Source organism: Mesorhizobium sp. BH1-1-5 (assembly GCF_020165615.1).
In the GTDB taxonomy this organism is placed as follows: Bacteria; Pseudomonadota; Alphaproteobacteria; order Rhizobiales; family Rhizobiaceae; genus Mesorhizobium.
Genome location: NZ_JAIUIM010000017.1, coordinates 1 through 55273, shown reverse-complemented (window position 1 = coordinate 55273; position 55273 = coordinate 1). Strand labels below are relative to the sequence as shown.

The window sequence follows — 55273 nt, the reverse complement described above, 5'->3', positions numbered from 1 at the left end:
CAGCGCAAGCGGTGGGGATTGGCTGAAGCTTCCCCGACATCGTCATTCCAGGGCGAAGCAGGAGCGAAGCGACGCGGCGGAGACCCTGGAATCCATGCCGTGACCTTGATCGAAGGATGCAGCAGAGCAGAATTCTGCACTGCTGCAACGCCTTGAGGTCACGGCATGGATCCTCGGGTCTGCGCCGCGTCGCTTCGCTCCTTGCTTCGCCCGTGGATGACGATCGCGATGGGCGTTCCGGCCAATCGCTAAGGCATACCAACGCAGCATATCCGACCGGTCGAAATTTCCGCGCCAGGGAACTTACCTGCGGACGATCTCGTGAAACTCTTCGCGCCGGCCGGGCTCGTCGGCGGCGACGACCAATGCCAGTTGCCTCTCGTCGAAGATCCTGAACCATTCGTCCCATTCCACAAGCTCGTAGCCGCCGGCGTTGAGCGGACGCTCCGGCCGGTCAGTGTCCTCATAGGCGTTCTGCCCAAAAACCAGCCGCAGCATGGCCTGCGTGCCGGCCTCGGGTGAGACGTCGACGATGGCCGGGAAGCCGGCGCGCGCCGCCGCCCAGGAGCGGATCTCATCGTGGTTCGTCAAAGTGATCGTGTCGGCCATCTCGATCGTCTCCTGCCTGGCGTCTCCCGTCTGGCCGGACAACGCCGCTCCGGCAGGCCGGTTCCGAATGCTTTGCGGCGTATTTGTCGGAGGGCTTAACCGCTTGTTTGGGCTTAGGTCCTAGTATCTCCCGTTGGGTAAGTTGGGGAAAGTCGCAGTCCTTTGGACACCGGTCTGCTCATAGCGCTGCTCAATCCGACGATAGCGCTGGCGCTTGGCGCCGCGTTCCTCGTGCTGTGGTCCTATCAGTGCCATCGTCCGTATCTGGCGGCGCTCGGCGCGAGCTACTGCCTGTCGGCGCCGGGTTTCCTGCTGCAATATTTCACGCTTCCGGTCGGCGTGGCGCTGACCAAGCTCGTTTCCAACATCTGCTTCACGATCGCGGCCTGCTGCCTCTCCAGCGCGATCATCGCGCGCTACGGGAGACGCGTGCCTTATGTCGGCATCGGCATCGTGACCGGCGGCGGGCTTGCCGCCTTCATCTGGTTCATGTTCGTCCAGCCGGATCTCACCTGGCGGGTGCTGGTCATGAATTTCGGCTTCGGCGCGCTCAGCCTGCTGGTCGCCGCCGAGCTCCGAACAGTGCGCAACAACGGTCCGACCGAAAGGATACTGTTCGCGCTGTCGCTGCTGTCGGGGCTGAACTTCGTCGCCCGCACGCTGATCGTCGTCATCGCGCACGGGCCATTCCCCGGCTATGACGGATTCTACGGCTCGTCCTACTGGACGACGGCGCTGCTTTCGCACGCGCTGTTGTCGCTGCTGATCGCGCTTTGCCTGTTCACGGCGGCGGCGCTCGATGTGATGAGGGCGCTGAAGGCCGAAACCCACACCGATCCGCTCTCTGGCATCCTCAACCGCCGCGGCTTCGAGGAGCGGGCGACCCTGCTGCTCGACCAGTGCGGCAAGGCCGGCTTTCCCGTCGCCCTGGTGCTGGCCGATCTCGACCACTTCAAGGCGCTCAACGACCGGCACGGCCATGAGGCCGGCGACCGCGTGATCGCCGACTTCGCCGCCAAGCTGCGTTCCGCCACCGGCGCGCGCGGGGCTGCCGGCCGCATCGGCGGCGAAGAGTTCGCCGTGCTTTTGCCGCTCAGCGACCTGGGAGCGGCAAGGCTTTTTGCCGAAGCCATCCGCACCTTCTATTCTGCCGGCTCGATCGACGGCCTGCCGCCCGGCACCAGGGTCACCGCCAGCTTCGGTGTCGCCGCGCGAAGCGGCAGGGAAGGGCTGATGCCGTTGATGCGGCGCGCCGACGAGGCGCTCTACAAGGCCAAGAAGAACGGCCGCGACAGCGTGCGGCTTTCCTATGAGAGGCCTGAGACCACTTTCGTCGCCGAGCCGCTCGCCGTCGGGTGAGGCAAGTGGGCTCCCGCGACTTCGTCATCCTCGGGTCTGCGCGCGTCGCTTCGCTCCTTGCTTCGCCCGTGGATGACGATCGAAGGGATGGCTCGGCCAATCGCGGAACCAGGCGATTGCCATTGACCTCTAAGCGGCGTTCCAAATGCTCTGACGACCGGACAGGCCTTGCGGCTAGCCGCAAGGCCTGCGGCTCCGCAGCATAGCTGGCATTAACGTGTTCTTCGCCCGTCGATGCTTTCGTGTCCGGACCATCCGACGAAGGAAGACATGGGCAGCGCCGACTTCATCTTGATGATCAACCTGCTCGTCGCCGGGCTCTTGGCGGCGGCATTCATGGCGGTTGCCGTCTATGACAGCGGGCGCGTATCGGCGCGCTGGCTTGCGTTCAGCTACCTGCTCGGCATGGCCTATTTCGCCATCGAATTCAGCATCCCCGCTTTCGCCGACGCCCGGCTGCCGGTCGTTGCCGCCTTTGCCGTCTTCCTCGGCGCAACCATCGCCTTCAATGGCGGGCTCGCCCACAAATATGGCTGAGCCCGCCCTGGGCGCCGATGCTGTGCTTCCTCGTCGTCGCCTCGGTCGCCGTCTATCTGGTGCAGGACCTGCCGCGCCATTCGCTGACACGCATGATGGCCTACCAGCTTCCTTACGCCGTCATGCAATTCACCGCGCTCGGCATCGTGCTGTCCTCCCGGCAAAGGCTCGCGCGGCTCGACCATCTGCTTGCGCTGGTGCTCGGCGCCAGCGCGGTGCAATTCGCCTCCAAGCCGCTCATCGCGGGCGCGCTGGGCGGCTGGGGCGCCAATCCGCAAGCCTATGTCGGGACCAGCTACGCGCTGGTGTCGCAATCGCTCGGCACCGTGTTCGGGCTGGCGCTGGCGCTGCTTGCCTTGGCCGTGCTGGTGCGCGACGTGCTCAACGAGGCGACCTCGAAATCGGAAACCGACGCTTTGTCGCGGCTGTTCAATCGCGGCGGCTTCGAACGCCATGCCGACCTTGCCATGCGGGATGCCGTCCGGCGCGGCGTGCCGGTGGCGCTGGTGATCGCCGATCTCGACTATTTCAAGAGCATCAACGACAGCTACGGCCATGCCTGCGGCGACCGCGTGATCGAGACGTTCGCCGGTTTCCTGCGCGAGGCCGCCGCCGAACACCATGTCGCCGGCCGCATCGGCGGCGAGGAGTTCGCCATCATCCTGCCGGGCACCAATCTCGCCGCGGCGCGGCTGTTTGCCGAAGGCGCGCAACGCGTTCGGCGCCCTGCCGATCGATGGCCTGCCCGCAGACCATTGCTGCAGCGCGAGCTTCGGCGTGGCGGAGCTTGCCGCCGACGAGGGTTTTGCCGATCTCCTGCGGCGCGCCGACGCCGCGCTCTACGATGCCAAGAATGCCGGCCGCGACTGCGTGCGCGTGTCAGGCGCGCTGCGGCGGCGCCAGGCGCCGACTGTCTTCAACGGCAAGGGCTGAGATTGGGCATCTCGCCGTCGGAAAGCCCGTACATATAGGAGCGGCCCTTGACCAGCACCGGCGGCTGGTAGCAGCCCGGCGCGCCGGCTTCGTCCGCATCGTCATAGACGACATCCGGCTGGCCGGCGCTGGTGAATTCGGAAAGCTTCTTCGCAAGCTTGCCCTCGCCGACGATGATGCGCTTGTAGCCGGCGGCGCTGTCGACGACGAGATTGCCGAAGGAATCGGCATAGACGCGGTCATGATGGCGCAAGCCGGCTTCGGCCGGCGCCGCGATTGCCGCCACCAGCCCCGCCAGCGCCGCGGCGGCAACGCTTGCCCGCACTGAATTCGAACGCATGTCGCTCTCCCTTGATAGGCACGACAGATCGCGCCTGGAATCCGGTTCGAATCGGAAATTAACGCTTTCTTAACCTTTGTTAAGAGGCGGGAGGCTATCGGCGCCGTTTCTTAAGAAACATGGTTAATTTTGGAAGGCCCAGCTTCCCAAGCGACGGGGGCGTTATGGAGCCGGGCTCACTCCGGGTCATCTTGATCTTGCGGCGCCGCGTGGCTACAGCGGTCCACCGTTTCACGGAAACGGCAACCGGCTATCTCTTTGTTTCGATGCAATTCCGGACGGAAGGCTACGGCGAAAGCGCCGAACCCAACCGTTCACTCTTTTCCCGGAATTGCTATAGGGTGCCGCGCACGAAAGGGCAGCGCATGAGCTTTGGCCACATGGTTCGGGTGTCGATCACCATCCCGCTACTTCTCGCGGCCGCGGCCTGTGTGCCGCAGGACGGCGCGCCGAAGGTGGCGAATGCCGCTCCGCCCGCCTCGCCTGCGCCGATCCAGCAGCCCGCCGCGCCAGGGGCAGCGGCGATGCCAGCGACGCCTCCGGTGCCCGCGCCGGCACCGGTCCCGACAGCGGCCAAGACGCCCGCGCCGCCGACCAAGATCGTCACCGACCTTACCACGCCGCGGTCCGGCATCGGCACCGCCACCTACAGATGCGGCAATGGCGGCATGATCACCATCCAGAATCTTGGCAGCGCCTTGCGCGTCATGCGGCCCGATGGCTCGACCGAGGAGTTCGCCGCCTCGCCCGCCAACCAGAGCAGCCGCTACCAGGAAGCGGCGACGCATGACGCAATCGTGATCGACGGACGCGAGGCGCTGGTGATGAAGAGGGGATCGACCCCGCAGACCTGTAAAAGATAGCGGGTGTGCTGCCATTCAGGTGAGGCCGGCCGGCAATGCCGGCTTCCTGCGCTTCCGGTGCTCACGTACTTCAAGTACGCTCCGCTCCGGTTCTCGGAACCCGCCATTTTCGACTCGGCCTGACCTGAATCTCAACACACCCGGCGCTTGCCGGGTAGATGTATATACCGCACTACAGCAAACGCTGCGCCGGCTTCAAAACAACCGCTAATCGATTGAAGCGCGCGACCGCCAATTTGTCAGACTAAATGATGTTTCCAAAACGATTTTCCGGCTTTGACGCGGTGCAAAAAGAGCATTAGAAACCGGCTGTCCGGAGCCATATATGAGGGCGGCAAACGCCGCATTCCCATCGCGGCTCCAGGATGCCGATCTGGGGGAGCCATGAGCAAATCACCAGCCACCCACGCAGTTGCCGGACGTGAACGGCCGCTCTCGCCGCATCTGACGGTCTACCGGCCGCCGATCACGATGACGATGTCGATCATCCATCGCATCACCGGCGGCGCGCTCTATTTCGGAACGCTGCTGGTGGCGGCCTGGCTGATCGCCGCGTCGAGCTCGCAGGCCGCCTTCGACTGGGTCGACTGGGCCTTCGGCTCCTGGCTCGGCCGGCTGGTCCTCTTCGGCTACACCTGGGCGCTGATGCACCATATGCTGGGCGGACTGCGCCACCTCGTCTGGGACACCGGCGCCGGGCTTGAGAAGCACACCGCCTCGAAGATCGCCTGGGCGACGCTCGCCGGTTCGATCGTGCTGACGCTGTTGATCTGGATCGCCGGCTACATGGCGCGGGGAGCTTTCTGATGAGCGCGAACAACACCGATATGCGCACGCCGCTCGGCAAGGTGCGCGGCTTGGGCTCGGCGCGCGAAGGCACGCAGCATTTCTGGCGCCAGCGGCTGACGGCGATCGCCAACATCCCGCTGTTGTTGTTCTTCGTCGGCTTCCTGATTGCGGTCAACGGCCACGGCTACACGGAAGTGCGGGCTTCGCTCGCCAACCCCTTCGTGGCGTTGGTGCTGGCGCTGGTGCTCATCTCCGGTCTCTACCACATGCGGCTCGGCATGCAGGTCATCATCGAGGACTATGTGCATGGCGAAGGCATGAAGCTGGCGCTGATCGCCCTCAACACCTTCTTTGCAGTCGCAGTCGGCGTCGCTTCGCTGTTTGCCCTGCTCAAACTCGCATTCGGAGGCTGACGTCTTGGCCAACGCAAACACAGCCAGCACGGCTTCCGCCTACACTTTTGTCGATCACAAATTCGATGTGGTGATCGTCGGCGCCGGCGGCGCCGGCCTGCGCGCCACGCTCGGCATGGCCGAGCAGGGCTTGCGCACCGCCTGCATCACCAAGGTGTTCCCGACGCGCTCGCACACCGTCGCGGCGCAGGGCGGCATCGCTGCCTCGCTGTCGAACATGGGCCCCGATTCCTGGCAATGGCACATGTACGACACCGTCAAGGGTTCGGACTGGCTGGGCGACGTCGACGCCATGGAGTACATGGTGCGCGAGGCGCCGGCCGCGGTCTACGAGCTCGAGCATTACGGCGTGCCGTTCTCGCGCACCGAGGAAGGCAAGATCTACCAGCGGCCGTTCGGCGGGCACATGATGAATTATGGCGACGGACCGCCGGTGCAGCGCACCTGTGCCGCCGCCGATCGCACCGGCCACGCCATCCTGCACACGCTCTATGGTCAGTCGCTGAAGAACAACGCGCAGTTCTTCATCGAATATTTCGCGCTCGACCTGATCACCGAGCCTGACGGCACCTGCACCGGCGTCGTGGCCTGGAACCTCGATGACGGCACCATCCACCGTTTCTCGGCCAAGATGGTGGTGCTGGCGACGGGCGGCTATGGCCGCGCCTATTTCTCCGCCACCTCGGCGCATACCTGCACCGGCGACGGCGGCGGCATGGCGGCCAGGGCCGGGCTCCCGCTGCAGGACATGGAGTTCGTGCAGTTCCACCCGACCGGCATCTATGGCGCCGGCTGCCTGATCACAGAAGGCGCGCGCGGCGAGGGCGGCTATCTCGTCAACTCCGAGGGCGAGCGCTTCATGGAGCGCTACGCGCCGTCGGCCAAGGACCTTGCCTCGCGCGACGTTGTCTCGCGCTGCATGACGTTGGAGATTCGCGAGGGCCGCGGCGTCGGCAAGAAGAAGGACCATATCTTCCTGCATCTCGACCACCTCGATCCGGTGGTGCTGCACGAGCGGCTGCCGGGTATTTCGGAATCGGCCAAGATCTTCGCCGGCGTCGACCTCACCAAGGAGCCGATTCCGGTGCTGCCGACGGTCCACTACAATATGGGCGGCGTGCCGACCAATTACTGGGGCGAGGTACTCAACCCGACGCCAGAGAACCCCGACCGCGTGTCGCCCGGCCTCATGGCCGTCGGCGAGGCCGGCTGCGCTTCGGTGCATGGCGCCAACCGGCTTGGTTCGAACTCGCTGATCGACCTCGTCGTGTTCGGCCGCGCGGCGGCCATCCGCGCCGGCCAGGTGATCGACCGCAAGTCGGCGATCCCGTCGCCCAACGAAGCTTCGGTCGAAAAGATCATGGAGCGCTTCGACAGGCTGCGCCACGCCAACGGCTCGATCCCGACCGCGGTGCTGCGCGAGAGAATGCAGCGCGCCATGCAGGAAGACGCCGCCGTGTTCCGCACGCAGGAATCGCTCGAGAACGGCTGCAAGCGCATCTCGGAACTCTGGGGCGAGCTCAAGGACATCAAGGTCACCGACCGCTCGATGATCTGGAATTCCGACCTCGTCGAGACGCTGGAGCTGGAAAACCTGATGGCCAACGCCATCACCACGGTCTACGGCGCCGAGGCGCGCAAAGAGAGCCGCGGCGCGCACGCGCGGGAAGATTTCTCGGCCCGTGACGACGCCAACTGGCGCAAGCATACGCTTGCCCATCTCAGCGAGGACGGCAAGGTGACGCTCACCTACCGGCCGGTGCACACCGAGCCGCTGCTGGCGGAAAAGGACGGCGGCATCAGCCTGGCCAAGATCGCGCCGAAGGCGCGGGTCTACTGACCATGGCATTGGCGGCCGCGGGATATTCAGGCACGCCCCTTCCGGCCAAGCTCGGCCTGAAGGACGGCATGGTCGCCGCCTTCATCGCGCTGCCGCCGGAACTCGACGATCTGGCCGAAGCGGTGTCCTTCGCCAAGGTCGACCGGCTGCCGAAGTGGTCGGCGATCTCGGGCAGCCGCAAATACGATGCCGTGCATGCCTTCACCCGGCAGCGCGCCGAGATCGAGGATGGCTTGGCCCACATCGAGACGGCGATCAAGCGCGACGGCATGGTCTGGGTCTCCTGGCCGAAGAAGGCCTCGAAGGTGCCGACCGACGTCACCGAGGACGTGATCCGGTCGGAGGCGCTGAAGCGCGACTTGGTCGACGTCAAGGTCGCTGCCGTCAACGAAATCTGGTCCGGGCTGAAGCTCGTCATCCGAAAGGACCGCAGGTAATGGTCGAACTCACGCTTCCCAAGAATTCGAAGGTCCAGCAGGGCAAGACCTGGCCGAAGCCGGAAGGCGCGACCAATTTGCGCGAGTACCGCATCTACCGCTGGTCGCCGGACGATGACCAGAACCCGCGCATGGACACCTATTTCGTCGACATGGACGATTGCGGGCCGATGGTGCTGGACGCGCTGTTGTGGATCAAGAACAAGATCGATCCGACGCTGACGCTGCGCCGCTCCTGCCGCGAAGGCATCTGCGGCTCCTGCGCCATGAACATCGACGGCTCCAACACGCTGGCCTGCACCAAGGGCGCCGAGGACATTTCCGGCGCGGTGAAGGTCTATCCGCTGCCGCATATGCAGGTGATCAAGGATTTGGTGCCCGACCTCACCAATTTCTATGCCCAGCATGCTTCGATCCAGCCGTGGCTGCAGACGGTGTCGCCGACGCCGGCCAAGGAATGGCTGCAGAGCCACGAGGACCGCGCGAAGCTCGACGGGCTCTACGAATGCATCCTGTGCGCCTGCTGCTCGACCTCCTGCCCGAGCTACTGGTGGAACGGCGACCGCTATCTCGGCCCGGCCACCCTGCTGCAGGCCTATCGCTGGCTGATCGACAGCCGCGACGAGGCGACGGGCGAGCGGCTCGACAATCTCGAAGACCCGTTCCGGCTCTATCGCTGCCACACCATCATGAACTGCGCTCAGACCTGCCCGAAGGGGCTGAACCCGGCAAAAGCGATTGCCGAGATCAAGAAGATGATGGTGGAGAGAAGGGTCTGAGACGAAGAGGGTTGGTGACGGCAACCGCTAGGTCGCGTTCCTTCACACCCCCCTCTGTCCTGCCGGACATCTCCCCCGCAAGGGGGAGATTGGCTGTCATTCCGGCTTTCGCTAATCTTGGACGCTGCAAAACGAATGAGCGGGGCAGAAGCTGCTGATCTCCCCCTTGCGGGGAAGATGGCCGGCAGGCCAGAGGGGGGTGCTGTCCCTCCAGCTTCAAAGGAGGCAACCCAAATGACCGATCTCCCCATCCTCTCTGCCGTCGAGGCGCGCGTGCTCGGCTCGCTGATCGAGAAGAAGGAGCTGACGCCGGACGTCTATCCGCTGACGCTGAACGGCGCGCACCAGGCCGCCAACCAGAAGACGGCGCGCGAACCTGTCATGGCGCTGGAGCTGACCGAGATCAGGCGGGCGCTGAGCTCGCTCGAGCAGAAGGGCCTGGTGCGCCAGGCCTTCGCCTCCCGGGTCGAGCGTTACGAGCATCAGATGGCGCAGCGCTTTTCGCTGACCACGCCGCAGATCGCGGTGATCGGGCTGTTGCTGTTGCGCGGCGCGCAGACGGCGCATGAATTGCTGGCCCGTTCGGAGCGCATGGCGCGCTTTGCATCGATCGAGGAGCTTCGCGACAATCTCGACCTGATGATCGGCCGCCGGCCGCCGCTGATCCAGCTGCTCGAGCGCGCGCCCGGGCAGCGCGAGGAGCGCTACGTGCACTTGCTGAGCGGACCGGTGGAGGCGGCTGCGGTGGCGGCGCCTTGGCAGCCGGCGGCGACATCTTCGGATGCCGATCTCGCGGCGCGGGTGAAGGCGCTAGAAGAAGAGGTCGCGGCTTTGCGGGCGAAGATCGAGGCGTTGGGCGGTTAACCCTTCCCCGAAGCGTTGGCGCGAGCCCCCTCTCTGTCCTGCCGGACATCTCCCCCTCAAGGGGGGAGATTGGAAGCTTCAGTGCCGACACTCCTCTTACGACGTCGGTGATTGGCGAGACCCTGCGTGACATCTGATCTCCCCCCTTGAGGGGGAGATGCCCGGCAGGGCAGAGAGGGGGGGCGAAGGATCGCCGCCCTCCCAAACCAATCACCCCAACTTGGCGTCCAGCGACACCTTGATCGCTCCCAGCGCCTTCGAGACCGGGCATTCGGCCTTGGCCTTCTCGGCGAGTTCCTTGAACTTGGCGGCATCGATGCCAGGCACCTTGCCGACCAGGGTGATGGCGCTGCCGGTGATGCCGGTGCCGGGCACCAGGGTCACGACGGCCTTGGCGTCGAGCTCGGCCGCGGGCGTGCCGTTCTCGGCCAGGAAATGCGACAGCTGCATGGCGTAGCAGCCGGCATGCGCGGCGGCGATCAGCTCTTCCGGGTTGGTGCCGGATTTGCCGCTCTCATCCTCGAAGCGCGCCTTGAACGAATAGGGCGTGCCCTTCAAGGTTCCGCTCTGCGTGTCCAGCGTGCCTTTGCCCTCTTTCAGATTGCCTTTCCAGACGGCGTTTGCGGTGCGGTCCATGAAGTCCTCCTGCCTTGTCGGTGTTCTCGCCGGCGGGCGCCGGCGTTCTCCATGACTATAGCGCGAGCGCGGCGGAAGACCATCCGGCCCCAGGCGCAATGTGTCGGCATCGCGGGCGCCGTCAAAAAATTCCGAAGAAAGTTGCGTGCAAAAATGTCGACTTCGGTCGGACCGGAGCGTCCTGCGGGCGGTCACAGGTTCGTGGCCGAACGGAGGCTCGCATGGACAATCTGTATTTCTCACTCTGGCGACGTTCGGGCGGCAAGCCGCAACGCAAGGAGGACTTCTGGCTGGACCCGCCGCCTTCCGGCTGCGGGCGGCTTTTGCTGGCCGTTGCCGTCATCGGGGTCGCCGCATGTCTTCTCGAACATGCCGCGGCAGTGAAAGGCGCGGCTGACAACGTCAGGACCGCATCCTATGGTTCATCGCAATATGGGAGCTTGAAATGAAATATGTGCTGCTGGTCTACGGCCAGGAAAAGGACCTCCTCGCGCTTACCCCGCAGGAATCGGCCAAGCTCGATGCCGATTCGCTGGCCCATGACAGGGAGCTCGACCGGCAGGGCAAGCTGATCGTCGCGCAGGCGCTGCAACCGGTGAAGATGTCGAAGTCGCTCAGGCGGCGCCAGGGCAAACGGCTGGTGACCGATGGCCCTTTCGCCGAGACCAAGGAGCAATTGCTGGGCTTCCTCATGGTCGAGGCGGCGGATCTCGACGAAGCGCTGGCGATCGCCGACCGCGTTCCGCTGGCCGAGCTCGGCACGGTCGAGGTGCGGGCGATCTACGACATACCGGGTTCATGACCTGCCGGTCCGGCCGGGTTTCTGGAACACGATATTGCCGAGAACAAGCAGGTCGATGTCGGAGGTGAAGAACACGCCGAGCGCATCTTCCGTGTCATGGATCATGGGGCGGCCCATGACGTTGAAGCTGGTGTTCAGCAGGATCGGCAGGCCTGTCTTGCGGTGGAACGCCGAGATCAGCTTGTGGAACAGCGGATTGCCCGCCTCGGTCACGCTTTGCAGGCGTCCGGTGTCGTCGACATGGCGTACGCCGGGCGGCGCGCGTCCCGGCAGCCATTTCAAGGTGCGCTCCATATAGGGGGACTCGGCATAGTCCTGGAAATAGTCTGGCCCGAACTCATGCAGGATGCTCGGGGCGAAGGGGCGGAACTCCTCGCGAAATTTGACCGACGCGTTCAGCCGGTCGCGGATGCCTGGCGAACGCGGGTCGGCCAGGATCGAGCGATTGCCGAGCGCGCGCGGTCCAAATTCGGCGCGGCCTTGCATGAAGCCGACGATCGCCCCGTCGGCAAGCCTGGCGGCCACATGGTCGGTCAGCCGATCGGGATCGTCGGTTTGCAAGCATGGTTCGATGCCATGCCTGCAAAGCCGTTCCAGCGAATCCTGCGCGCGGACGGAGCCAAGATAGGGGGTCGAAAAGCGCGGCACGGGACGGTCGCGATGCGCCGCCTGCCAGGCCAGAAGCGCCGCACCGACAGCGTTTCCGTCGTCACCGGGTGCCATCGGCACGTGGAGACGGCGGAAGGGTGTCGCTCCCAGGATCTTGCCGTTCGCGCTCGAATTCAAGGCGCAGCCGCCCGTGAGGATCAGGTTCTCGCCGCCCCAGCGCCGATGCGCCTGGTTCAGGAACTCGAAAAGCACATCCTCGAAAACCTTCTGGGCCGTGAAGGCCATGTCGGCATTCGCCATGTGCGGTCTTTGGCGAAACGGCAGCAGGTGACCGATGACGGCCGCATAGTCCCGCGCGAGCGACAGATGTCCGCCCTTCACCGTCACGGCGGACCGCATGCGGCGGTAAAGCCCCTCATCCAGCCGGCCATAGGCGGCAAGCCCCATCAGCTTCCATTCCTCGCCGGCCACCGGATCGAAGCCGGCAGCGAAGCAGACCTGGCCGTAGAAGATGCCCAGGCTTGCAAGATTCGCCATGCCGGGGCTGTCCAGGCGTTTCAGCCTTCCGTCCCGAAACGAAAACACCGATGTGCTCGAGCCTTCGCCCATGCCGTCCATGACGACGCAGAGCCCGTCCTCGAACGGACTTGAAAACGAGGCGGTCGCGGCATGGCAGAGATGATGGTTCCACCCCTTCTTCGTTAGCCGGCTTCTGAAGTGGCGCCGTTCGTTCAGGCGCAGCTCGAGATTGAGCAGCAGGTCGATCACCGAGGTGGGAGCCCGGTAGAGCCCGTGGCGAAGCACCCATCCCCTTGCCCGCTTCGCCTCCAGGTCGGACGCCCCGATCAGGTCGAGCGCGCCGAGGCCCCAGCGGCACAAGGGCGCCAGATACCTGACCGAGCGCAGCGCGTTGCCGGACCATGTCAGGTTCGCGCTGACCGGTCCGGCCTGCGCGTAGCTGTCGAGGATGGGTTCGATCAGGCCAAAGGCGTCGGGCGCCGCATGCCAGCCGCGCTTGTACTTCAAGGCGCGCTCGTTGGCCTGCGCGAACAGCACTTCGCCTGCCTCATCGACCACCGCGATGGCGGGATCGTGCTGCGAGCAGGAAAACCCCAGATATGTCGTCACCGCCCGGTCCCCAACGCTTCCATGACAATGCCGACGCCGGCCGGCGCCCCTCCGGCTCGCGCCAGCAGATCCCGAATCCTGCCCCACGGATAGTCCCGGTCCTTGAGAGCCTCAAGAGCTCGGGCGATCGCGTGGGGGTCGAGCTCGCGGCCCGGCGGCAGACGAATGCCCAACCCTTGCGCGTCGAGCTGGCTTGCCAACACTTTCTGATCGGCAATGGTCGGGATGAACAAAGCGGGTTTCGAATACCGGACCATCTCCCACGTGGTCGCCATGCCGGCATGGTGGATGACGACGTCCGCGCCGGCAATCAGCGGCTCCATGTCGCGGACAGTGTCCAGCACCGTCGCCTCCTGCCCGGGATTGGCCGCCTCGAGCGCCTTCGCGACGCTCTCCAGACGCGGCAGGTCCACCTTGCGTCCGCATAGGGCGACGACCGAGAGCCCCGCCAGAAAAGCCCCCTCGATGGCCGCCTCGAAGCGCCGCGTGTCGTTGTTGGAGAGTGTGCCGAAGGTAATCAGCGCGTAGCCGCGTCCGGCGCGCGGTTCAAATCGGCGACCCTCATCGATCGTCGGCCCGATATAGTGGCGCGGAACATCTCCCCAGGGATCGCCGACCTGCAGCTCCTTGAGCGAAAACACCAGCTCGCACCGTGGCGGCGCCAACCTTCGCCAGGAACGCTCCACCCCGAAAACCTCCTGCAATGAAACGGCGAATCCGAACCTGGCCATTTCACGCAGAAGGGCTGGCGCGCCGCGGAAGACATCTGCCGCAAGCTTCGCGTATCCATCCTCCTTGCGCATCCTGCGCTGGGTCGCCGGATTGAAGACGAGGGTGGGGATCGTGTGGATCCTCGGAATATCCAGCGCGGTGCCGATGCGGCTGGCCCAGAACGCCATGGAGTCCTGCAGGATCAAGCGCGGCGACAGGGCGACGACGTCAGCCGACAGCTGCGCGTGGAATGTCCGCGAGGCGCGAAGGAGATCGGCTCCCATCCGCAGCAGGTTGAAGTCGGGAGCGTCGATATCGTAGGCAAAGCCGGGGTAGGGCAGGAACCGCGCGCCGGAGGAGCGTATCGCGCTTTCGAATGCCGTGTGGCCGAAGCAGACAATTTCCTGCCCGTTGCCGACAAGCCCGCTCAGCAGCGGCAGCATCGGCTTGACATGGCCCATGGCTGGGATCGTGAAGGCAACGATCATGCTTTGCGCGGATTTCAAGATCAGCCTTAACTTCGATAGGATTTTCTTCGCCGCCGCAACCGTTGCGTGTTGAAGCAGGGCCACGCTTCTCTTATCGTCGCCGCGATTTCGGGGGAACTCGGCATGCCTTTCCTGATCGCCATCCTCGGCCTGCTCGGAGCAGCCGCCATCTGGTGGTACCGGCTGAAATATATGAGCGACGCCGCACGCGAGGTCGCCGATGTCGTCGGACGCGTCCAGGGCAATATCCGCCGCAAGAAATTGCGCAACCAGGCCGCGCTCTCGCCGCTGACCGCGATCGACGATCCGGTGGTGGCGGCGGCGACGCTGATCACCGCGATCGTTTCGGAGCACGGCCCGGTCCTGCCGCGGCGCGAGGCTGTCATCCGGGAGGTGATCGCCCAGATCGCCGAAAGCCCTAAGAAGACCGACGAGGCGGTCGTCTATGCCAAGTGGGCGGTCGCGCAGGTCGACGACACGACGATCGTCATCGACGAGCTGGCGCCTTTCCTGCGCGAGCGGCTCGATCCGCATGAGCGTGACGACCTGCTCAGGATGCTGAACCGCGTCGCGCAAGGCGGCGAGCAGAGCCTCAGGATCGCCGACCAGCGGATATTGAGGCTGCGGCAGAAGCTGGGGTTCGAGGTGAATTGAGCTGAAGCGGCGACGACCGGATCGCCTGCCTTCATGATTGGCCGAAACGCCTCTCGCCTCGTGCAGCGGTGCAGAATTCTGCTCCGCTGCACCCTACGATCAAGGTCACGGAATGGATCCTCGGGTCTGCGCGCCGCTTCGCGTCGCTCCGCCCGTGGATGACGACCTCGCGGAGGCTGCGGCAATCGCACCGAGTTCAGATCGCCTCGCCCTTCAACAGCCTTGGCGTGTCGCCGGACAGACCCGAGGCCTGGCGGATGAAGAAATCCTTGAGCCTGGGCATGCGCTCGACCAGCCCGAGACCGAGGTCGCGGGCGGCGCGCAGCGGGCCGATGTCGTTGGAGAACAGCCGGTTCAGGACGTCGGTGGTGACGCCCATCTGCAGCGTGTCGAAGCGGCGCCATTGCTGGTAGCGCTCGAGCACGTCGAGCGCGCCGATGTCCTGGCCGAGCCGGTCGGCCTCCACCACCACTTCGGCGAGCGCCGCGACATCCTTGAAACCGAGATTGAGGCCCTGGCCGGCGATCGGATGGATGCCGTGCGCGGCATCGCCGGCGAGCGCCAAGCGCGGCGCGACGAAGGCGCGGGCCAGCGTCAGCCCGAGCGGCCAGGCGCGCGGCTTGTCGGCGACGCTTATTTCGCCGAGCTTCAGGCCGAAGCGCTGCTCCAGATCGTGCTCGAAGACGAAATCGTCGCCCTCGACCAACGCCTTGGCATCTTCGGTGCGCTCCACCCAGACGATCGACGAGCGGTTGGTCCCGTCCTTGTCCGGCTTCAGCGGCAGCGTCGCGAACGGACCCGCGGGGAGGAAATGCTCCTCGGCTCGGCCATTGTGCGGGCGCTCATGCGCCACCGTGCAGACGATGCCGGATTGGCCATATTCCCATTTCACCGTCTTGATGCCGGCCATGTCGCGCAGTTTCGAATTGACGCCGTCGGCGGCGACCAGCAGCCGCGCCTTCAGCGTCGCGCCGTCGGCCAGGTGCACGGTGACGCCGGCGCCACTCGCGTCGAAGGCGCTGACCGCCATGCCTTCGATGATATCGATGCCGAGTTTTGCGGCGCGGCGGCGCAGCGCGCCGTTCAAGTCGCGGTTGGCGACCATGTGGGCGAAAGGCTCGCCGGGCGCCACCTCGCCGTCGAAGGTCAGGAACACCGGGCGCACCGGGTCGGCGGCGCGCGAGTCGGTGATGATCATTTCGGTGATCGCCTGCGCTTCCGGCGCGATCTCCTCCCAGACGCCGAGCTGTTCCAGCATGCGGCTGGCGGCGGCCGCGATGGCCGAGGCGCGGCCGTCGCGCTGCCAGACGCCGGCGGGCGCCGCGTCGACGACGGCGATGGCGAGGCCCGGCCGCGCCTGCTTCAGCGACACGGCCGCGGTGAGGCCGACATAGCCGGCGCCGGCGATGAGCACGTCGAGAGCCTCGCGCGTCCCATTGGCCTCTGCTCCGTCCCGCTTGCGGTCGACCATGGCATCATCCTTTCACGGCTTCGGCCGGCCGCCGTTTGCGGCCTTGACTGCCTGTGCGTCCTGTCCGAAACCGGCCATGGCACATCCTCGAAGGATTTCAGACATGACAGCGGCCATGGACGAGCTTCTCGACATTCTCGACCTCGAGCAGATCGAACACAATCTGTATCGTGGTCGCAGCCCCAAGGTCGACTGGCAGCGCGTCTTCGGCGGCCAGACCATCGCCCAGGCGCTGGTCGCCGCGCAGCGCACCGTGGAGCCGGAACGCCACGTGCATTCGCTGCATGGCTATTTCATGCGGCCCGGCGACACCAAGCTGCCGATCGTCTACGAGGTCGACCGCATCCGCGACGGCGGCTCCTTCACCACGCGCCGGGTGGTGGCGATCCAGCACGGCCAGGCGATCTTCTCGCTGGAGGCTTCGTTCCAGCAGGACGAGGTCGGGCTGGAGCACCAGATGCCGATGCCACGCGACGTGCCGGGGCCCGATACGCTGCTGACCCAGCCCGAACTGCTCGGCAAGTTCGGCGAGGCGGTGCCTGAAGGCATCAGGCGCTACTGGGAGCGCGACCGGCCGATCGAGATGAAGCCGGTGATGCTGAAACACTATACCAGCCGCGAGAAGCTCGATCCGCAGCAGAACATCTGGATCCGCACCACCGGTCCGGTGCCGGAAAACCGCGCGATCCAGGCGGCCGTGCTGGCCTACCTCTCCGACATGACGCTGCTCGACACCTCGACCTTCGCGCATGGCCGCGCCATCTTCGACCGCGACATCCAGGCCGCCAGCCTCGACCACGCCATGTGGTTCCACCGCAGCCATTCGCTGGACGACTGGATCCTCTACAACCAGGACAGCCCGTCGACGCAAGGGTCGCGCGGTTTCACCCGCGGTTCGCTGTTCGCGCGTGACGGCACGCTCATCGCCTCGGTCGCCCAGGAAGGCCTCATTCGGCTGAAACGCTGAGCCGGCCCAGGCGACTGCCTGCAAAACGCGCTTTTTTGATTTTCTGCCCATTTTATAAGCAATGATGCTGGATCGTCGGTGCGCGAATGATGTGCACCGGCCGCCCATTCCATTTGTTTACAACGGGTTAACACCCGGTTCCGGCAACTGGCACGGAGCTTGAATCCTGTCGGGCACTCTCCGGCTCCTCAGGATCGGTGAAGGTGTGCAAACGCGGGGGACCGCAACAGCAAAGGGTGAAACCTTATGAAAATCGTGATGGCAATCATCAAGCCGTTCAAGCTCGACGAGGTGCGCGAAGCGCTCACCGCCGTCGGCATCCAGGGCCTGACCGTCACCGAAGTCAAAGGCTACGGGCGTCAGAAGGGGCATACGGAAATCTATCGTGGCGCGGAATATGCGGTCAGCTTCCTGCCCAAGATCAAGATCGAGGTCGCCGTCGGCGCCGACATGGTCGACAAGGCCGTCGAAGCCATCACCGCGGCCGCCAAGACCGGCCAGATCGGCGACGGCAAGATCTTCGTCTTCGGCATCGACCAGGCAGTGCGCATCCGCACCGGCGAAACAGACACCGACGCGCTCTAAGCGGCGACCATCCATTCCAACGGAGAGTTCAATGAATATTCCTTCCACCTTGAAGACGACGGGACGCGCGGCCGCTTCGCTCGCGCTCGTGGCCATGAGCACCGTCGCCGCCATCGCGCAGGAAGCCGCCCCGGCAGCCACCGCCGCGGCGCCTGCCGCGCCGGCGCCGGCGCTCGACACCGGCAACACCGCCTGGATGCTGACCTCGACGGCGCTGGTGCTGATGATGACCATTCCGGGCCTGGCGCTGTTCTACGGCGGCATGGTGCGCAAGAAGAACGTGCTCGCCACCATCATGCAGAGCTTCGCCATCACCTGCCTGGTGACGGTGCTGTGGTTCATGTTCGGCTATTCGCTCGCCTTCTCCGACGGCGGCGCCACGAACAGCTATATCGGCGGCTTCTCGAAATTCTTCCATCACGGCATCACCGTCTCGACGCTATGGGCGCCGGGCGTGGCGAACATCCCTGAATTCGTCTTCTCGATGTTCCAGATGACCTTCGCCATCATCACGCCGGCGCTGATCGCCGGCGCCTTCGCCGAGCGCATGAAGTTCTCGGCGCTCTTGATCTTCATGGGCCTGTGGCTGGTCTTCGTCTACGCGCCGATCGCCCACTGGGTGTGGGGTGGCGGCTTCCTCGGTTCGGCCGGCGTGCTCGACTTCGCCGGCGGCACGGTCGTCCATATCAACGCCGGTGTCGCGGGCCTGGTCTGCGCGCTGGTGCTCGGCAAGCGCGAGGGCTACGGCACCACCAACATGGCGCCGCATAACCTCGTCTATTCGGTGATCGGCGCCTCGCTGCTGTGGGTCGGCTGGTTCGGCTTCAACGCCGGCTCGGAACTGGCGGCCGACGGCCTTGCGGGCGCGGCGATGATGAACACGCAGGTCGCCACCGCCGCCGCGGCGCTGGCCTGGATGTTCGCCGAATGGATCGTCGCCAAGAAGCCTTCGGTTCTCGGCATCATCTCGGGCGCCGTCGCCGGCCTCGTCGCGGTGACGCCGGCTTCGGGCTTCGTCAACCCGACCGGCGCCTTCATCGTCGGCATACTGGCCGGCGTCATCTGCTACCTGTCGGCGGTCAAGCTCAAGCATGCGTTCGGTTATGACGACTCGCTCGATGCTTTCGGCGTGCACGGCGTCGGCGGCATCGTCGGCGCGCTGCTCACCGGCGCGCTGGCGGATCCGGCGATCAACGCGCTCGGCAAGGACGCCTCGGTCGGCAAGCAGCTCTACGGCATCGCCTTCACCATCCTGTGGACGGCGATCGCCACCTTCGTGATCCTCTACATCGTCAAGGCTCTGGTCGGCCTGCGTCCGTCCACGCAGGAAGAGGTCGAAGGCCTCGACGTCACCCAGCACGGCGAAGTCGTGCCGTAAGGCCGGCTCTGCTCTCTGCTTCGGCGCAGTTCCGGACGGGAAACCGTTGGAATTGCCCCGAGGGCCGGCGGATCCTCCTCCCGCCGGCCCGGAATTCCTCCCAAGATCCCGTCGTGACGCCCCCAAAAGGGGCTCACGCCTTGAGGCCCGGAAGGTTCTTCCGGGCCTCCTTTTTGCTCGGCGCCTGCCTGGCGAAGTCTCGATCACATTCACTTGATCGCGCTTCAGTGAAACATCGACCTTCCAGGTTCCGTACTGGGATAGCGAGCGCCATCAAGGCGTCCGCCAAACAAGAGGGAAGGAACCACCTGATGAACATCAAGAACATCTTCCTGGGAGCAATGGCTCTTTCGATGATCAGCGGCGTTGCACTTGCCGGTGCTCTCGACGAGCCGGCCAACATGGCCCCGTTCTTCACCGACTCCAGCATGAAGACCATGAAGCCCGAGGCCGACTTCAAAGCAGCCTGGGCGGCGATGCCCAAGGACAAGCAGGACATGATGATGAAGGAATGCCAGGACGCGGCGATGAGCAAGCCTCACGCCGAGTTCTGCGGCAATCTGGTGACCTACGCCGGCAACAGGTGATCCCGCGGAAGGTCGGGTCCGGAAGGGCCCGATCGTTTTGGCGTTTTCAACGCACAGGGTGGCGGGCCGCGAGGCCTGCCATCTTTGTTCGAGCCGAAGCCCGGTAAAGAGCCATGGTTAATGCGGCCTTAACCTTCCCCCCGATAGTCTGACGTTCGAATCTGCCGGAATGCGCCATGCGCCCGGCCAGGCAACGATCACGGGGAAGAGCATGCGTTCAGGCGCCTCAGCACCGCTCGCGCTGACCGATACGGGGCACGGCATCCAGGCATTCGCGCGGCGTCAGGTCGGGCGGCTGGTCGGCGCCGGGCTGTTCCTGTTCACCGCCTTCGGCATCGCGGCTTTGGCCACATGGAACGTCGCCGACCCGAGCTTCTCGCATGCCACCAGCAACGTCGTCACCAACGCCATGGGCTATGCCGGCGCGGTCTTCTCCGACCTTGCGATGCAGTTCTTCGGCCTTGCCGCCGTCGCTGGCCTTGTCCCGGCGGTGATCTGGGGCTTCCTTCTGTTTTCGGCGCGCGGCGTCGACAAGTTGCCGAAGCGCGGCTTCGGCTGGTTCGGCTTTGCGCTTTTGGCCGCCGCCATCGCCGGCTGCGTGACGCCGCCCAACACCTGGCCGCTGCCGACCGGGCTCGGCGGTGTCTTCGGCGACATGGTGCTGAAGATTCCGGGCATCGCCGTCGGCGGTTATCCGAAAGGCCTTTTCGCGACGATCATAGCAGTCATCCTTGCCGCTCCCGCCTTGTGGCTGTTTGCCTATGGTTCGGCGCTGATTGCCCGCAAGAACGGCTTTGCCGTCATGGAGCGCACCGCCGCGCCCGATCCGCGCGAGCAGGACGAGATGCTGTTCGACGAGGATGAGGACGAGGGCGACGAAGGGATACTCGCGCTCGGCGCCGTCACCCATTGGTGGCTGTCGTTCCGCGCCTACCTGCATCGCCGCGCCGAGCGCCGCAGGCGGGAGCGCGACGAGTTCGAACCGCCGATGGAGCCCAAGGCCAGCGCCTGGCGGCGCGCCGCCGAGCGGGTCGAGTCGGCCGAGTTCGCCGAGTCCCGCATGAGCCCTGGCGGCCGCGCCCGCGTCGAGCCGGAATTCTTCGCCGCCATGGTCAACGACCGCAGCGTCTCGGTCGACCCGGCCGACCAGGATATCTTCGACGAGGAGGATGAGGACGAAGACGTCGACCTCGACGACTTCGACGACGAGGCGCCCGCGCAGCGGCGGGGCGCAGGCGCCAGGGTGCAGAATTTCCGCTCCGATGCCGCGACCCGCGTCGCCGCGCCGGCAGCACGCCCGGTGCCAGGGTCACGCGTCCAGCGCGAGGCGCAGACCTCGCTGATCGGCTCGGACACGTTCGAAATGCCGTCGCTGCATTTTCTCTCCGAGCCGAAGAACATCGCCAAGGATGCGAGCCTTTCGAAGGACGCGCTGGAGCAGAATGCGCGCCTGCTCGAAGGCGTGCTGGAGGATTTCGGCGTCAAGGGCGAGATCATCCATGTCCGCCCCGGTCCGGTCGTCACGCTCTACGAGCTGGAGCCGGCGCCCGGCATCAAATCCTCGCGCGTCATCGGCCTTTCCGACGACATCGCCCGCTCGATGAGCGCGATCGCGTGCCGCGTCGCCGTCGTGCCTGGCCGCAACGCCATCGGCATCGAATTGCCCAACACCAAGCGCGAGACCGTCTATCTGCGCGAGATCATGGCCAGCCGCGACTTCGAGACGACCAAGATGAAGCTGGCGCTGGCGCTCGGCAAAAGCATCAATGGCGAGGCGGTCATCGTCGACATCGCCAAGATGCCGCACGTGCTGGTCGCCGGCACCACCGGCTCGGGCAAGTCGGTCGCCATCAACACCATGATCCTGTCGCTGCTCTACCGGCTGACGCCGCAGGAATGCCGGCTGATCATGATCGATCCGAAGATGCTCGAACTTTCGGTCTATGACGGCATCCCGCATCTTTTGACGCCGGTCGTCACCGATCCGAAGAAGGCGGTCGTCGCGCTGAAATGGACCGTGCGCGAGATGGAGGACCGCTACCGCAAGATGTCCAAGGTCGGCGTGCGCAACATCGACGGCTTCAACGCTCGCGTGCAACAGGCCGAGAAGAAGGGCGAAAAGATCTCGCGCACGGTGCAGACCGGCTTCGACCGCCAGACCGGCGAGGCGATCTACGAGACCGAGGATCTCGAACTCGAGCCGATGCCCTATATCGTGGTCATCATCGACGAGATGGCCGACCTGATGATGGTGGCCGGCAAGGACATCGAAGGCGCGGTGCAGCGCCTGGCGCAGATGGCGCGCGCCGCCGGCATCCACGTCATCATGGCGACGCAGCGTCCGTCCGTCGACGTCATCACTGGCACCATCAAGGCCAATTTCCCGACCCGCATCTCCTTCCAGGTGACGTCCAAGATCGACAGCCGCACCATCCTCGGCGAGCAGGGCGCCGAGCAGCTGCTCGGCATGGGCGACATGCTCTACATGGCCGGCGGCGGCCGCATCCAGCGCGTCCACGGCCCGTTCGTGTCGGATGACGAGGTCGAGAAGGTCGTCGGGCACCTGAAGCTGCAGGGCGTGCCGGAATATCTCGACGCCATCACCGAGGACGACGAGGAAGACGACGAGGACGGCCCGTCGGGCAAGGGTGGTTCCGGCGGCGGTGGCGGCGGCAATTTCGAGGATTCCGACGATCCTTACGACCAGGCGGTGGCGGTGGTGCTGCGCGACGGCAAGGCCTCGACCAGCTACATCCAGCGCCGGCTCGGCATCGGCTACAACCGCGCCGCCTCGATCATCGAGAAGATGGAGAAGGAAGGCATTGTCGGCCCGGCCAACCATGCCGGCAAACGCGAGATACTGGTGCCGACCGAAGAGGACAAATTCTAGGGTTTGTCGATATTCAGGTGAGGCCGGCCTGACCTGAATCCGACAACCCCTGGCCCGGCGAGACGCCAGCCCGGGCCGGCAAGCAACCGGAATTCGTCTGGCGCGTTTCATGCGACGGGCTCACGCCCGCGCTTGCGCGACGGGCCTGTCGCGCACCGCCAAACTTAGGCCCTAGTGGGAGTCCAGAAACTGCGGCGACACGAATCACAGAAAGTGACCGGCATGAAGACCCAGACAGAATTCGCCATCACCCGCCGCCAGCTCCTCGGCCTCGGCCTGATGCTTGGCGGAGCCGCCGCTCTCAACCTCGTGCCGGGTTATCAGCTCGTGGCCGCCGCGCAGGCCGCGGTGCCGTCGGCGGCGCAGAAGATCGCCGACCACTTCTCCTCGGTGAGGTCGATGAGCGGCGAGTTCGTCCAGTTCGGCCCGAAAGGCGAGCAGACCGGCGGCAAGTTCTTCCTCGAGCGCCCGGGCAAGATCCGCTTCAACTATGACGGATCCTCGAACTTCCGCGTCATCTCCGACGGCAAGTCGGTGGTGATCCTCAACAAGAAGCTCAACACCTCCGACCTCTACCCGCTGTCGAAGACGCCGCTGAAGCTGCTGCTCGACGACCGCATCGACCTCTCCGGCGGGCGCGTCAAGGCGGTCAAGGAAGAGGACGACCTCACCACCATCAAGCTGTCCGACAAGTCGGTCTTCGGCAATGCGATGATCACCATGATGTTCGACCCGAAGACCTATGACCTGCGCCAGTGGACGATCACCGATGCTCAAGGCAAGGACACCACGGTGATGATCTTCAATACCAAGGAAGGCGTCAGCTTCCCGCCGGATACGTTTGCCATCGACTATACGGCGAACAGAGAGCTGAATACCAAGACGCGGTAAATTCAGGTGAGGCCGGTCTGCAAATGCCGGCCTCCTGCGCTTCCGGTGCTCACGTACTTTAAGTACGCTCCGCTTCGGTTCTCGGAGATTTTCGACTCGGCCTGACCTGAATTAGGTCCCCCGGTCAAGCGATTGCAGCCGCAAAGGTTGGCTTGTCTTTCCCGCGAGCGGCTGGCACTAGATCGACGATCTCTTGCCGGACTCGCCACATGCCCTTCACCATCGCCACCTGGAACATCAACTCCGTGCGCCTGCGCATGCCGATCGTCGAGCGGCTTTTGAAAGAGCACGCCCCCGACGTGCTGTGCCTGCAGGAAACCAAGGTTCCCGACGAGCTCTTTCCGGAAAAAGCCTTCCGCAAGGCGGGCTACGAGCACATCCTGTTCCACGGCCAGAAGGGCTATCACGGCGTCGCCACCGTCGCCCGCCGCCCGATCGAGCTGGTCGAGAAGCGGCGGTTCTGCGAGATCGACGACAGCCGGCATCTGTCGGTCAAGGTGCAGGCGGGCGGCAAGTCGGTGCTGGTGCATAATTTCTACGTGCCGGCCGGCGGCGACGAGCCGGACCCGGAGATCAACCGCAAATTCCGGCACAAGCTCGATTTCGTCCAGGAGATGAACGGCATGCCGGCGGGCGGGGACGAATCGTCCGCATCGATCCTGGTCGGCGATCTGAACATCGCGCCGCAGGAGCACGACGTCTGGTCGCACAAGCAATTGCTCAACGTCGTCAGCCACACACCGGTCGAGACGACAAATTTCGAGGCGATGCGCAAGGCCGGCGGCTGGGTCGACCTGATGCGGCTCGACGTGCCCGCCGAGCAGAAACTCTACACCTGGTGGAGCTATCGCGCGAAGGACTGGGAAGCCTCCAACCGCGGCCGCCGCCTCGACCATGTCTGGTCGTCCGCCAACCTGGTGCCGAGCTTCAAGGGCTACGAGATACTGCAGGCGGCGCGCGGCTGGGAGAAGCCGTCCGACCATGTGCCGGTGATAGCCAGGTTTGACTTGGACTGACGCGTTGCGGGAGAGGGCGGCGCTGGCGTTCGGTCGTCATCCACGGGCGGAGCAAGGAGCGAAGCGACGCGCGCAGACCCGAGGATCCATTCCGTTACCTGCGTCGAAGGATGCAACGATGCAGAACAGAGGTAATTCTCTCCCCACATCGATGTTCGCCTGGAAACCCATTTTGCAACGCGGCAACGCGTCAACGTCACGGAATGGATTCTAGGGTCTACGCGCGTCGCTTCGCTCCTTGCTTCGCCCTAAAATGAGGAAGCCAGCGTGGGGCGGCCTTTCAGGCATCACCCCGAAAAGCGCGGCGCCAGTTCCTCGATGCGGGCGATCATCTGCTGGAATTCCTCCAGGATGCGCTCATGCAACAGCACCGCGATCTCCGGATATTCTTCCAGGATTCGGTGGAACATCTTGCGGCTCAATCGGATCACTTCAGAATCGACCGTAGCCGACGCGCTGGTCAGCCGGTTGGTGTCGGCTATCAGCGCCAGTTCGCTCAGCATGGTGCCCGGACCTGCAGTGCCGATCGGGACGCGTTCACCTCCTAGCTCCCGATAGAGCGTGATCAGGCCGCTAACCACGATGTAGGCAGAGTCGGCGACGTCGTCCTCGCGGTAGAGCTTATGGTCGGCCTGCAGGAAAGTTGTCTCGGCGCCGAAGGCGAGCAGACGCAGCTGTTCCTGCGTGAAGCCCTGGAAAAGCTTTACGCTGGACAGGATGTGGATGTCGTCATCCAACGCCATCCTAGCTGTGTCCCCGAGCGGTCAGTCCAGTCCCTCCTTTGGAGCGGCGCGCCCTAAAGGACGCGCGAGAAACGCTCCAGCACTTCCTGCCTGCACTCCGTGCGAGGCATCCATCGAGCCGATCCATCACCCTCCAGCACCAGGATCGTACCCGAAGCGGTCCCGCCCGACCGCTTCGTCTCTTTTGGCGCAATTCCGGACGGAAGGCTACGGCGAAGCCACCGGGCTCAACCGCCTCACGCTTTTCCTGCAATTGCTCTAGATCATGAAATGTTTAAGGAACCAGCTTGTAGCCGCCGCTTTCTGTCACAAGAATTTCGGCATTGGAAGGATCGCGCTCGATCTTCTGGCGCAACCGGTAGACATGGGTCTCCAGCGTGTGCGTGGTGACGCCGGAATTGTAGCCCCATACCTCTTCCAAAAGCACGTCGCGCGTCACCACCTTCTGGTCGGCGCGGTAGAGATACTTGATGATCGAGGCTTCCTTCTCGGTCAGCCGCACCTTGGCGCCGCGCGGATCGATCAGCAGCTTCTGGCTGGGCTTGAACGTATAGGGGCCGACCGAGAAGGTCGCATCCTCGCTCTGCTCGTGCTGGCGAAGCTGGGCGCGGATGCGGGCGAGCAGCACCGCGAAGCGGAAAGGCTTGGTCACGTAATCGTTAGCGCCAGCCTCGAGACCCAGAATCGTGTCGGAATCGGTGTCATGGCCGGTCAGCATGATGATCGGCGCCTTGTAGCCGCCCTTGCGCAGAATCTTCACCGCCTCGCGGCCATCCATGTCGGGCAGGCCGACATCCATGATGAGCAGATCGACGACGCCGCCGCGCGCCGCGGCAACGCCTTTTGCGGCGCTCGATTCCTGCTGGACATCGAATTCTTCGTAGAGCGCCAACTGCTCAACCAGGGTGGCGCGCAGGTCGTCGTCGTCATCGACGATCAGGATGGTGCGTGATGTCATGGATCAATCCGTTGTTTTAAAAAGAATATTCAGTTGACCTCCCCCCATTTATGCGGAAGCTCACCGGCGCAACAGCCGATCACAGTGATTTGTTCCGTGAGACAATCATACAAGAAAAAACGCGCGCGCAATGAGGCGGGCGCATTTTTGCCGAAAGCCTTGCGTGTTTTGGTCGTGCGCGCACGGCCGGGCAACCCCGCGCAGGGGTTCCTGCAGGCCGGCAAAACGGTGTTTCCCTGCGCCCTGGGGCGCGGCGGCATCACCGCCAACAAGCATGAAGGGGACGGCGCGACGCCGCTGGCGTCGATGCGCATCCTGTCAGGCTATTTTCGGGGCGATCATTTCGCGGGCGGGCGCAGGACGAGGCTGCCGATGGTGCCGATCGGTCCGGATCTCGGCTGGTGCGAGGTGCCGGACGACCGCAACTACAATCGGCCGGTGAAGATCCCCTATGGCGCGAGCCATGAGCGGATGAAGCGCGACGACCGGCTCTACGACGTCTGCCTGGTGCTCGACTGGAACATCGCGCCGCGCCGGCGCGGGCGCGGCAGCGCGATCTTCTTCCATCTTTCACGGCCGGGCTTCACCCCGACCCAGGGCTGCGTGGCGGTGACGGCGCGGACCATGGCGAGGCTGCTTCCGTTGCTGTCGGACAGGACGGTGGTGAGGGTGGTGAGGTAGGGGCTATCGATATTCAGGTGAGGCCGACCTGCAAACGATGGCTTCCTGCGCTTCCAGTGCTCACGTACCTCAAGTACGCTCCGCTCCGGTTCTCGGAAGCCATCGTTTTCGACTCGGCCTGACCTGAATCTCAATAGCCCCTCGGCCGCCGCCAACCTGTCCCCAGCAGTCCGATCTCGCGAAGCTCTCGATCCATCGCCTTCGAGATGTTCCCGTGCTCGGCGCCGATGTCGCGCAGCTGGCTGTCGGAGAGGTCTTCGACCGATTCGTGCGGCAGCCGGGCGGCGACCCGGGCTTGGCGCAGCCAATCGCGTGCTGAACTCAGCCAAAGGGCGAGGCCGGAAGGGGATTCCAGGGGGGTGCAGGACTTCAGGGCGATCTCAGACATGGCTCTATCGTGTTTCTCCGGATATCAAATCCGGTTTGATGGTGTTTCGATGGAGTCATAATGCTGGATTGAAAAACAAACGAGAAACGAGTAGTTCTTTTCTGATCATCAAGTTTTATTTGGAGATCGCATGTCCAAGCTGCTGCCGGGAACGCGGGCGCTGCGGACGTTCGAAGCGGCCGCCAGGCATCTCAACTTCACCCGCGCCGCCGACGAGCTCGGCCTGACGCCGGCGGCGGTCAGCCATCAGATCAAGGAAATCGAGGACCAGCTCGATCTGGTGCTGTTCACGCGCACCAGCCGCACCATCCGGTTGACCGAGGCAGGCAACGTGCTGCACGACGCGTCGATCGATGCGCTCGACCTTTTGAACCGCGCCGTCAGCCGCGCCCGCAAGATGACGCGCGGGACCTCTTTGCTGAAAGTGACGCTCGACGCCCAGTTCGCGACGAAGTGGCTGATGCGGCGCGTCGACGATTTCCGCCAGCAGAAGCCCGGCATCGAGCTGCGTTTCGATATCACCTACGATGTCAGGGATTTCGACCGGGACGATGTCGATATCGGCATCCGCTTCGGCGCCGGCAAATATCCGGGGCTTTGCGCGCACAGGCTGTTCGAGAACATCATCATCCCGGTGTGCAGCCCGGCGCTGCTGGCGGCGGGTCCGCCGCTGAAGGAACCGCGCGACCTGTTCAACCACACGCTTGCGCATATCGAATGGTCGCGGCAGGGCGTGACCTGGCCGAACTGGAGCATGTGGATGCACGCGGCCGGCGTCGACGATTTCGACGACAGCCGCACGCTGGTCTTCGGTTCGTCGACCGATGCCACCCAGGCGGCGCTCGACGGCAATGCCGTGGCGCTCGCCGACTTCGCCATGGTTGCCAATGATCTTTCGCAAGGGCGCCTGGTGCGGCCCTTCGAGCTCGGCATCAAGGTCGCGCCGGAATTCGCCTATTTCCTGGTCTATCCCGAGGCCGCGAAGGACGACGCGCGCGTCGTCGCCTTCCGCGATTGGCTTACCGAGGAGGCGGCGAAGACGCCTACCTGAGAGGCGCGCCTCAGCCCGCGGGCGCGCCCGGCGCGCCGAACCAGCCGATGACGGCGCCGATGATCAGCATCACGCCCAGCCAATGGCCGGCATCGATCAGCGTCAGGGCCCAGCCGAAGCCTTCATAGCGGTGGTTGGCGGTGAGCGTGGTGGCGATGAAGCCGAGCCACAGCACGAAGCCGAACAGCAATCCCGCGATCGGGTTCGGCTCGCCGCCGGTGATCGCGCCCACCACCAGCGTCAGCACGAGCGCCATGATGAGCTCGGCGACGAAGCTGACGACGAAGGGAACGGCAGAGCGCTTCATGGTGGCGGGGTCGAGCCTGGCTGCCTTCAGCCAGGGCTTGCTCAAGCCCATGTACCAGACGGCGCCGAACAACCATGCGACGACGGCGGCGACAATCACCGCCAGCCAGTTCACGACCGAAAAATCCATGCTTTTCCCCTCCAGATCGAGACGCGATGGAACGCTTGTTCGCCCGTCGCGTCAAGCAAGGCGCCAGACGGTCGTGCGCTTGACCTCGGCGTCCTCCAGGACCCGCGTCACCGGAACCTGGTAGACGGCAAGCGATTGCAGTCCGGTCCTGGGGAGGTAGGCGCGGCCCGGATCGCCGACGAGGATCTCGGCGCCGCGCGCCCGCAGGCTGGTGAACCAGGGCAGCAGCCGGTCGGCGAAAGCCTTGTCGTAGAAGACGTCGCCGGCAAGCACGACGTCCCAGCCATCGTCGGAACCGACGCAATCCGTGCCTCGGAATTGCGCCTCCACGGCGTTGGCTTCGAGGTTGATGGCGATTGCCGTTTCGCAGAACGGGTCGATATCGGCCGCGACCACCCGCGCAGCACCAGCTTTCATCGCCGCTATCGCGACGAGGCCAGAACCGGAGGCGAAGTCGAGCACGCGCCTGCCGCGCACGGTCCCGGGATTGTCGAGCACATAGCGGGCGAGACCCTGGCCGCCGGCCCAGGCGAAGGCCCAGAAAGGCGGCGGCAGGCCGATCTCGGCCAGTTCTTCCTCGGTGCGCAGCCATAGATCATGCGCCTCGTCGGCGAGGTGCAGAAGCACTTCCGGCACATGCGCCGGCGCCATCAGCGCCGTGTTGTCGAGAATGAACTTTTTCGCGCTTTTCGGCGCGAGCTTCGTCACGGTGCCGGGTTGAGCTCGGCCATGCGGCAGACCTCTTTCCATTCGGCCGGCGTCACCGGCTGCACGGAAAGCCGGCCAAGCCGCACCAGCGCCATCTCGGCGAGCTTGGGATTGGCCTTGACCTGTTCCAGCGTCACCGGCTTGGGCACTTCCTTGAAGGCCCGGATGTCGACGCATTCCCAGCGCGGATCGTCGGTGGTGCTGTCGGGATGCGCCAGCGCGCAGACCTCGGCGATGCCGACGATGTTGAGCCCCTCGTTGGAATGATAGAAGAAGCCGAGATCGCCGATCTGCATCGCCTTCATGTTGTTGCGGGCGGCGTAGTTGCGCACGCCGTCCCATTGCGTGCCGGCTTTGCCTTTGGCCTTCAGCGCCTCGAAGGAAAAGACCGAGGGTTCGGACTTGAACAGCCAGTAATTCATATCGTTTGTCCCGTTGCCATTGTCGGCGCGCCGTGCACGGCGTTGCCGCCTATGCTTACTCTCTCGCCGGCGCCGCGGCGAGGGCGGCGAAGGATCACGCGCCGGCGGGCTTCTGGAACACCCAGTTCCACGGACGGATCTGGACGCTCTCGAACAGGCCGGCCCTGGCGTAGGGGTCGGCGGCGGCCAGGGCCTGGGCGCCAGCCATGTCCGGCGCCTCGATCATCACTAGGCTGCCGTCCGGCTTGCCATCGGCGTCGAGGAAGGGGCCGGCAAAGGCAAGCCTGCCTTCGCCGATCAAGCCTTCCAGGAACGCCGCATGCGCCGGCCGCGTGTCGACGCGCAGCTGCAGACTGCCGGGCTTGTCCTTGCAAATCAACGCAAACAGCATCTTTCAAACTCCGATGGTTCAGATGTCGGTTTCGGTCTTGAGCGGGCGTGTCATCAGCGCGGTCACGGCCTGGCCGATGGTCACCTTGCCGTCGAGGATGGCGGCGACGGCCGAGATGATCGGCGCATCGATCTGGCGCTCGGCGGCGATGCGGGCGGCAATGCTGGCCGTCGGGACGCCTTCGGCCAGCGGCAGGCCGGCAAGCGGCTTGCCCTGGCCGAGCGCCAGGCCATAGGCGAAGTTGCGCGACTGCGCGGAAGAACAAGTGAGCAGCAGGTCGCCGAGGCCGGAAAGCCCCATCAGCGTCTCCGGCCTGGCGCCGAAGGCGGCGCCGATGCGGCGCAATTCGACGAAGCCGCGCGTCACCATGGCGGCCTGGGCGCTGGCGCCAAGGCCCGCGCCGGTGACGGCGCCGGCGGCGATGGCGAAGACGTTCTTCAGCGCGCCGCCGATCTCGACGCCGATCAGGTCGTCGCTGGAATAGCAACGCAGGTTTTCCGCCGAAAAGCGCGCGGCGAGCTCCGCCGCCAGATCGCCGTCGCGAGCGGCGACCACGACGGCCGTCGGCAGGCCGCGCGCGACGTCGCTGGCGAAGCTCGGACCGGACAGTGCTGCCACCGGATTGTCTGGCAGGCTTTCCGTTACGATCGCCGAGAGCAGCGCGCCGGTCTCGCGCTCGATGCCCTTGGCGCAGAGCACCAGCGGCGCTCCCTGAGGCACATGGTTGCGGGCATTGGCCAGTACGGCGCGCAGCGACTGCGCCGGCGTCACGGCGAGCACGCAGTCGGCGCCGTCGAGCGCGGCGGCCATATCGCTGGTGGCCGCGATGCCGGGCGCGATTTGGATGCCGGGCAGATAGCGCGGGTTCTCGCCGCGGGCGACGGCAGCGACGGTCTCAGCGTCGCGCGCATAGAGCCGGACATCATGGCCGGCGCGCAGCATGGCCAGCGCCAGCGCCGTGCCCCAGGCGCCGCCGCCCAGTACCGCGACGCGCCAGCTGCTGATGGATCGCTTGGACGTCATGCCTTGGCACCGCGCCGGCCCGAGCCGACCAGTGGTGCCGAAACACTGTCGAGCGGCCAGCGCGAGCGCGGCACGAAATCGGCGGCGTTCTCGTCGGCGATGCCCGCGCGCAGCCGTTCGATGCCGGCCCAGGCGATCATCGCCGCATTGTCGGTGCAGAGTTTTTGCGGCGGCGCGACGAAGGCGAAGCCGGCTTGCGAACAAAGCGCTTCAAGCGTTGCCTTGATGGTGCGGTTGGCGGCGACGCCGCCGGCAACGACCAGCGCCGGCTTTACCTGGCGAGGGAATTCCCGGCGGAAGCGGGCAAGCGCGCGCGCCACGCGGTCGCCCAATGCGTCGGCCACCGCCGCCTGGAAAGAGGCGCAGATGTCGGCGACGTCCTGGTCGCTCAGCGGCGCGATCGCGGTTGCCGCCTGACGCACCGCCGTCTTGAGGCCCGAGAACGAAAAATCCGGCTGCGCCGAGCCCTTCATCGGGCGCGGGAAGGCGAAGCGGCGCGGGTCGCCACTGGCCGCGGCCTTCTCGACATTCGGGCCGCCGGGATAGGGCAGGCCGAGCATCTTGGCCGTCTTGTCGAAGGCTTCGCCCAGCGCATCGTCGATGGTGGTCGCCCAGCGCTGGTAGTCGCCGACGCTGCGCACCGCGACGATCTGGGTGTGGCCGCCGGAGACGAGCAACAAAAGATAGGGGAAGTCGAGACCGTCGGTCAGCCGCGCCGTCAGCGCGTGGCCTTCCAGGTGGTTGATGGCGATCAGCGGCTTGTTGGCGGCAGCGGCGATCGCCTTGGCCGTCATCAACCCGACGATCAGCCCACCGACAAGGCCTGGCCCCGCCGTCGCGGCGATCGCGTCGACCTCGTCGAGCGACACCTTGGAATCTTCAAGTGCCGCCTCGACAATCCCGTCGAGAGCCTCGACATGGGCGCGCGCGGCGATCTCGGGCACGACGCCGCCGAAGGCCGCGTGTTCCTCGATCTGGCTCAGCACCACGTTGGACAGGATTTCGGGCGCGGAAACGCCGTCCAGCGCCACCACGCTGGCCGCCGTCTCGTCGCAGCTCGTCTCAATGCCCAGAACGCGGATCAATTCGTCGCTAGCCTCAAAGATTGTGTCACCGACCATTCCCAATTAGGAAAAGGCCCGGCAGACCTCAAGCTGCCGGGGGTTATCACGGACCGCGCGCCATGCAAACTTTGAAAATCGGAACACGCGGCAGCCCGCTGGCACTGGCCCAGGCGCATGAGACGCGGGCGCGGCTGATGCAGGCGCATGGGCTGCCCGAGCAGGCATTCGAAGTGATGCCGATCTCGACCAGCGGCGACCGCATCCAGGACCGGCCGCTGTCGGAAGCCGGCGGCAAGGGCCTGTTCACCAAGGAAATCGAGGAAGCGCTGCTCGACGGCCGGATCGACATCGCCGTGCATTCCTCCAAGGACATGCCGACGGTGCTGCCCGATGGACTGGAGCTTATCACTTTCCTGCCGCGCGAGGACGCGCGCGACGCCTTCATCGGCAAGACAGTGAAACGGATCGCCGACCTGCCGCATGGCGCCACGGTAGGGTCGTCGTCGCTGCGGCGCCAGGCGCTGCTTCGCCGCATGCGGCCGGATTTCGAGGTGGTGATGTTCCGCGGCAATGTGCAGACGAGGCTGCGCAAGCTAGATGAAGGCGTCGCCGAAGGCACGATTCTCGCCTATGCCGGCTTGAAGCGGCTCGGGCTCGAACATGTCGTCACCGACCTGATGTCGCTGAAGGATTTCCCGCCGGCGCCGGGACAAGGCGCGATCGGCATCGAAACGCGCATCGGCGACCGCGAGGTCGAGAGGATGCTGGCGGCGATCCATCACGTGCCGACCGGCCAGGCCCTGGCCTGCGAGCGCGCCTTCCTCGCCGCGCTCGACGGCTCGTGCCGCACGCCGATCGCCGGCCATGCGACGGTCTCGGGCGAAAAACTTGATTTCACCGGGCTGATCATCTCGCCCGACGGCACGGAATCGCATGAGGTTCGGCTGGACGGCGAGGCCGCGGGCGCCGCGGAGATCGGCCTGGACGCCGCGCGGACGGTTCGCGCCAGGGCCGGTGCTAAATTCTTCGACGGCTGGGCCTGACATGGTCCGCGTCCTGGTGACGAGGCCGGAGCCCGGCGCGTCGCGCACGGCACGACGCCTCGAAGCCCTGGGATTCCAGCCGATCCTGCTGCCATTGACCGAGACGAGCGCATTGCCGGTCGAGACGACTGTCGGCGATGCGGTCGCGGTCGCCGTCACCAGCGCCAATGCGGTGCGGCATGCGCCCGGGGCGCTGATCGCGGCGCTTGCGCGCCTGCCTTGCCACGCGGTTGGCAAAAGGACGGCGCAAGCCTGCCGTGCGGCGGGATTTTCATCGGTCGCGCAAGGTCCGGGCGATGCCGAAGCGCTGGCCGACGGCATCGCCAACGGCCTTGCCGGCAAGGCGATCGTCTATCTGTGCGGCCACGTGCGCTTTCCGCTGTTCGAGCGCCGGCTGGCGGCGGCCGGCGTGCATGTCCAGGCGATCGAGACCTACGACACAACAGCGATCGACCATGGCGATGCCGATGTGGTCGCCCGGTTGTCGGGCCGGCCGGTCTACGCCGCGCTGCTTTATTCGGCCAAGGCAAGTGCGGCGCTGGTCAGCCTGATCGCGCGGCCTGCGCTACGGCAGCTCTTTGAAAAGACAGAATTCCTGGCACTTTCGGCGCGTGTCGCCGAACCGCTGCAGGGGATCGCCCGTCAAACGATCCGCATCGCCCCGCAGCCAGAGGAAGATGCGTTGCTGGCGCTTTTGTCGCAAACGCGCTGAGCCGCGTCATCACACCGCCCCTTTTCACCGCTTGGTGATGTGCTAGAGCATCCCCTGGACCCTTTGAACCATCCTCAAGCCAGTTCGCGGAGCCCAAGCATGGTCAAGACGCCGAAGATGCGACACTCGAAGACACGGCGCGAGCCGGTGACCATCGAACTCGAGCCCGGCGCCGTCTCGCGAATCACCGACGAGGATGCCGCCAAGGCCGATGCCGCGCAGACCGACGAGGCCAAGGCGGAAGAGGCCGTCGCCGCTTCGCAGCCCGAGGCGCCTGAAGAGCCGATCCACGCCGAGCAGGCCGATATCGAGCCGTGGGAGCATAGCGATGCAGCTCAAGCAGCGGCCGACAAGCCCGAGGCCGGCAAGGACGAGCCGGAAAAGCCATATCCCGGCGGCTCGGATGCACCGAAGAGCCAGCCCAGGGGCTTCGAGTACAATTTCGAGGACGCATCCGCCGCTGGCGCCAGCGCCGCGGCATCGAAAGCAAACGAGACACGGAATGAGGATCGCGTATTGCAACCGTCGCGCAAAACCGGCGTCAACGCCATCGCCGCGGGCGTCATCGGCGGCGTGATCGCGCTTGCCGGCGCCGGCCTGCTGCAGGCGGTGGGCCTGCTTGGCGCGCCGGGGTCGGGCGGCGGATCGCTCGACGGCGTCACTGGCGAGATCGCGTCGCTGAAAAGCGAGATGGCGGCGCTGAAGGAAAGCGGCGACACCGGAGCCACCGCCAAGGTCGACGGTCTTTCGTCGGCGCTCGAGCAGGTCAAGGCCGATGTGGCGGCGCTGAAATCCACCGCAGGACAGAGCGGCGACGGCGCCGCGCTCAAGGCGCTCGGCGACAAGGTCGGCCAGGTCGAGACGGCTGTGGCCGACCTGCGGAAGAACGGCAATGCGGCGCCTGTCGATCTCGGTCCGCTCAACGAGAAGATCGCCGGGCTCGACGCTCAGGTGAAATCGACCGGCGACGCGGCCAAGGCAGAGGACGGTCGGGTCGCGGCACTCGAGCAGTCCGTGTCGCAGCTTTCCGGCAAGGTCGAGGCGCAGGCCTCGCAGCCCAAGATCGCGCTGGCGATCGCGGCTTCGGCGCTGAAGTCGGCGCTCGATCGCGGCGCGCCGTTCGCGACCGAGCTCGACACGTTCGCCGCGATCGCGCCGGATGCGCCGGAACTCGCGACGCTGCGCTCCTATGCCGACAAGGGCGTGCCGACCCGCGCCACCATCGCGTCGGAGGCCGATGCCGCCGCCAACGCTATGGTCGAGGCGGCCAAGCCGGCCGACCAGAATGCCGGCTTTTTCCAGAGCCTGGTGTCGAGCGCGGAATCGCTGGTCAAGGTGCGGCCGGTCGGCGCCATCGAAGGCAAGGGCGCGCCGGAAACCGTCGCCCGCATGGAAGTGGCGGTCACCCAGGGCGACTACGCCAAGGCGCTCGGCGAATATGACACGCTGCCCGATGCCGCGAAGGCCGCCGGCGCCGACTTTGCCGGCAAACTCAAGGCGCGGCTCGACGTCGAAAAGCAGCTCGAAGCGCTGATTGCCGGCGCGACGAAGGCATGAGGACGACACGATGATCCGCCTCCTCGTCTTCCTCGCCGTCGTCTTCGCGCTGGGGCTGGGCTTTGCCTGGCTGGCCGATCGTCCGGGCGAGATGCTCGTCACCTTCAACGGCTACCAGTACCAGGTCACGCTGATGGTTGCGGCGGTGGCGATCGTCGCCGTGGTCGCCGCGGTGATGATCGTCTGGTGGCTGGTGAAGTCGCTGTGGAACAGCCCCTACACGATCTCGCGCTATTTCCGGGTGCGCCGCCGCGACCGCGGCTACCAGGCGCTGTCGACCGGTATGATCGCCGCCGGCGCCGGTGACGGCGCGCTGGCGCGCAAGAAGACCAAGGAGGCCGCGAAGCTGATCAGCTCCGACCAAGAGCCGCTGGTCAACCTGCTCGACGCCCAGGCCTCGCTGCTCGAAGGCGACCATGAGGGCGCGCGCGAGAAATTCGAGCGCATGCTCGACGATCCCGAGATGCGGCTGCTCGGCCTGCGTGGGCTCTATCTGGAGGCCGAGCGGCTCGGCGACCGCAATGCCGCGCGCCACTATGCTGGCCGCGCCGCTGCGGTGGCGCCGCAGCTTGCCTGGGCGGCGGAATCGACGCTCGAGGAGCTGACCGAACGCGGCGACTGGGACGGCGCGCTGAAGCTGGTCGAGGCGCAGAAATCGACACGGCAGATCGAGCGCGACGCCGCCAACCGCCGCAGGGCCGTGCTGCTGACCGCCAAGGCGCAGGCGCTGGTCGACAGCGATCCGAACGCGGCCCGCACAGCGGCGCTCGAAGCCAACAAGCTGGCGCCCGATTTCGCGCCGGCCGCGGTGATCGCCGCCGATCTGGTTATCCGGCAAAACGACGTGCGCAAGGGCTCCAAGATTCTGGAGGCCGCCTGGAAGGCCGAGCCGCATCCCGACATCGCCGAGCTCTACACCCATGCCAGGCCGGGCGACGCCGTGCTCGACCGCCTCAACCGGGCAAAAAAGCTGCAGGAATTGAAGAAGAACCACGCCGAGTCGGCGATGGCCGTGGCGCGCGCCGCGCTTGACGCGCAGGATTACGCGACGGCCCGGCGCGAGGCGGAGTCCGCGATCCGCATGGATCGTCGCGAGGGCGCCTATCTTCTGCTCGCCGATATCGAGGAAGCCGAGACCGGTGACCAGGGCAAGGTGCGGCAGCTGCTGTCGAAGGCCGTGCGCGCGCCGCGCGATCCCGCCTGGGTGGCGGACGGCGTCATCTCCGAGCGCTGGGCGCCGGTGTCGCCGGTCACCGGCAAGCTCGACGCCTTCACCTGGCGCGCGCCGATGGAGCGGCTCGGCCAGCTGATCGACAGCGAGACCGATATCCCGGTGCCGGCAATCACGGCTGCGCCCGCCGCACCGGCCGAAAAGGCGGTAGACATTGTTGCCGATGCGGCGGTCGAGAAGCCGGTGCCGACGAACGGCGGCGAGAAGGACAAGGCGGTGGCCGAGACCGTCGATGAGACGGGAACCATCGGCCAAGGTTCGGAGTTGCCGCATCTCCCGGACGATCCGGGTGTCGCGCCTGACGAGGCTGCGGAAAAATCGCCGCGCCGGTTTCGTTTGTTCTGAGGCTATGTTCTGGAGCCGGTTTTGGTGGGCAGGGAAAAAACATCGATGTTCGAGCGCGTATTGTCCTTCCTGAGGGATCTGCCGGCCGCCGGCGAGGCCAAGCCCAGCGCCGATGATCCGCGCGTCGCGGCTTCCGCGCTGCTCTATCATGTGATGAACGCCGACGGCGTGCGCCAGGACGTCGAATGGGAACGGTTCAAGCAGATCCTGGCCGAGACCTATTCGGTGAGCGGCGCGGAGCTCGATGCGCTGGCCGCGGCCGGCGAGCGTGCCGACAACGAGGCGATCGACCTCTATGCCTTCACCAGCGTCTTGAAGCGCGATCTCGACGCCGAGGCGCGCAAGGCCTTCATCGGCCTGATGTGGGAAATCGTCTATGCCGACGGCGAGCTGCACGAGCTCGAGGACAACACCGTCTGGCGGGTCGCCGAGCTGATCGGCGTCGAGCGCCACGATCGCATCGAGGCGCGCCGCAAGGCGGCGGCCGAGGCGCCCGGCGCGCGGGGCAAGTCGAGCGACGAATAACAGGACCCTTCGCCTTCCATGCCATCCAGACCAAGGCCGAGACCCAAAATCCTGATCGTGCTGCATCAGGAGAATTCGAGCTCCGGTCGCGTCGGCCATATGCTGCTGGAAGAAGGCTTCGATCTCGACATCCGTAGGCCGCCGCTCGGCGACGAATTGCCCGGCACGCTCAACGACCATGCCGGCGCGGTGGTGTTCGGCGGCCCGATGAGCGCCAATGACGAGGACGAGTTCGTCCGCCGCGAGACCGACTGGCTGGAAATCCCGCTCAAGGAAAACCGGCCGTTTCTCGGCATCTGCCTCGGTGCCCAAATGCTGGCCAACCATCTCGGCGGCAAGGTCGAGGGCCATGGCGAGGGGTTGGTCGAGATCGGCTGGTACCCGCTGAAGCCGACCGACGCCGGCAAGAAGCTGCTGCACTGGCCGGAGATGGTCTACCAGTTCCACCGCGAGGGTTTTTCGCTGCCGAAGGAAGCGACGCTGCTGGCAACGGCGGAAACCTATCCCAACCAGGCTTTCCGCTATGGCGACAATGCCTGGGGCATCCAGTTCCATGGCGAGCTGACGCGGGCGATGATGCAGCGCTGGGTGGTGCGCGGCGCGCATCGCTTCGAATTGCCCGGCGCCCAGCCCGGCCGTGACCATCTCGGCGGCCGGCTGATCTGGGACATGCATCTCAAGCGCTGGCTGGGCGAGTTTCTGGGGCTGATTTTTGGCAGGCCGGCGGTGGGATAGGGTAAACCGAATTTGCTTCGAACGGCTGTGCCCGACTCAAAAATTACCTACGCCTTCAAGGATTTTGCTCGCTAGTAAGCTCCTGTATTTTCTCAAGGAGATTTTTGACGAGCAGCCGGTACGCGCGCGTGAGTTCGTCCGGCGACAATTCTACTCTGATGTCGTACTTGCCGGAATAGTTTACCTGCAGGTCGACTGTTCCGAACAGCGTCGTTGCGCCATCGCGAATGTCTGTCGCCACGATCATGTTCGCCAATGGCTGATCCAGCAGAATGACGCCTGGTTCTCCGGGATGATTGTGCGTCGTCGTGCGTATTTTCACAACGTAACCCTCCTATCAGGTGAGAGCCCGCCTCTCCTCATCGGCATCGGGCCTTGTCCAAAATAGAAGCCGTCCCCTCAAAACGCGAGGAACAAAAATGGATGGTATCGGCGCGGCCACCATCTGTGTTATGCGCCGCCCAACCAACCGAAGGACGACACCTGTGAACGAACCGACCTTGGCCGAGGCGACCGAGAATATCTATGCCTCACTCCGAGCCGACAATGCCGATATCGATGCGCATATCGCGACGCTCAAGGCGGCGCTGGCACGGGAGGGGAAAAAACAGGCGGTGTTCGATCCGGCCAAGCTGGTGCAGAAGAACCGTGCCGGCCGCAAGTTGATGCAAGCCTATTTTCGGCAGCGCGGCGTCAGCGTGAGCTTTTCGGAATAGATCTGCTCCCGACCTGAGCTTCCGCATCGGTGCCCTCGCAGCCTAGCCACAAGCCCCATACCCCTAACGGCGGGCCGGTGAGTGCCGTCGACCTGATCTGGAACTCGATCAATTGCGGCTGTTGAGATGCCGCACCTGCCGCAGCGCCGGGAACAGATAGGCCCACAGGCCGGCGACCGCTACGGCGCCGATGCCGCCGATCACCACGGCGGGAACCGTGCCGATCAGCGCCGCCATGGTGCCGGCGCGGAATTCGCCGACCTCGTTGGAGGCACCGACGAAGACCTGGTTGACGGCGTTGACGCGGCCGCGCACCTCGTCCGGGGTCCAAAGCTGGATCAGCGTCTCGCGGATATAGACGCTGAACATGTCGGTGGCGCCGAGCAGGGCAAGTGCCACGATCGACAGCCAGGTGATGGTCGAGACGCCGAACAGCACCGTGACGGCGCCGAACAGCGCGACGAAGCCCAGCATGATCTTGCCGGCATGATCGCGGATCGGATGGCCGGCAAGCCAGACGGCGACGCAGATGGCGCCGATGCCCGGGGCCGAGCGCAACAGGCCAAGACCCCAGGGGCCGAGATCCAATATGTCGCGCGCATAGACCGGAAGCAGCGCCGAGGCGCCCGACAGGAGCACGGCGAAGAGGTCGAGCGAGATCGCGCCGAGCACGATCTTCTCGCCCCAGATATAGCCGAAGCCGGCAAACAGCGTCTGCATGGTCGGCTTGTCGGTGGCCGTCTGCTGGGCGGGCTTCGGGATGGTGAAGATGAGCACAGCGGCGGCGAGCATCAATATGGCGGCGGTCGCGTAGGCGATTTCGGCCGAAACGCCGTAGAGCAGGCCGCCGGCGACGGGGCCGACGATGGTCGCGGTCTGCCAGGCCGACGAGTTCCAGGCGATCGCGTTGGCGAAATCCTCCTGCGGCACCAGATTGGCGAACAGCGAGGACGAGGCCGGGCCGTAGAAGGCCCGCGCAATGCCGAACGCCACCAGCACCATGAAGATCGGCAGGGGGCTGGTCAGGCCGCGCAGTGTCAGAAGCAGCAGACCCAGCGCGCAGCCGGCCTCGACCAGGGTCGCCAGCGTCATGATCAGCCGGCGGCCGAAGCGGTCGGCGACGACGCCGGTGACAAGCACCAGAAGCAGCGAAGGCAGGAACTGGACGATGCCGACAATGCCGAGGTCGAACGGATCGCGGGTCAGGTCATAGACCTGCCAGCCGACGGCGACCGAAACGATCATGGTCGCGAAGGTCGTGAGGAAACGCGCCGTCCAATAGCTGAGGAACGGGCGGTGCCGGAACGCGGCGTAGCGCTGGTCGGGTGACGTTGTTTCGACGGTCATGATCTGAGGCCCCGTTGCGACGATGGCCGGCGGGGCACTTCCACGGTGGGCGCTGGTCCGGCCGCAACCCTTTAGCCCAGTTCGTTTCGCCATGCGCGCAAAAAATCCGCGCCGGATCAAAGAAAATCGAAATTTTCTCCCCGAATGGCGGCTCAGCCTCTCAACGCGGCGGAGATGGCGTGAAGCCCGCCGCGCAGCTCCGCTTCCGTCGGCCAGCCGAAGCCAAGGCGGAAGAAGCGTTTCGGCATCTCGAACCAGTGGCCGGGACCGACATAGGTACCGTGCTCCTCCAGCAGCCTGCTGTAGAACGTGTCGAGGTCGAAGCCGGCATCGACGTTGAGCCGCGGGAAGCCGACGACGCCGCCTTGCGGCCGCACCCAGTCGACAAGAGGCTCGCCGTCGATCCAGGCCTGGACGATGTCGCGGCGCCTGGCCATTTCGGGGAGCAGCGAGGCCAGAAAGCCGTCACGGCGTTCGAGCGTGGTGCGGGCGATCGCTTCGTCGATGACGCTGCCGCAGATGCCGATCTGCTCCTTGGCGGCGAGGAAGGTTTCCTGCAGCTCCGGATCGCGGGTTACCAGCCAGCCGATGCGGATGCCCGGAATGCCGAAGGCCTTGGACAACGAGCAGACGCTGATGGCGGCGGGACTGAGCGAGGCCGCGGCGGGCAGGCGTTCGCTGTAGGAGAGGTCGCGATAGGTCTCGTCGACCAGCAGCCGGCATTTGCGATGTTCGGCGAGCGCAATCAGCGCGTCGAGATCGGCGCGTGTCATCATCGTGCCGGTCGGGTTGTGCGGGCAGGTGACGCTGATCAGTTTGGTGCTCGGCCGCAGCTCTGTCTTGACGCGTTCGATGTCGACGGCAAAGCCCCGGTCGAAATCGAGGTCGACATAGGAGATGGCGCAGCCGATCGCTTTCGGCGTCTCGATGTTGGTGGCGTAGTTCGGCCGCACGACCACGAGATGGTCATTGGGCGACAGCAGCGACGTGGCGATAATGAACAGCGCGCCGGCCGCGCCGGCGGTCACCAGCACATCGTCGGGAGAAACGCCCTTGTCCTGCCCGGCGATCAGCGCCCGCAAGTCCTTGTCGCCGCGATGCTCGCCATAGAACAAGGTGAGGTCGGGCAGCGCGAGGCCGATGTCGGAGAGTTTCTGGTCGGCGATCGAGCTTTCGGAGAGGTTGTAGCGGATGCGGTCGTAGCCGTATTCCTCCGGCGCTTCCTTCTCGATCACCATCCTGGCGTAGTTCATGGCTGGCCTGCTCCCCGGTCTCAGACCGTATCCAAGCCATAAAAGCAGCAAGCCTGCCAAGGCGGATTCCTCGGCAGGCTTGCTTAAACCATTGGTGCAGGCGCGTTATTTCAGGCGAGCGATCTCAGGCGGGCGCCTTGGCCTTTCTGCCTTTGGCCGGCTTTGCCGGCTCCGGTTCCGCCTTGCGGCCGAGGCCGATCGACTTGGCGAGCTGCGAACGCGACGCCGCATAGTTGGGGGCGACCATCGGGTAGTCCACCGGCAAGCCCCATTTGGTGCGGTAGGCTTCCGGTGTCAGGCCGAAATGCACACCGATATGGCGCTTCAGCGATTTGAACTTCTTCCCGTCCTCGAGACAGATGATGTAGTCCGGCGTCACCGAGCGCCTGGGATTGACGGCGGGGGTCGGTGGGGGCGCCGTGGGCACCGCCGGCTGGCTAATCCCGCTGATCGAGGAGGCGACGCTGGCGATCAGTCCGCCCAGGTCCGAAGCGGGCAGGCGGTTTTTCGCGACATAGGCCGATACGATGTGAGCGGTGAGCTCGAGCAGATCGACTTCCTTGGCTGTGCTGGTGTCCTCGTCCACGTAGTCCCTCCATTTTCGCCGCAAGGCCGCGAAAACGATCCGGTTTTCACGGCGTGTAATGTCAAAGCGCTGCGGGCGTTATTGGCGAATTCGAAAAGCCGCAGGGGCCGCAGGCCGGCGAATTCCTAGTCGGCAAATCTGCGCGACGCAACGTTTTGTCGCGTCAATACACGCTGTTTTGAACAATTATACTGAAATGTAACAATATCAGACGATCAGCGCCTTGTCGCGCCATAGACGAAATCCACCCTCGAAAGCGCGAGTGTTGTCGCCGCGCCGGGATTTTTCAGGCAATTCATCGAGCTTGTCGACATTGCCGCCGCCAATCACGACATAGTCCGGCTGCAAGGCGGCGCGAAGCCTGTCGACCACGTCGAAAACGTATCTGCGCCACTTCTTCTTGCCGCGCTTTTCCAGGCCGCGCTCGCCGACATAATCCTCGAAACTCGCTCCCTTTTTGTAGGGAAGGTGGGCGAGCTCCATGGGCTGGCCGACATTCTTGATGATCATGGCGGCGCCAAGGCCGGTGCCGAGGCCGAGGAAGAGCATGCGGCCGCCGTCATAGCTGCCGATCGCCTGCATCAGCGCGTCGTTGACGAGCTTCACCGGTTTGCCGAAGGCGGCGGTGAAATCGTAGCCGTTCCAACCCTTGCCGAGATTGAAGGGGTCGAGCGAGGGCTTGTTGTCGCGCACGGGGCCGGGATAGCCCATCGAGATGACGTCGTAGTCCAAGTCCTCGGCCAGCTTCTTGACCGAAGCGACGACCTGGTCCGGTGTCAGGCTCGGTCCGGACGCGGCGCGGCGCATCTCGCCGCCGGCGCTGGTCAGGATCTTCACATGCGAGCCGCCGACATCGATGGCGAGCACGATCGGATCGCTGCTCGCCGGCGCCTTCCTTGTTGCCTTCGCCATCTTGTCCTCCCGAAGCTATTTCGTCGGATTGATCCAGCCGTCGGGCGGTCCGAAGCCGTTCATGGCATCGGCCGGCCCCCAGGTCTTGGGCGCATAGATCGCCGGCGCCGTGGTGTCGCCGAGCACCGGACCGACGATGCGCCAGGCAAGCTCGGCCGCGTCCTGGCGCGTGAAGAGCTGGCCGTTGCCGTTCATGGCGTCGCCGATCAGCCGCTCATAGGGCGGCATGTCGCCCTTGGTGTCGTCGAGCGCGGTCAGTTCCACCTGCTCGCCGATCATGTCGTCGCCGGGGACCTTGCGCTGGGCGCCGATCGAGATCGCCACCTGCGGGTCGATGCGGAAGCGCACGTAATTGGCGTCGCCCGGCTTGATCGGATCGAAGACGTCGAGCGGCGGCCGCTTCATCCGCACGATCACCTCGGTGGCGTGCACCGGCATGTTCTTGCCGGCGCGGATGAAGAAGGGCACGTCCTGCCAGCGCCAGGTGTCGACGAAGAAACGCACCGCGGCGAAGGTCTCGACCGGCGAATTCGGCCGCACGCCGGGCTCGGCCAGATAGCCGTCGAACTGGCCGCGCACGACATCGTCCTTGGTCAGCGTGCGGATGGCGCGCAGCACCTGCACCTTCTCGTCGATCAGGTCGTCGGCCGAGCGGCCGACCGGCGGCTCCATGGCCAGAAGCAGAAGGATGTTGAGCAGGTGGTTCTCGATGACGTCGCGGATGCAGCCGACATCGTCGTAGAATTTGCCGCGGCCTTCGACGCCGAAATCCTCGGCCATGGTGATCTGGACGCTCTCGACGAAGTTGCGGTTCCAGATCGGCTCGAGGAAGGAGTTGGCGAAGCGGAAATAGAGCAGGTTCTGGATCGCTTCCTTGCCGAGATAATGGTCGATGCGGAAGATCGACTGCTCGTCGAACACCAGATGCAGCACCCGGTTCAGCCAGCGCGCCGACTGCAGATCGTGGCCGAACGGCTTTTCCACCATCAGCCGGGCGCCGCGCGCGGTGCCGGACTGCTCCAATCCTTGCACGACGGTCTCGAACATGGTCGGCGGCACGGCCATGTAGTGCAGCGGCCGCTGCGCGGAACCCAGCGCGGTCTTCAGCTTCTCGAAGGTCGCGCCGTCGCGGTAGTCGCCGCTGACGTAGCGCAGCAGCGAGGCGAGCTTGGAAAAGACCTTGTCGTCGATGCTGCCCAGCGCGGTGACGGCGCCGTCGCGGGCGCGGTCCACCAGTTTGGGGAGTTCCCAAGGCTCGAAGGCGACGCCGATCACCGGCTCGGTCAGCGTCCCCTTGGCGACCATCTGGTAGAGCGCCGGGAAAATCTTCTTATGCGCAAGGTCGCCGGTCGCTCCGAAAAGCACCAGCGTGTCGGACCTCTCCTGGCTCATGCCTTGTCTCCCCTCACGCGCCGGTCTTCTTTTCGAGATGGCCGCCGAAGGCATAGCGCATGGCGGACAGGAGCTTGTCGGCGAATTGCGATTCGCCCTGCGAGGAGAAGCGGTCGAACAGCGCCGAGGACAGCACCGGGGCGGGGACGCCGGTGTCGATCGCGGCCTTCAGCGTCCAGCGGCCTTCGCCGGAATCGGAGACGCGACCGCCGAATTGGGCGAGCGCCGGATCGCTCTTCAGCGCGCCGGCGGTGAGATCGAGCAGCCAGGAGCCGATGACGCTGCCATGCCGCCAGACTTCGGCGACCGCGGGCAGGTCGACGTCGAACTGGTAGTATTGCGGATTTTCGAGCGGGCTGGTCTCGGCGTCGGCGGTGCGCTGCCTTTTGCCGGCATTGGCCGACTTCAGGATGTTCATACCCTCGGCATAGGCGGCCATGACGCCATATTCGATGCCGTTATGCACCATCTTGACGAAGTGGCCGGCGCCGCTCGGGCCGCAATGGAGATAGCCGAAGGGCGCCGTGCCGCCATCCTTAGGCGGATTGGAGCCGGCATCGGCGCCCGGCGCCAGCGTGGCGAAGACCGAATCGAGATGCTTCACCGCCTCGTCGGGGCCGCCGATCATCAGGCAGTAGCCGCGCTCGAGGCCCCAGACGCCGCCGCTGGTGCCGACATCGACAAAGTTGATGCCTTTCACCGCGAGCTTGGCCGCCTGGTCGACGGCATCGTGGTAGTAGGAATTGCCGCCGTCGATGATGATGTCGCCCGGCTCCATCAGCGCCGCGACCTGGTCGACGATCCTGCCGGTGATCGCGGCGGGCAGCATCAGCCAGGCGCAGCGCGGCTTGGCGAGCTTGCCGACGAATTCCTCCAGCGAGGCCGCGCCGACGGCGCCGTCCTTGACCATACCGGCGACGCTTGCCGAATTGATGTCGTAGACGACGCATTCATGGCCATCGCGCATCAGGCGCCGCACCATATTGGCGCCCATCCTGCCCAGTCCCATCATTCCGATCTGCATGGTGTCATCCCGATTGCTTGAGGAAAGGAGAAGTATAATGGCCCTGCTGGATCACGATCGAGTGTCAATGCCGACGCTGAAGTCGACATTCTCCCAACGCATCGCCCCGGGCCAGAAAAAAGTGAAGACGATGGTGGTTCCCGGCTGCAGGCGGTTAACGGGCAAATCCACCAGATGGATGCCGAACGTATTTTCGACCGTCTTGCTGTCCTGCACGGTCAGCCATTTGTCGGTGCTCCAATGGACGACGCCCGGCGCCGACAATTCGACGCGAAGCGCCTTGCCGGCCGGAATGGAGCGGATCTTGTGGTTGAAGCGCCATATCCGCAGCGGCGAGACCGTCTTGCCCTTGATGTAGCGTTCGATGCCCTGCGGCGGCAGGTCGAAGACGGCGCCGTCGCGTAGCGAGCGCAACAGCTTGATGTGCTCGGCATGCGCCCAGACCAGCGGCATGGCGCTGCCGGAAGGGGCGCCCAGGCGCAATTCGCGGTCCGGCATGTCGGGGCGATCCCAGACCTGTTCCGGCAGCAGGCCGCCGGCGCCGGCCGAGCGTTCGAAGGTTTCCAGCAGTTGCGCCGCTTTGTCCTTGCGGCCGGCGGCCAGCTCATAATGGGCGCGCTCGCCGGCGAGCAGCGGCCACGGTCGCCCCCGGCCGGTGCCGTCGAAGGGCGTGCCGTCCTCGTGCTCGCCATAGCCGTCGCAGGTATAGCGGTACCAGAGCGGCCCTTGCGGCAGGTCGCAGCGCAACTCGGCATCGATCGCCTTGACCGTGTTCACGATGCGCGGGTCGTCCGCGGCTCTCAGCCCGAAGCGCACCAGCGCCAGGGCGTCCGGGCTGATGATCGCCTCGGCCGGCTTGTCGGTATCGCCCGGCGGCCGGTTCTTGATCGGCACGAAGCCGTCCTTGGGCGAGGCGGCGCTGCAATCGTCGGGCGGTGCGATGCGGACATAATAGCCTTCGATGCCTGCTCTCGCGCTTGCCTCGGTGCCGGTGACATAAGTCCAGCGCTCGATCTGGTCGTTCCAGCAATCGGCGGTCTCGCGCAAATAGTTTGCCGGCTCATTCTTACCGAAGGCGTCCAGCATGTCGGCGGCTGCGAGCAATGCGGCTATTTCCACGGCCAGCGTGAACGGGCTGTAGCCGGCGTCCTCTTCCCAGCGATCCTCGCCGGTGACCGGGCCGTTGCGCACGACGTAGGAGGCCGCATTCTCGATCATCGGCAGGAAGTCGGCGAGCTTCGACTTCGGCAGGTGGCCGGCGCGGCGCAAGGCGTCGGCAAGCAGCAGCGGAAAGGCGCATTCGTCCATCTGGATGCCGGGCCAATAGGCCGTGCCGTCGGACCAGACATTCTGCGGCCAGTGGCCGTCGGGCTGCTGGATCGAACGCAGATAGGTGAGGATCTGCAGCGCCTGCCTGGCGTCGCCGGCGGCGAGGAAGCCGCCCGCCGTCTCGACCAGGTCGCGCGGCCAGATGAGGTGATAGCCGCCGAGGTCGTCGTCGCCCTTGTTGAACCCCCAGGGGATCGACAGGCTGGCGACGGCGGCGCCGGGCCTGGCGATCGACAGATGCGTTGCCAGCACCGCCGTGCTGGCGCGGTAGGTGTTCAGACCGGAGGCGGCGTGGCGGTCGAGTTTTTCCAGCCCTGCCTGGAATGCCCGCCAGTTGTCGACATAGGTTTTCGCGGCCGGCTCGAAACCCTGTTTCAGGCTTGCAAGCGCAAGGTCGGCGGCTTCCTCCGGCGAAGCGCCGAAGCCGAGCGCCAGCAGGGCAACCGCCTTGCCGGCCGAAAAGCCGATCTCGCCGGTCAGCGCGACATTGCCGTTTTCCGCTGCCTGACAGGAAGGATCGAGCGCGCCGTTGTCGTGCAGCTGCTGCCAGCCGTCGGAAAAGCCGACATAGCTGGCCGAGCAGGCGCCCCAGGGCAAGGAGGAGGCGAGCGCGAGCGAGACGCCGCGTCCGGTGGCAAAGAGAAGGCGCTGCCCCTTGTGCTCGCCGATCCAGGCGGTGTTGCCCATGCCGGCATTGACGAGATGCGGGGCCAGCAATGCGTAGACGCGATAGTCGGCCGCCCGATCCTTGAGGACGGTGAAACGCACTTCTTGCAGCAAGACAGGTCGTTTCGAATCCGTAACGATACGCTTCTCGATCCGGTAGGCGCCGTCGGAAGCGGTGTTGGTCAGCTGGTAGCCGGGGATGCCGTCCTCGAAAGGTTCGATGGTGTGTGCCGCATCGCGCTTCTCTTCGGAAAAATAACCGCCTGGACCGGTGACGATCAGCCCCAGGTCGCGCGTGCAGGCGCTGTCGAGGCGCGGATAATAGAGTTCGTTCAAAATGCCATGGCTGATGGTGAACCAGAGCCGGCTTTTTGCCGAAAGCGCGGTGCCGACGCCGCTTTTGGCGCTTGATGTCCAGCGCGCCGGAATCCCGGGCGCGCCCTTTGCAACGGTCGGCGTCACTGCCATGCATTGGCCTCCTGCCACGTTCCTAGACCAGGAGTCGCCGCCTTTTCAATCGTGGCACCGCAAGTTGATCGGGGCAGCGCCAATGCTTTGCAGTTGACAGCTTGCGGTTCCTCTGAATTTGTCTGACAATAGATAAAAAACAGGGAATAAGCGTTACGACCATCCGTCAAGACCAGCAAACTCGGGAGGAACCGACATGAAGAAACTGCTCGTATTGAGTGCATTCGCGGCGATGCTCGCCTCGGGCACCGCGCTTGCCGACACCAGCGGCAAGAAGATCGCCTTCTCCAACAATTATGCCGGCAATTCGTGGCGCCAGGCGATGCTCGACAGCTACGGCATCGTCACGAAGAAGGCAGTCGACGACAAGATCGTCGGCGCGGCGGACGTCTTCACCACCGCCGACAAGGAAGTGCCGACCCAGGCCGCCCAGGTGCAGAACCTGATCCTGCAGGGCTATGACGCCATCGTCATCAACGCCGCTTCGCCGGATGCGCTGAACGGCGCCATCAAGCAGGCCTGCGATGCCGGCATCACCGTCGTCTCCTTCGACGGTACCGTCACCGAGCCCTGCGCCTACCGCGTCGTCGTCGACTTCAAGGACATGGGCAAGCAGGAAGTCGAGCAGATGGCCAAGTTCCAGCCCAAGGGCGGCAATCTGCTGGAAATCCGGGGTCTTGCCGGCACCTCGATCGACGATGCCATCCATGCCGGCATCCTCGAAGGCGTCGCCGCCCATCCGGAGTTCAAAATCGTTGGTTCCGTGACCGGCGACTGGGACCAGACCACGGCGCAGAAGGCGGTGGCGACCATCCTGCCGTCGCTGCCCGATGTCGTCGGCATCGTCGACCAGGGCGGCGACGGCTATGGCGCCGCGCAAGCCTTCGCCGCCGCCGGCAAGCCGCGCCCGACGATCATCATGGGCAACCGCCAGGACGAGCTGAAGTGGTGGAAGGAACAGAAGGAGAAGGACGGTTACAAGACCTGGTCGGCCTCGATCGCGCCCGGCGTGTCGACGCTGGCCTTCTGGGTGGCGCAGCAGGTGCTCGACGGCCGCAAGGACATCCCGCATGACCTGCTGGTTCCGTATCTGGCCTTCACCCAGGACGATTTCGAGGCCGCGCTGCCGAACATCAAGGAAGGCGGCGTCGCCACCCACGAGTACACGCAGGAAGACGCCATCGCGGCGATCAAGGCCAACATCAAGCAATAGAGTATGATCCCGAAAAGTGTTCGGCGGTTTTCGGAAAAGATCATGCTCAAGCAGCAGACGAAGTGGGGTGACGTTTCGAAGAAAGATCATCCCACTTTGGGCGCGTTGCCGTCCGCATCGCCAACCGGATAAAAGTTGAGGATGCTTCAGGCTATTGCAGACATCGTCAGGCTGGACGGCGCCGAAAAGCATTTCGGCGCCGTTCGGGCGCTTAACGGCGTCGACTTCCATGTCGGCGCCGGCGAATGCGTCGGGCTGGTTGGGCATAACGGCGCCGGCAAGTCGACGCTCATGCATATGGTGGCGGGCACGCTGCGGCCGGATGGCGGGCAGATCGCCGTGCGCGGCAACCAGGAGGCAAGCTATTCGGTGGCACGCGCGCTCGAGCTCGGCATACGCTGCGTCTTCCAGGAATTGTCGCTCTGCCCCAATCTCAGCGTCGCCGAGAACACCCGCATCAATCATCCCTCGCTCGCCGGTTTCGGCTGGCGGCGCAGGGCTGCCGATCTCATCCGCGCCAAGCTCGACGAAATCTTCCCGGACCACGGCATTTCGGCGGACGACATCGCCGGCGACCTTTCGATCGGCAGGCGGCAGATGGTCGAGGTGGCGCGCGCCTTCACGCTGACCCGCGAGCCGCTGCACCTGGTCATCCTCGACGAGCCGACCTCTTCGCTCGACGCGCATACGGCGGGGCAGTTGCTTTCCTTCGTACGCCGTTTCGTCGAAAAGGGCGGCAGTTGCATCCTGATCTCGCATGTGCTGGGCGAGGTGCTGCAGAACGCCGACCGCATCGTGGTGATGCGCGACGGCAAGGTGGTCGCGGCGGATGCCGCCAGCGCCTTCGATCGCGATAAGCTGGTCGCCGCCATGGGCGGCGCCGAAGGGCATCACAAGGCCGCCGCCGAGGCCCGCAAGAGCGAGCCCGGCGCGCTCAGGGTGCGGGCGCGCGCGGTCAGGCAGCAGGACGATAAGGAACTTGTCGCCCGCGCCGGCGAGATCATCGGCCTCGCCGGGCTTTCCGGCCACGGCCAGACCGACCTTTTGCTGGCGATCTTCTCGGCCGCCTCCCGCGCCAAGGCCGGCATCGAGGTGACGGCGCCGGTCGCGCTGGTCGCCGGCGACCGCCAGTCGGACGGCATCTTTTCGCAATGGTCGATCGCGCAGAATATCGGCATCCGCTCGCTGGCCCGCCTGCGCAGCGGACTGCTGATCTCGCCGCAGCGCGAGGCGGAGCTCGCCGAATTCTGGAAGCAGAAGATCGGCATCCGGACGCCGGACATGAACAACAACATCTTCTCGCTGTCGGGCGGCAACCAGCAGAAGGCGCTGTTTGCCCGCGCGCTCGGTTCCGACGCCGAGATCGTGCTGATGGACGACCCGATGCGCGGCGTCGACATCGGCACCAAGCTCGAAGTCTACGACCTCGTGCGCGAGGAGGCCGCCAAGGGCCGAACCTTCCTCTGGTACACAACCGAGACCGAAGAGCTCGACAATTGCGACCATGTCTATGTCTTCAAGAACGGTCGCATCGTCGCCAATCTGCGGCGCGACGAGCTGACGGAGGAAAAGATCATCCAGTCCTCGTTCGGCGATGCGGCCTGAGATGACGGCGATCGCTCCCGGCACCGTCCCGAAATCCTCGCCGCGCGGCAGCGCCGCCCGGGCGCGCATGCTGCGCGGCCTTTTGCCGGCTTTGTCGCTGGCGCTGGTGCTGATTGCGATCGCCTGGCTCAACCCGCGCGCCATCAGCTATTTCGGCTTCAACCTGATGCTCAACCTGGCGATCCCGATCGCGCTGGCGACGATCGCGCAGATGTTCGTCATCGCCGGCAACGAGCTCGACCTGTCGATCGGCACGTTTGTCGGCTTCGTCGGCTGCGTCACCGCGACTTGGCTGAGGGATGCGCCGCTCATCGGCATCGTGGTGCTCATCGGCTCGATCGGCGTCTATGCGCTGCTCGGCGCGCTGATCCACCTGCGCAATTTGCCGTCGATCGTGGTGACGCTCGGCATGAGCTTCGTCTGGCAGGGTCTTGCCATCCTCGTGCTGCCCAAGCCGGGCGGCAAGGCGCCGGACTGGCTGCTTGCGATCATGTCCTTCAAGCCGCCTTACATCCCGTTCCCGATCCTGGCGGCGCTGCTGATCGCCGCGGTCGTGCATTTCGGGCTGATGCGCACGTCCTACGGCGTCATCCTGCGCGGTTCCGGCGGCAACGCCGCGGCGCTGAGGCGCGCCGGCTGGTCGCTGCTCAGGACCAAGATCGCGCTGTTCGCGCTGACCGGCCTGTTCGGCGTGCTTTCCGGCATGGCGCTGATCGGCATCACCACCTCGGCCGACGCCAATATCGGCAATGGCTACACGCTGCTTTCGATCGCCGGCGTCATTCTCGGCGGCGGCGAGTTCGTCGGCGGCCGGGTGTCGCCGATCGGCGCGGTGCTCGGCGCGCTGACGCTGGCGCTGGCCGCCTCGCCGCTCTTGACCTTCATGCACATCCCGCCCGACTGGCAGGTGGCGGCCAATGGCGCGATCCTGATCATCGTGCTGGCGGCGCGGGTGCTGATCAGCCGCAGGGAGCGGTAGGCGATGGCCTCGTTGCGTATGGTGCTTGAAAAGCCCTGGCTCTGGTCCTTCGTCGGCGCGTTGGTCGTCTGGCTGGCAACGATTGCCTTCACCGGCGGCTACGGCGCCGGCGGCATGGTCACGGCGGCGCTTTCGCTGGCCGTCTTCACCGTCATCGTCGGCGTCGGCCAGATGTTCGTCATCACACTGGGGCCCGGCAATGTCGACCTGTCGTTGCCGGCCAATATCGGGCTGGCAAGCGCGGTCGCCATGAAGGTGATGGGCGGCAGCGACGCCATGATCGTCGTCGGGCTATTGGCGGCACTCGCCTGCGGCGCCGCGATCGGCGCCATCAACTATCTGCTGATCTGGGCGCTGCGCATCCCGCCGATCATCGCCACGCTGTCGGCGAGCTTCATCATCCAGTCGGTCGACATCAGCTACGGACGCGGTCTGCAGATCAAGCCGCCGCCGGGTTTCGCCGACTTCACCAACTGGCAGGTGCTGGGCATTCCGGTGCTGGCGATGCTGACGGTGGTCTTCACGATCGGCGCGGCACTTGCGCTGCAGCGCATGATCTACGGCCGCTCGGTGCTGGCGATCGGGCAGAACATCCGCGCCGCCTGGCTCGCCGGCGTCAATGTCGGCCGCATCCGCTTCCTCACCTACACGCTGTGCGGCGCGCTGGGCGGCATCGACGGCGCGCTGCTTGCCGGCTATTTCCGCGGCGCCAACGTCGATATCGGCAACGAATATCTGCTCGCCTCGATCGCGGTCGTGGTCATCGGCGGCACGTCGGTCGCCGGCGGCAAGGCGAACGTGCCGGGCGTCTGGGGCGCCGGCCTGTTCCTGGTGCTTCTGCTCACCATGCTCAACACCTTCGGCGTCAGCGCCGGCGTGCGGCTGGTGCTGACGGGGTTGATCATCGTCGGGGTGATCACCGCGGCGGGCGGCGAGAAGCCGGTGCGATAAGCGCCTCCGCCCTACTTAGCCGCCTTGGCCCGGGCGATCGCGTCGACGATCATCTTCTTGGCGTATTTGGAATCGTGCCAGCCCTCGATCCTGACCCATTTGCCGGGCTCGAGGTCCTTGTAATGCTCGAAGAAGTGCTGCACCTGCTGGCGCGTGATCTCGGGCAGTTGCGTGTATTCGGTGACGTTTTCATAACGCAGCGTCAGCTTCGGCGACGGCACGGCGATGATCTTTTCGTCCTGGCCGGCATTGTCTTCCATGATCAAGACGCCGATCGGCCGCACATTGATGACGCAGCCCGGCACCAGCGCGCGCGTGTTGCAGACCAGGACGTCGATCGGGTCGCCGTCGCCGGACAGCGTGTGCGGCACGAAGCCGTAATTGCCGGGATAGCGCATGGAGGTGTGCAGGAAGCGGTCGACGAACAAAGTGCCGGCCTCTTTGTCCATCTCGTATTTGATCGGCTCGCCGCCGATCGGCACCTCGATGATGACGTTGACGTCCTCAGGCGGGTTCTTTCCGGTGGCAATCGCTTCGATACGCATCGCTAAAATCCCTCTCTCGATTGCAAGACCGATAGCGGGCCAAGCGTCATGGTGCAATGCGGTGAATAGCACTGAACGCTAATGGAAACGCACAGTTTGTGATGGGCTGTAACCTAAAACGCGTCGCGATCTTTCAGATTCGCTCCTTGCGCTTAAGGCTTTTGATTTTGCGCATGTCCTTGCCCCGAAACCGGTTCCCACTTTCGGGAGACATGCTTTAGGCGAAGCTAGTCATTCCAGACGAAAGCCACTTTCTTCAGCGCCTTTTGCTCGAAGACCTCGACGCCTTCGGCGATATCGCGGCCGCCATTGCCGGCATAGAAGGCCAGGGCGTTGTGGTTGTCTTCCAGCGCCCACACCACCAGGCCGCGCAGGCCGTGGTCGGCGAGGCGGGCCTTGGCTGCCTTGAACAGCCGGCTGCCGAGCCCGATGCCCTGATATTCCGGACGCAGGTAAAGCTCGTAGATCTCGCCCTGCTGCCTGAGCTCGCGGGCGCGGTTCTTGCCGATCGTGGCATAGCCGGCGACCGTTCCGCCGATCTCGACTACCAGCACGGTGGCCGCGCGGCGAATCGCGTTGGCCCACCAGTCGACGCCCCGACGGTTGATCATCGAGGTCAGCGTGCGGTGCGGGATGATGCCGGAATAGGCGCCGCGCCAGGCCTGCTGGTGCACCTCGGCGATGGCGCTAGCGTCGCGCGGCTCTGCCTTCCGGATGTCGATCGTCAGCGTGTTCATGATTGGTTAACCATAAACCCGCATCGGCTGATTGCAAAGAGTCCGCCATACCCGTTCGGCGCTTTCGCACAGGCGAAAGGCGCATGGGCGGACAAGGCGTTCATTTCCGTGAAATCGGCGCAAACGCCGGGGATTGGCTGGAGCCGCCCCAACCTCGTCATTCTATGGCGGAGCAAGGAGCGAAGCGACGCGGCGCAGACCATAGAATGACGATCGCGATGGGCGTTTCGGCCAATCTCCAAGGCATGCCGCCTGCCAACGCAACAGAGCCTATCGGTCAAGATCCCAATGTGGGAACTGGTCAGATTTCGACGAGGTGATCGTCGAGCTCGTTGGTGTCGCCTTCGGTGACCGGGAAATGCTCGGCGAGCACCGCGCCGACCGTGCCGATGGCCTTGACGAAGCCGTCCGCCAGCCGGTCGTCGCCGGCATGTTTCGTCAGCTCGCCGACCACGCCGTCCCAGACATGCTGGCCCACCTTGGCGTTGATGCCTGAATCGGCGACGATCTCGCCATAGCGCTCGGCGATGGAGACGAAGATGAGCACGCCGGTGCGCGCTTGCGTGCGGTGGACGTTGCGGGCCAGGAACTGCTTCATCGCATTGGCGTGCGCCGCCTGATAACGCAGCCTTCTCGGCACGAAATGAATGCGCAAGGCGGGCAGGAGCCAGAGCAGGGCGAGCGCCGAGGCCAGCGCCAGCAGCTGCGCCAGCACGAAATGCGGCAGCCGGATGGACAGCCACCAGGCCTCCAGCCCATAGGCGACCGCAAGGCTGGCGATGAACAGGCCGATCGTCGTCGTGAAAGCGGCCGGAAAGAAGTAGCCGTCGCTCGAACGGGCGACGACGCAGTAGATCTCGCCGTCGGTCTTCAACTCGGCCGTCCGGATCGCCTCGGCGATTCGGTCATGGTCCTCGGCGCTGATCGGTCGCGTTGCCATGATGCCTCACCAGCTTCCCGA

At 65.2% G+C, this 55273-nt stretch carries 57 protein-coding genes and 1 pseudogene; 32 read left to right on the top strand and 26 right to left on the bottom strand.

Going from position 1 to position 55273, the window contains the following annotated elements; genetic code table 11:
• Positions 1–303 precede the first annotated feature (303 nt).
• Positions 304–651 carry a hypothetical protein gene (locus tag LB572_RS22125; protein ID WP_412033580.1) on the bottom strand — a complete coding sequence of 116 codons (348 nt, stop codon included), beginning with the start codon at positions 649–651 and terminating at the stop codon, positions 304–306.
• Positions 652–771: 120 nt separating this feature from the next.
• On the opposite strand from LB572_RS22125, the gene LB572_RS22120 reads away from it, so the two are divergent.
• Both LB572_RS22120 and LB572_RS22115 read left to right on the top strand, forming a co-directional pair.
• Positions 772–1968, top strand: coding sequence for a sensor domain-containing diguanylate cyclase (locus tag LB572_RS22120; RefSeq protein ID WP_224669197.1), 1197 nt, complete (start codon positions 772–774; stop codon positions 1966–1968).
• A 270-nt stretch (positions 1969–2238) separates the two neighbouring features.
• Positions 2239–3438, top strand: a pseudogene (locus tag LB572_RS22115) (diguanylate cyclase).
• On the opposite strand, the gene LB572_RS22110 reads toward LB572_RS22115, so the two are convergent.
• On the bottom strand, positions 3422–3778 hold the full coding sequence (locus LB572_RS22110) for a hypothetical protein (RefSeq protein ID WP_140803666.1): 357 nt from the start codon (positions 3776–3778) through the stop codon (positions 3422–3424). The pseudogene LB572_RS22115 and the gene LB572_RS22110 overlap by 17 nt on opposite strands.
• Before the next feature lie 365 nt (positions 3779–4143).
• Here LB572_RS22110 and LB572_RS22105 point away from each other — a divergent pair, with 365 nt between their 5' ends.
• From LB572_RS22105 to LB572_RS22075, 7 genes are all read left to right on the top strand, one after another.
• Positions 4144–4641, top strand: coding sequence for a hypothetical protein (locus LB572_RS22105; RefSeq protein WP_140803668.1), 498 nt, complete (start codon positions 4144–4146; stop codon positions 4639–4641).
• 384 nt (positions 4642–5025) lie between these two features.
• Positions 5026–5448 carry a succinate dehydrogenase, cytochrome b556 subunit gene (sdhC, locus tag LB572_RS22100; protein WP_224669196.1) on the top strand — a complete coding sequence of 141 codons (423 nt, stop codon included), beginning with the start codon at positions 5026–5028 and terminating at the stop codon, positions 5446–5448.
• Positions 5448–5843 (top strand): succinate dehydrogenase, hydrophobic membrane anchor protein, encoded by a 396-nt coding sequence (gene sdhD, locus LB572_RS22095; protein ID WP_073985207.1) that lies wholly within the window; start codon positions 5448–5450, stop codon positions 5841–5843. The genes sdhC and sdhD overlap by 1 nt, the downstream gene beginning before the upstream one ends.
• Before the next feature lie 4 nt (positions 5844–5847).
• A complete protein-coding gene (sdhA, locus tag LB572_RS22090; RefSeq protein ID WP_224669195.1) occupies positions 5848–7683 on the top strand; it encodes a succinate dehydrogenase flavoprotein subunit in 1836 nt (611 codons plus the stop codon).
• Positions 7684–7685: 2 nt separating this feature from the next.
• Complete coding sequence (locus LB572_RS22085; RefSeq protein ID WP_224669194.1) at positions 7686–8120, top strand: DUF3052 family protein; 435 nt, start codon at positions 7686–7688, stop codon at positions 8118–8120.
• Positions 8120–8899: a succinate dehydrogenase iron-sulfur subunit gene (locus tag LB572_RS22080; protein ID WP_140803680.1), complete on the top strand. Its 780-nt coding sequence runs from the start codon at positions 8120–8122 to the stop codon at positions 8897–8899. Before LB572_RS22085 ends, LB572_RS22080 begins: the two co-directional genes overlap by 1 nt.
• Positions 8900–9133: 234 nt before the next feature.
• Positions 9134–9763 (top strand): YceH family protein, encoded by a 630-nt coding sequence (locus LB572_RS22075; protein WP_224669193.1) that lies wholly within the window; start codon positions 9134–9136, stop codon positions 9761–9763.
• Between the two features lie 210 nt (positions 9764–9973).
• On the opposite strand, the gene LB572_RS22070 is transcribed toward LB572_RS22075, so the two are convergent.
• The gene (locus LB572_RS22070) at positions 9974–10399 is read right to left on the bottom strand and encodes an OsmC family protein (RefSeq protein ID WP_140785513.1); all 426 of its coding nucleotides are present in this window, start codon (positions 10397–10399) and stop codon (positions 9974–9976) included.
• A gap of 221 nt (positions 10400–10620) precedes the next feature.
• Here LB572_RS22070 and LB572_RS22065 point away from each other — a divergent pair, with 221 nt between their 5' ends.
• Together LB572_RS22065 and LB572_RS22060 are read left to right on the top strand one after the other, a co-directional pair.
• Entirely contained in the window at positions 10621–10848 is a 228-nt protein-coding gene (locus tag LB572_RS22065) for a hypothetical protein (protein WP_140803687.1), read from the top strand.
• Positions 10845–11201 carry a YciI family protein gene (locus LB572_RS22060; protein WP_140803689.1) on the top strand — a complete coding sequence of 119 codons (357 nt, stop codon included), beginning with the start codon at positions 10845–10847 and terminating at the stop codon, positions 11199–11201. The genes LB572_RS22065 and LB572_RS22060 overlap by 4 nt, the downstream gene beginning before the upstream one ends.
• On the opposite strand, the gene LB572_RS22055 is transcribed toward LB572_RS22060, so the two are convergent.
• Both LB572_RS22055 and LB572_RS22050 read right to left on the bottom strand, forming a co-directional pair.
• On the bottom strand, positions 11196–12938 hold the full coding sequence (locus LB572_RS22055) for a carbamoyltransferase (protein WP_224669192.1): 1743 nt from the start codon (positions 12936–12938) through the stop codon (positions 11196–11198). The genes LB572_RS22060 and LB572_RS22055 overlap by 6 nt on opposite strands.
• Positions 12935–14221, bottom strand: a complete 1287-nt coding sequence (locus LB572_RS22050) for a glycosyltransferase (protein ID WP_224669191.1) — start codon at positions 14219–14221, stop codon at positions 12935–12937. The genes LB572_RS22055 and LB572_RS22050 overlap by 4 nt, the downstream gene beginning before the upstream one ends.
• A 39-nt stretch (positions 14222–14260) precedes the next feature.
• Between LB572_RS22050 and LB572_RS22045 the strand changes: the two genes are divergently transcribed.
• The gene (locus LB572_RS22045) at positions 14261–14791 is read left to right on the top strand and encodes a hypothetical protein (protein ID WP_224669190.1); all 531 of its coding nucleotides are present in this window, start codon (positions 14261–14263) and stop codon (positions 14789–14791) included.
• Positions 14792–14987: 196 nt separating this feature from the next.
• Here the strand turns inward: LB572_RS22045 and LB572_RS22040 are convergent, their stop codons facing one another.
• Positions 14988–16262 carry a ubiquinone biosynthesis hydroxylase gene (locus LB572_RS22040; RefSeq protein ID WP_224669189.1) on the bottom strand — a complete coding sequence of 425 codons (1275 nt, stop codon included), beginning with the start codon at positions 16260–16262 and terminating at the stop codon, positions 14988–14990.
• A gap of 103 nt (positions 16263–16365) precedes the next feature.
• On the opposite strand from LB572_RS22040, the gene tesB reads away from it, so the two are divergent.
• From tesB to xth, 7 genes are all read left to right on the top strand, one after another.
• Positions 16366–17229, top strand: a complete 864-nt coding sequence (gene tesB, locus LB572_RS22035; RefSeq protein WP_140803703.1) for an acyl-CoA thioesterase II — start codon at positions 16366–16368, stop codon at positions 17227–17229.
• Between the two features lie 246 nt (positions 17230–17475).
• Positions 17476–17814, top strand: coding sequence for a P-II family nitrogen regulator (locus LB572_RS22030; protein ID WP_006327120.1), 339 nt, complete (start codon positions 17476–17478; stop codon positions 17812–17814).
• A 94-nt stretch (positions 17815–17908) separates the two neighbouring features.
• Entirely contained in the window at positions 17909–19192 is a 1284-nt protein-coding gene (locus tag LB572_RS22025; protein WP_281408529.1) for an ammonium transporter, read from the top strand.
• A gap of 311 nt (positions 19193–19503) precedes the next feature.
• Entirely contained in the window at positions 19504–19779 is a 276-nt protein-coding gene (locus tag LB572_RS22020; RefSeq protein WP_224669188.1) for a hypothetical protein, read from the top strand.
• Between the two features lie 211 nt (positions 19780–19990).
• Entirely contained in the window at positions 19991–22669 is a 2679-nt protein-coding gene (locus LB572_RS22015) for a DNA translocase FtsK (RefSeq protein WP_224669187.1), read from the top strand.
• A gap of 222 nt (positions 22670–22891) precedes the next feature.
• Positions 22892–23560: an outer-membrane lipoprotein carrier protein LolA gene (locus LB572_RS22010; protein WP_140803711.1), complete on the top strand. Its 669-nt coding sequence runs from the start codon at positions 22892–22894 to the stop codon at positions 23558–23560.
• Positions 23561–23769: 209 nt separating this feature from the next.
• Positions 23770–24576 carry an exodeoxyribonuclease III gene (gene xth, locus LB572_RS22005; RefSeq protein ID WP_140803713.1) on the top strand — a complete coding sequence of 269 codons (807 nt, stop codon included), beginning with the start codon at positions 23770–23772 and terminating at the stop codon, positions 24574–24576.
• Positions 24577–24863: 287 nt separating this feature from the next.
• On the opposite strand, the gene LB572_RS22000 is transcribed toward xth, so the two are convergent.
• Positions 24864–25319 (bottom strand): Crp/Fnr family transcriptional regulator, encoded by a 456-nt coding sequence (locus LB572_RS22000; protein ID WP_140803715.1) that lies wholly within the window; start codon positions 25317–25319, stop codon positions 24864–24866.
• 274 nt (positions 25320–25593) lie between these two features.
• Positions 25594–26277 (bottom strand): response regulator transcription factor, encoded by a 684-nt coding sequence (locus LB572_RS21995; protein ID WP_140803717.1) that lies wholly within the window; start codon positions 26275–26277, stop codon positions 25594–25596.
• An 84-nt stretch (positions 26278–26361) separates the two neighbouring features.
• Between LB572_RS21995 and LB572_RS21990 the strand changes: the two genes are divergently transcribed.
• Positions 26362–26958, top strand: coding sequence for a L,D-transpeptidase family protein (locus tag LB572_RS21990; RefSeq protein ID WP_224669186.1), 597 nt, complete (start codon positions 26362–26364; stop codon positions 26956–26958).
• Between the two features lie 130 nt (positions 26959–27088).
• Here the strand turns inward: LB572_RS21990 and LB572_RS21985 are convergent, their stop codons facing one another.
• A complete protein-coding gene (locus LB572_RS21985; protein ID WP_224669185.1) occupies positions 27089–27346 on the bottom strand; it encodes a hypothetical protein in 258 nt (85 codons plus the stop codon).
• A gap of 130 nt (positions 27347–27476) precedes the next feature.
• Here LB572_RS21985 and gcvA point away from each other — a divergent pair, with 130 nt between their 5' ends.
• Complete coding sequence (gene gcvA, locus LB572_RS21980) at positions 27477–28397, top strand: transcriptional regulator GcvA (RefSeq protein WP_140803723.1); 921 nt, start codon at positions 27477–27479, stop codon at positions 28395–28397.
• Positions 28398–28407: 10 nt separating this feature from the next.
• Here gcvA and LB572_RS21975 read toward each other — a convergent pair whose 3' ends face one another.
• From LB572_RS21975 to tsaD, 6 genes are all read right to left on the bottom strand, one after another.
• Positions 28408–28833 (bottom strand): DUF1761 domain-containing protein, encoded by a 426-nt coding sequence (locus tag LB572_RS21975; RefSeq protein WP_224669184.1) that lies wholly within the window; start codon positions 28831–28833, stop codon positions 28408–28410.
• A gap of 51 nt (positions 28834–28884) precedes the next feature.
• Positions 28885–29583: a class I SAM-dependent methyltransferase gene (locus tag LB572_RS21970; protein ID WP_224669183.1), complete on the bottom strand. Its 699-nt coding sequence runs from the start codon at positions 29581–29583 to the stop codon at positions 28885–28887.
• Entirely contained in the window at positions 29538–29963 is a 426-nt protein-coding gene (locus LB572_RS21965; protein WP_140803729.1) for an EVE domain-containing protein, read from the bottom strand. Before LB572_RS21965 ends, LB572_RS21970 begins: the two co-directional genes overlap by 46 nt.
• A 94-nt stretch (positions 29964–30057) precedes the next feature.
• Complete coding sequence (locus LB572_RS21960) at positions 30058–30354, bottom strand: YciI-like protein (RefSeq protein ID WP_224669182.1); 297 nt, start codon at positions 30352–30354, stop codon at positions 30058–30060.
• Between the two features lie 18 nt (positions 30355–30372).
• Positions 30373–31377 (bottom strand): NAD(P)H-dependent glycerol-3-phosphate dehydrogenase, encoded by a 1005-nt coding sequence (locus LB572_RS21955; RefSeq protein WP_224669181.1) that lies wholly within the window; start codon positions 31375–31377, stop codon positions 30373–30375.
• Complete coding sequence (tsaD, locus tag LB572_RS21950) at positions 31374–32459, bottom strand: tRNA (adenosine(37)-N6)-threonylcarbamoyltransferase complex transferase subunit TsaD (RefSeq protein WP_224669271.1); 1086 nt, start codon at positions 32457–32459, stop codon at positions 31374–31376. Before tsaD ends, LB572_RS21955 begins: the two co-directional genes overlap by 4 nt.
• A gap of 101 nt (positions 32460–32560) precedes the next feature.
• Here tsaD and hemC point away from each other — a divergent pair, with 101 nt between their 5' ends.
• From hemC to LB572_RS21920, 6 genes are all read left to right on the top strand, one after another.
• Positions 32561–33484: a hydroxymethylbilane synthase gene (gene hemC, locus LB572_RS21945; RefSeq protein WP_224669180.1), complete on the top strand. Its 924-nt coding sequence runs from the start codon at positions 32561–32563 to the stop codon at positions 33482–33484.
• Between the two features lies 1 nt (position 33485).
• Positions 33486–34196 (top strand): uroporphyrinogen-III synthase, encoded by a 711-nt coding sequence (locus LB572_RS21940; protein WP_224669179.1) that lies wholly within the window; start codon positions 33486–33488, stop codon positions 34194–34196.
• Positions 34197–34295: 99 nt separating this feature from the next.
• Positions 34296–35753, top strand: coding sequence for a COG4223 family protein (locus LB572_RS21935; protein WP_224669178.1), 1458 nt, complete (start codon positions 34296–34298; stop codon positions 35751–35753).
• Positions 35754–35763: 10 nt separating this feature from the next.
• Entirely contained in the window at positions 35764–37329 is a 1566-nt protein-coding gene (locus tag LB572_RS21930; protein WP_224669177.1) for a heme biosynthesis protein HemY, read from the top strand.
• 45 nt (positions 37330–37374) lie between these two features.
• Positions 37375–37854 carry a TerB family tellurite resistance protein gene (locus LB572_RS21925; protein ID WP_224669176.1) on the top strand — a complete coding sequence of 160 codons (480 nt, stop codon included), beginning with the start codon at positions 37375–37377 and terminating at the stop codon, positions 37852–37854.
• An 18-nt stretch (positions 37855–37872) separates the two neighbouring features.
• Positions 37873–38589 (top strand): glutamine amidotransferase, encoded by a 717-nt coding sequence (locus LB572_RS21920; RefSeq protein WP_224669175.1) that lies wholly within the window; start codon positions 37873–37875, stop codon positions 38587–38589.
• A 55-nt stretch (positions 38590–38644) separates the two neighbouring features.
• On the opposite strand, the gene LB572_RS21915 is transcribed toward LB572_RS21920, so the two are convergent.
• Positions 38645–38911 carry a hypothetical protein gene (locus tag LB572_RS21915; RefSeq protein ID WP_224669174.1) on the bottom strand — a complete coding sequence of 89 codons (267 nt, stop codon included), beginning with the start codon at positions 38909–38911 and terminating at the stop codon, positions 38645–38647.
• A 130-nt stretch (positions 38912–39041) separates the two neighbouring features.
• Between LB572_RS21915 and LB572_RS21910 the strand changes: the two genes are divergently transcribed.
• Positions 39042–39305 (top strand): hypothetical protein, encoded by a 264-nt coding sequence (locus LB572_RS21910; protein WP_224669270.1) that lies wholly within the window; start codon positions 39042–39044, stop codon positions 39303–39305.
• 108 nt (positions 39306–39413) lie between these two features.
• Here the strand turns inward: LB572_RS21910 and LB572_RS21905 are convergent, their stop codons facing one another.
• From LB572_RS21905 to LB572_RS21875, 7 genes are all read right to left on the bottom strand, one after another.
• Positions 39414–40652 (bottom strand): MFS transporter, encoded by a 1239-nt coding sequence (locus tag LB572_RS21905; protein WP_140803752.1) that lies wholly within the window; start codon positions 40650–40652, stop codon positions 39414–39416.
• Between the two features lie 152 nt (positions 40653–40804).
• Positions 40805–41905, bottom strand: coding sequence for a pyridoxal phosphate-dependent aminotransferase (locus LB572_RS21900; RefSeq protein ID WP_224669173.1), 1101 nt, complete (start codon positions 41903–41905; stop codon positions 40805–40807).
• Positions 41906–42029: 124 nt separating this feature from the next.
• Positions 42030–42491, bottom strand: coding sequence for a MucR family transcriptional regulator (locus tag LB572_RS21895; RefSeq protein WP_140803756.1), 462 nt, complete (start codon positions 42489–42491; stop codon positions 42030–42032).
• Positions 42492–42698: 207 nt separating this feature from the next.
• Positions 42699–43403, bottom strand: coding sequence for an ROK family protein (locus LB572_RS21890; RefSeq protein ID WP_140803758.1), 705 nt, complete (start codon positions 43401–43403; stop codon positions 42699–42701).
• Positions 43404–43418: 15 nt separating this feature from the next.
• Complete coding sequence (gene zwf, locus LB572_RS21885) at positions 43419–44795, bottom strand: glucose-6-phosphate dehydrogenase (protein ID WP_224669172.1); 1377 nt, start codon at positions 44793–44795, stop codon at positions 43419–43421.
• Positions 44796–44808: 13 nt separating this feature from the next.
• Complete coding sequence (gnd, locus tag LB572_RS21880) at positions 44809–45819, bottom strand: phosphogluconate dehydrogenase (NAD(+)-dependent, decarboxylating) (protein ID WP_140803762.1); 1011 nt, start codon at positions 45817–45819, stop codon at positions 44809–44811.
• A gap of 51 nt (positions 45820–45870) precedes the next feature.
• Positions 45871–48282: a glucan 1,4-alpha-glucosidase gene (locus tag LB572_RS21875; RefSeq protein WP_224669171.1), complete on the bottom strand. Its 2412-nt coding sequence runs from the start codon at positions 48280–48282 to the stop codon at positions 45871–45873.
• Between the two features lie 196 nt (positions 48283–48478).
• On the opposite strand from LB572_RS21875, the gene LB572_RS21870 reads away from it, so the two are divergent.
• From LB572_RS21870 to LB572_RS21855, 4 genes are all read left to right on the top strand, one after another.
• A complete protein-coding gene (locus LB572_RS21870; protein ID WP_140803766.1) occupies positions 48479–49495 on the top strand; it encodes an ABC transporter substrate-binding protein in 1017 nt (338 codons plus the stop codon).
• A 141-nt stretch (positions 49496–49636) separates the two neighbouring features.
• Positions 49637–51100: a sugar ABC transporter ATP-binding protein gene (locus LB572_RS21865; RefSeq protein ID WP_224669170.1), complete on the top strand. Its 1464-nt coding sequence runs from the start codon at positions 49637–49639 to the stop codon at positions 51098–51100.
• Between the two features lies 1 nt (position 51101).
• Positions 51102–52079 carry an ABC transporter permease gene (locus LB572_RS21860; RefSeq protein ID WP_224669169.1) on the top strand — a complete coding sequence of 326 codons (978 nt, stop codon included), beginning with the start codon at positions 51102–51104 and terminating at the stop codon, positions 52077–52079.
• A gap of 3 nt (positions 52080–52082) precedes the next feature.
• Positions 52083–53030, top strand: a complete 948-nt coding sequence (locus tag LB572_RS21855; protein WP_224669168.1) for an ABC transporter permease — start codon at positions 52083–52085, stop codon at positions 53028–53030.
• A gap of 11 nt (positions 53031–53041) precedes the next feature.
• Here the strand turns inward: LB572_RS21855 and ppa are convergent, their stop codons facing one another.
• The 3 genes from ppa to LB572_RS21840 all read right to left on the bottom strand — a co-directional run bounded on the left by ppa (position 53042) and on the right by LB572_RS21840 (position 55252).
• Entirely contained in the window at positions 53042–53575 is a 534-nt protein-coding gene (gene ppa / locus LB572_RS21850) for an inorganic diphosphatase (RefSeq protein ID WP_140803774.1), read from the bottom strand.
• Between the two features lie 227 nt (positions 53576–53802).
• The gene (locus LB572_RS21845) at positions 53803–54312 is read right to left on the bottom strand and encodes a GNAT family N-acetyltransferase (protein WP_040991512.1); all 510 of its coding nucleotides are present in this window, start codon (positions 54310–54312) and stop codon (positions 53803–53805) included.
• A gap of 301 nt (positions 54313–54613) precedes the next feature.
• The gene (locus tag LB572_RS21840) at positions 54614–55252 is read right to left on the bottom strand and encodes a TPM domain-containing protein (protein WP_224669167.1); all 639 of its coding nucleotides are present in this window, start codon (positions 55250–55252) and stop codon (positions 54614–54616) included.
• Positions 55253–55273: the final 21 nt, after the last annotated feature.

Bases quoted from the DNA above. Each gene is read 5' to 3' on its own strand.
- LB572_RS22110 (WP_140803666.1), bottom strand. From the start codon at position 3,778: ATGCGTTCGAATTCAGTGCGGGCAAGCGTTGCCGCCGCGGCGCTGGCG.
- LB572_RS22105 (WP_140803668.1), top strand. From the start codon at position 4,144: ATGAGCTTTGGCCACATGGTTCGGGTGTCGATCACCATCCCGCTACTT.
- sdhC (WP_224669196.1), top strand. From the start codon at position 5,026: ATGAGCAAATCACCAGCCACCCACGCAGTTGCCGGACGTGAACGGCCG.
- sdhD (WP_073985207.1), top strand. From the start codon at position 5,448: ATGAGCGCGAACAACACCGATATGCGCACGCCGCTCGGCAAGGTGCGC.
- LB572_RS22085 (WP_224669194.1), top strand. From the start codon at position 7,686: ATGGCATTGGCGGCCGCGGGATATTCAGGCACGCCCCTTCCGGCCAAG.
- LB572_RS22080 (WP_140803680.1), top strand. From the start codon at position 8,120: ATGGTCGAACTCACGCTTCCCAAGAATTCGAAGGTCCAGCAGGGCAAG.
- LB572_RS22075 (WP_224669193.1), top strand. From the start codon at position 9,134: ATGACCGATCTCCCCATCCTCTCTGCCGTCGAGGCGCGCGTGCTCGGC.
- LB572_RS22070 (WP_140785513.1), bottom strand. From the start codon at position 10,399: ATGGACCGCACCGCAAACGCCGTCTGGAAAGGCAATCTGAAAGAGGGC.
- LB572_RS22065 (WP_140803687.1), top strand. From the start codon at position 10,621: ATGGACAATCTGTATTTCTCACTCTGGCGACGTTCGGGCGGCAAGCCG.
- LB572_RS22060 (WP_140803689.1), top strand. From the start codon at position 10,845: ATGAAATATGTGCTGCTGGTCTACGGCCAGGAAAAGGACCTCCTCGCG.
- LB572_RS22045 (WP_224669190.1), top strand. From the start codon at position 14,261: ATGCCTTTCCTGATCGCCATCCTCGGCCTGCTCGGAGCAGCCGCCATC.
- LB572_RS22040 (WP_224669189.1), bottom strand. From the start codon at position 16,262: ATGGTCGACCGCAAGCGGGACGGAGCAGAGGCCAATGGGACGCGCGAG.
- tesB (WP_140803703.1), top strand. From the start codon at position 16,366: ATGACAGCGGCCATGGACGAGCTTCTCGACATTCTCGACCTCGAGCAG.
- LB572_RS22030 (WP_006327120.1), top strand. From the start codon at position 17,476: ATGAAAATCGTGATGGCAATCATCAAGCCGTTCAAGCTCGACGAGGTG.
- LB572_RS22025 (WP_281408529.1), top strand. From the start codon at position 17,909: ATGAGCACCGTCGCCGCCATCGCGCAGGAAGCCGCCCCGGCAGCCACC.
- LB572_RS22020 (WP_224669188.1), top strand. From the start codon at position 19,504: ATGAACATCAAGAACATCTTCCTGGGAGCAATGGCTCTTTCGATGATC.
- LB572_RS22015 (WP_224669187.1), top strand. From the start codon at position 19,991: ATGCGTTCAGGCGCCTCAGCACCGCTCGCGCTGACCGATACGGGGCAC.
- LB572_RS22010 (WP_140803711.1), top strand. From the start codon at position 22,892: ATGAAGACCCAGACAGAATTCGCCATCACCCGCCGCCAGCTCCTCGGC.
- xth (WP_140803713.1), top strand. From the start codon at position 23,770: ATGCCCTTCACCATCGCCACCTGGAACATCAACTCCGTGCGCCTGCGC.
- LB572_RS22000 (WP_140803715.1), bottom strand. From the start codon at position 25,319: ATGGCGTTGGATGACGACATCCACATCCTGTCCAGCGTAAAGCTTTTC.
- LB572_RS21995 (WP_140803717.1), bottom strand. From the start codon at position 26,277: ATGACATCACGCACCATCCTGATCGTCGATGACGACGACGACCTGCGC.
- LB572_RS21985 (WP_224669185.1), bottom strand. From the start codon at position 27,346: ATGTCTGAGATCGCCCTGAAGTCCTGCACCCCCCTGGAATCCCCTTCC.
- gcvA (WP_140803723.1), top strand. From the start codon at position 27,477: ATGTCCAAGCTGCTGCCGGGAACGCGGGCGCTGCGGACGTTCGAAGCG.
- LB572_RS21975 (WP_224669184.1), bottom strand. From the start codon at position 28,833: ATGGATTTTTCGGTCGTGAACTGGCTGGCGGTGATTGTCGCCGCCGTC.
- LB572_RS21970 (WP_224669183.1), bottom strand. From the start codon at position 29,583: ATGGAAAGAGGTCTGCCGCATGGCCGAGCTCAACCCGGCACCGTGACG.
- LB572_RS21965 (WP_140803729.1), bottom strand. From the start codon at position 29,963: ATGAATTACTGGCTGTTCAAGTCCGAACCCTCGGTCTTTTCCTTCGAG.
- LB572_RS21960 (WP_224669182.1), bottom strand. From the start codon at position 30,354: ATGCTGTTTGCGTTGATTTGCAAGGACAAGCCCGGCAGTCTGCAGCTG.
- LB572_RS21955 (WP_224669181.1), bottom strand. From the start codon at position 31,377: ATGACGTCCAAGCGATCCATCAGCAGCTGGCGCGTCGCGGTACTGGGC.
- hemC (WP_224669180.1), top strand. From the start codon at position 32,561: ATGCAAACTTTGAAAATCGGAACACGCGGCAGCCCGCTGGCACTGGCC.
- LB572_RS21940 (WP_224669179.1), top strand. From the start codon at position 33,486: ATGGTCCGCGTCCTGGTGACGAGGCCGGAGCCCGGCGCGTCGCGCACG.
- LB572_RS21935 (WP_224669178.1), top strand. From the start codon at position 34,296: ATGGTCAAGACGCCGAAGATGCGACACTCGAAGACACGGCGCGAGCCG.
- LB572_RS21930 (WP_224669177.1), top strand. From the start codon at position 35,764: ATGATCCGCCTCCTCGTCTTCCTCGCCGTCGTCTTCGCGCTGGGGCTG.
- LB572_RS21925 (WP_224669176.1), top strand. From the start codon at position 37,375: ATGTTCGAGCGCGTATTGTCCTTCCTGAGGGATCTGCCGGCCGCCGGC.
- LB572_RS21920 (WP_224669175.1), top strand. From the start codon at position 37,873: ATGCCATCCAGACCAAGGCCGAGACCCAAAATCCTGATCGTGCTGCAT.
- LB572_RS21910 (WP_224669270.1), top strand. From the start codon at position 39,042: ATGCGCCGCCCAACCAACCGAAGGACGACACCTGTGAACGAACCGACC.
- LB572_RS21905 (WP_140803752.1), bottom strand. From the start codon at position 40,652: ATGACCGTCGAAACAACGTCACCCGACCAGCGCTACGCCGCGTTCCGG.
- LB572_RS21900 (WP_224669173.1), bottom strand. From the start codon at position 41,905: ATGAACTACGCCAGGATGGTGATCGAGAAGGAAGCGCCGGAGGAATAC.
- LB572_RS21890 (WP_140803758.1), bottom strand. From the start codon at position 43,403: ATGGCGAAGGCAACAAGGAAGGCGCCGGCGAGCAGCGATCCGATCGTG.
- zwf (WP_224669172.1), bottom strand. From the start codon at position 44,795: ATGAGCCAGGAGAGGTCCGACACGCTGGTGCTTTTCGGAGCGACCGGC.
- gnd (WP_140803762.1), bottom strand. From the start codon at position 45,819: ATGCAGATCGGAATGATGGGACTGGGCAGGATGGGCGCCAATATGGTG.
- LB572_RS21875 (WP_224669171.1), bottom strand. From the start codon at position 48,282: ATGGCAGTGACGCCGACCGTTGCAAAGGGCGCGCCCGGGATTCCGGCG.
- LB572_RS21870 (WP_140803766.1), top strand. From the start codon at position 48,479: ATGAAGAAACTGCTCGTATTGAGTGCATTCGCGGCGATGCTCGCCTCG.
- LB572_RS21865 (WP_224669170.1), top strand. From the start codon at position 49,637: ATGCTTCAGGCTATTGCAGACATCGTCAGGCTGGACGGCGCCGAAAAG.
- LB572_RS21860 (WP_224669169.1), top strand. From the start codon at position 51,102: ATGACGGCGATCGCTCCCGGCACCGTCCCGAAATCCTCGCCGCGCGGC.
- LB572_RS21855 (WP_224669168.1), top strand. From the start codon at position 52,083: ATGGCCTCGTTGCGTATGGTGCTTGAAAAGCCCTGGCTCTGGTCCTTC.
- ppa (WP_140803774.1), bottom strand. From the start codon at position 53,575: ATGCGTATCGAAGCGATTGCCACCGGAAAGAACCCGCCTGAGGACGTC.
- LB572_RS21845 (WP_040991512.1), bottom strand. From the start codon at position 54,312: ATGAACACGCTGACGATCGACATCCGGAAGGCAGAGCCGCGCGACGCT.
- LB572_RS21840 (WP_224669167.1), bottom strand. From the start codon at position 55,252: ATGGCAACGCGACCGATCAGCGCCGAGGACCATGACCGAATCGCCGAG.